Here is a 57671-nt window from a genome sequence, read left to right as displayed (position 1 = left end):
ACGACCTGCTGGGCAGGCACAGCCTGAAGAGCGGCAGCGGCTCGGTCGAGTTCACCCGCGACGGAGCCCACTACACGCTGGGCTACGCCATCAAGTAGCGGCAGCCGCTCGGCGGAGGCCGCGCTCCACAGCGGCTTCCGCCGAGCCCTCGGCTACGAGCGTGAAACAGTCCTGACGTGCTGAAACATCGGTGGAACCACAACACCAACTACCATCGGTTGGTTCTCGAGTCCTTGCCATCGGGTGCGCGGACAGCGTTGGACGTGGGGACCGGAGATGGGCTGCTAGCGGGCGAATTGCGCGAGAAGGTGCCCGAAGTGGTCGCCATCGATTCGGATTCCGATGTCCTCGACAGGGCGCGCGCATCCGGTGCGGACGTCCGGTGGGTGCACGGCGATGTCATGACCCATTCGCTGGAGCTCGCGCACTACGACCTCGTTGCCGCGATCGCAACGGTGCACCACTTGCCCGAGCTGAGCGAAGCGCTCACCCGGTTCGCGGACCTGGCGAAGCCGGGTGGCGTCGTCGTGGTGATCGGATGCGCCCGGTCGTCGGGCATTGGCGACCACCTGATCGACGCAGTCGGCGTTCTGCAGCACCAGGTCCTGTCGCGAACGCGCGGGTTCTGGCAGCACACCGCTACTACCGTGACGCGATTTCCCCACACCTACGAACAGGTGCGCCACACCGCGGCGGATTCGCTACCCGGTGTGCGATGGAGGCGGCTTCCACTGTTCCGGTACGCGCTCACGTGGACGAAGTCAGGCTGAGCAGCACGTCACCCGGGTCGTGATTCCGGTCCTGTTTGGGTTTTGCGGGTGCTGTGGGCCCATATCCTGGGGCGGCACATTCCGCTGAACGGGGGAGCGCAGTTCGTTGGTCGAGACGGTTGGGGACAGGTCCGGGTACTTCGAGCGCACCGGGGAGGGCCGGTACAAGCCGACCGCTCACGTGGGTGGGGCTTGGCGGACCGATGAGCAGCACTTCAGCCCTCTCGGCGGCCTCATCGTGCACGCCATCGAGCAGGCCCGGGCGGCTGAGGGGCGTCCGGAGCTGCTGATGAGCCGGATCAGCTTCGACATCCTCGGCAAGATCGCGCTGGAGGAGTTCGACGTCCACGTCGAGACCGTCCGGCCGGGCAAGACCATCGAGCTCACCGAGGCCACCGTGGTCATCGGCGGGCGGGCCGTCGTGCGGGCCCGCGCCTGGCTGCTGGCGGCCGTGGACACCGACGTCGTCGCCGGGGGCGCGCCGGACGCGCTGACCCCGCCGGAGCAGTTGGAGCCGTGGGCGATGGGTTCGGTGTGGTCCGGCGGTTTCATCGAGTCGCTGCACACCCGCGTCGTCGGCCGCCCGCAGCCCGGGCGCACCACCGCGTGGGTGACCACCGGTCACGCCCTCGTCGAGGGCGAGGAGGTCAGCCCGCTCGCCTCGTTCGTCGCGCTGATCGACACCGCCAACGGCATCGCCGTGCGCCAGGAACCCACCAAGTGGATGTTCCCCAACGTCGACCTGACCATCCACCTCCACCGCCAGCCCGAGGGCGGCTGGACCGGTCTCGACACCCGGGTCACCTTCGGATCCAGCGGTCAGGGCCTGACCAGCACCGATCTGCACGACGTCCACGGCCCGGTGGGTCACGCGGAGCAGATCCTCACCGTGCGTCCCCTGACGACCTGAAGCGGCGCCCCGCGCTAGGGGTTGCTGCGGGGTGGGGCATGGGCCGCCGGTGCCGCGGCGGATCGGCCGTCTGGACGGCGGGATTCGACCGGAGCGTGGCTTTTGTGGTGAATTCCTGACAGAACGGCGAGTTCGCAGGTCTCTTCCGGGAGTATCCGCAGCTGCAGATGATCCTTTGCAGCGAGAGGTGTCCCGCATGAAGACCCGATTAGCCGGTGCGACCGCAGCCCTCGTGGCCGGTGCCGTCGCATCCTTCGTCGCGCCCGTGGCGGTCTCGTCCCCGGCCGCTCCCGCGCCGACCGCCGACGGCTGCTACTCCTGGAGCAAGACCCTGAGCGAGGGCGCCTCCGGTGACGACGTGCGCAACCTGCAGATCAGGGTGGCCGGTTACCCCGGCAGCGGCGGAAGCCTCGCCATCGACGGCGTTTTCGGTCCCGGCACCAAGGACGCCGTCGTCCGGTTCCAGCAGGCCTACGGCCTGCCCGCGGACGGCGTCGCCGGCGAGTCGACCTTCGCCAAGATCTACGAGCTGCAGGACGACGACTGCTCGCCGGTCAACTTCGACTACTCCGAGCTCAACACCTGCAACTCCGACTGGTCCGGCGGCAAGCTCTCGGCCGACGAGGCCAAGGCCAACGCGTTGGTGACCATGTGGAAGCTGCAGGCCATGCGGCACGCGATGGGCGACGCGGCGATCCAGGTGAACGGCGGCTTCCGCAGCGTTTCCTGCAACGACTCCGTCGGCGGCGCCCCGAACAGCCGCCACCTCTACGGCGACGCCGCCGACCTCGGCGCCGGATCGCAGGGCTTCTGCGCGTTGGCGCTGCAGGCCCGCGACCACGGCTTCGGGGAGATCCTCGGACCGGGCTACCCCGGCCACGACGACCACGTGCACGTCGCCGGTGGAGCCGACACCTGGTCGGCGCCGGACTGCGGTCTCTGACAAGCGCTTTCGCGCTGCGGGCACCCGGGTTCGCCGGGTGCCCGCGCTGCATCGGTAGGCGAACGACAGGTGTTCGCGCGATGACGGAGAGGTGTTGCGCGGGTGCGGCGGGCATGACGTGTGACGCGACTATCCGCTGTCACCGCTAACAACTCCGCGCCACGTCCGACATACTGGTTGAAGCTTCCGCGGTGTCGTTGGGAGCGTTCCGCGGGAAGCCGGCCACCCGGACAGGTGCGCAACGCCGCTCCCGCCGTCATCACGAACTGCCGACCGCGGTTCGCCGCGCCCGGAAGCGGCGGACCGGTGCACGACCCTGCCTTCCCCAGACCTCCGCTCCTCGTCGTGCGCCGCTGGCGTGGGGAGCGAGAAGCGGGCCGCACCCGCTCCACTGCGCGGCCCGCCCTGACCGGGCGCGGACCGAACCCCCAGTCGGACCCCCGGTCAGCGGAAACGAGGCGGGACCCTGTTCCCCCGGGGTCCCGGCTCGTGAATCCCCCAGTGGGGATTGAGCGGGCCGGACGGAGTGATCCCCCCAACCTCCGATCCGGCCCGTTCACCTTCTGCGCCGACATGCGCGGCGGTTTCCCGGAAAGGGTGGATTCGCCGCTCAGGCAGGGGGTTCGATGCCTCGGATGTAGCCCTTGCCCGTGCACTGGGGGCAGGTGCGCCACTCGGCCATGGTCATGCCGGTCTGCATCTCCTCGGTCGCCTGGATCATGTACAGGCGCGGATCGCTGATCTTCTTGAGGCCGCCGCAGGTGAAGCACAGGGCGTTGGGCCCGTTGGCCTCGATACCGGCGTCGTCGCCACCCTCGTCCGACATGGGGTTGATCCTCACACGGGCGGCCCGCCGCCCCGCTGTCGGCCCGGGGTTTCCCGGCAGTAGGGGCAGCGCCCCAAGGCCATCACCGTGGACACCTCGCCGGTGTCGAGCGCGAGGAATCGCCGGGCCACCTTGATGTTGCCCGTGCCGCTGCACCCTCGGCATTCCGAGTCCTCTTCCTCGGACATCCGCGCTCACCTCCGTCGCTCCGACGCTACCGCCGGGCGGTCCACTCCGTCGATTTCGTCAACCTGCGGTTGACGAACGACGAATGTCAACCTATGGTTGACACATGACGGACAAGAAGCAGATCCCGGGAACCATCCGGCTGGACGACCTCATCGAGGGGATCAAGAAGGCCAACGACGACGCTCTCTCCCAGCTGGAAGGGGCGGTGATCGTCGCGGACCACCTCGGCGAGCTCGCCGACCACCTCATCGGCCACTTCGTCGACCAGGCCCGCCGATCCGGGGCGTCCTGGACCGACATCGGGCACAGCATGGGAGTGTCGAAGCAGGCCGCGCAGAAGCGCTTCGTGGCCAAGGGCTCTGACGATCCCGGCCTCGATTCCGGCGCCGGTTTCAGCAAGTTCACCCCACGCGCGCGCAACGTCGTCGTGCTCTCGCAGGAAGCCGCCCACAAGGCCCGCAACGACGAGATCCGGGTGGAGCACCTGGTCCTCGGCCTGCTCGGCGAGCCGGAAGCCGTGGCCGCCAAGGTGATCCAGTCCCAGGGCGCCGACCTCGACGCGGTCCGCGAGGCCGCCGCGGCCGCGCTTCCCGACGGCGTCGAGACCACGCCCGCGCTGATCCCCTTCGACGCCTCCGCCAAGAAGGTCCTGGAGCTGACCCTCCGCGAAGCCCTCCGGCTCGGCCACAACTACATCGGCACCGAGCACATCCTGCTCGCGCTGCTGGAGCACGAGGACGGCGACGGCATCCTCTCCGGCTTCGGCGTCGACAAGCGGACGTCGGAAACCCGGATCACCGCCGCCATCGAGGAGATCGTGCGCCAGCAGTCCTGAAGCTGGGCCGTTCGGCCGCTTGTTCTCCTCCGCCGGCCGGGTGAGGCTACGCGGTGGAGGGGCGATGTGGGTTTTGCGCGTGATCGGCACCCTGGTGTCGGCAGGTCTGCTGGTCGTCGCGGGACTGGCGCTGCAGCCGACCGAGACCGTGTCGTTGCCGATCATCGACCCGGTGCCGCAACCCGCACCTGAACCGCCGCCTCCACCGCCACCGCCGCCCGGACCTCCGGTGCTCGCGGTCAAGATCGACAACGCCCCGCAGGCGCGCCCGCACACCGGGACCGGTGCCGCCGACGTGATCTACGTCGAACCGGTCGAGGCCGGGATCAGCCGCTTGATCGGCATCTTCGCCTCGCGCACGCCGCCCGTGGTCGGTCCGGTGCGCAGCGCCCGGCAGACCGATCTGCGCCTGCTTCCCCAGTTCGGCCGACCCACGCTCGCCTTCTCCGGCGCCGCGCCGGAACTGCTGCCCGAGATCGGGCGTTCCTCGGTCAACAACGCCTCGCAGCAGACGATTCCCGGTGCGTTCTACCGGGGTTCGGGCGTGGCTCCGCACAACCTGTTCGCCCGGACCGACCGGCTGCCGCCCGGTGCCGGGTGGTCACCTGCCTCGCCGCTGGTGTTCGGGCCAGCTCCGACGGCCGGCGGGGTGCCCACCGGGCACGAGGAGATCGCCTACCGCTTCGCGCGCGTCGGGTTCGACTGGGACGGCGGGCGCTGGCTGGTGTCGATGGACGGGCGGCCCTACGTCACCACCGACAGCGGCCGCGGTGCCGCGAGCACCGTTGTGCTGCAAGAGGTCCCGGTGTTCAGCTCGCCGTTCCAGGACGTGTCGGGCAACGTCTCGCCGTTCGCCGAGACCGTTGGCGGCGGGCGAGCCGTGGTGCTGCGCGACGGGCTGAAGTTCAACGCGCACTGGAACCGACCGGCGCCGGAAGCGGGCACGTCGTTCACCACCGAGGCGGGCGAGCCGATGCGGTTCGCGCCCGGCCAGGTGTGGGTCGTGCTCGTGCCGAAGGCTCCGTGAGCGCGCGACGAACGCCACATCGCCCGCCCCTGTCGGTGTCAGTCGCTACTCTCGGATTACATGAGCGATCGCCGTTTGCTGCTGGTTCACGCCCATCCCGATGACGAGGCCACCGGGACCGGCGCCACCATGGCCCGCTACAGCGCCGAAGGCGCCACCGTCAGCCTCGTGACCTGCACCAGCGGAGAACTGGGTGAGGTCATCGACGACGACCTCGCGCACCTGCGCGACAACCCCCAGGCGCTCGGGGAGTACCGGCGCGGCGAGATCGAGCGCGCCCTGGTCGAGCTCGGCGACATCCGCCAGCACTGGTTGGGCGGACCCGGCCGCTTCCACGACAGCGGCATGGCCGGGGAGGAGTCCAACAACGCCGCGGGTGCTTTCGCCACCGCCGACCCGGCGGAGGTGACCCGCGCGATGGTCGCGGTCCTGCGCGCCGAGCGCCCGCAGGTGGCCGTCACCTACGACCAGAACGGCGGCTACGGCCACCCCGACCACATCGCCGCGCACAAGGCGCTCATGGGCGCCCTCGGCCCCGCCGCCGACCCGGACTACGAACCGGACCTCGGCGAGGCGTGGGACGTTCCCAAGGTGTACTGGACGGCGATGCCGCGCTCGCTGCTCAAGCGCGCCGTCGAGGAGGGCCTGCTGTCCGAGGACGCGGTCGCCGCCTTCGAGCCGAGCACCGTCCCCGACGAAGACCTGACCACGCAGATCGACGGTCGCGAGTTCCACGCCAACAAGCTCGCGGCCCTGCGCACCTACCGCAGCCAGGTCAACATCGACGACGACGGCTTCTTCGCGAAGATGGTCAACGACCCCGAATTCGGACGCGAGCACTACCTCCTGGTCCGAGGTGAGCGGGGACCGGGCGAAGGTCCCTTCGACTGGGAGACCGATCTGTTCTCCGGCCTCGACTAGGAATTGTTTTGCTTGGCGGTGTGGGTAGCAGAACCTGAGCGGCTTCTTGGTCTCCGTGCGCCGCTCCTGATGCATGCCAACGGCGTCACGGCGCACCGCCACGAAACCGCTCAGGACCTGCGGCGGTGCCGGCTGAGTCCCACACCTGGAACAGCGGCTCCGCCGCATTCTTGAGCAGGGACTAACCGGCGGCGAGTCGGGATCGGTCGGCTGGGGCTGGGGGCCGTGGCCACGGGCCGAGGTCGGGCAGGTCGCCGGTGGGCAGTCGCTGGGCGGGCCGCCCGGCCAGCCACGCGGCCAAATCCTGCGCCCTGCCGGTGATCTCGGTGTCGGCCACCGCGCTGATCTCACCGGCGGCGGACCAGCGGCGCGGGCCGTCGGTCTGCCGCAGCGCGACACCCTCCGGCAGGCGGGGCAGCAGGAATTCGATGGTGTGGTGGCAGAACTCCTCGGTCCACTCCTGCGGTCCCACGCCCAGGTCCAGGTCCACCAGGTGGATCCACACCTCGCGCCAGCGCATCAGCACGATCTCGGACAGCTCGCCGTTGCGGAAGCGCACCGGGCGCTCCCAGTCGGCGGGGGAGGCGTGCGACCACACGGCTTCCAGCACGCCGATGTGGCGGTTCAGGCCGTCGTGGTGGGAGAAGGCGTTCCCGCCCGACAGCCCTTCGATGATGGCGTCGCGCTCGGCCTGCCCGCCTTCGTAGGCGTCGACGAGTTCGCCGTTCAGCGCCAGCGAGCAGACCCGCGCGAAGGCCCGGGCGTTGTCGGTCAGATGTGCCAGCACGTGCCCGCGGGACCAACCCGGCAGGAGTGAGGGGGCGGCCACCTGCTCATCGGTGAGCATGGCGGTGAGGCCGAGCAGCCGCCGGTGGCCCTCTGCAACAGCTTTCAACGGAGGCATCACGCGGCGTGATCCTAGGGGCGGATCGGGGATTTGAAACCACCTCGGCTCGATCGGTACCCGAAAGAGGCTACTGGGACGGTTATCAAACCGTGTTGTCGCGAAACAGGATTCGTGCGTTCTGCGGTGTCGAAGATCGTCTTCTCCATTGTTTGATCTGCGAAAGATCAAGCAACTGAGAAGAGGAGGGTGCGCGTGGCGAAGCGACGCGTGCGATTACGCAGAGCGCTGGCCGTCGCGGCGAGTGCGCTGGTCACGGGGACCGCCGTGGTCGCGGGCACGTCGGTGGCGCAGGCGTCACCGGTGTCCTGGGGGCCGTGCGATCGGGCCGCGCTCGAAGAAGTTCCGATCACCGAACGGCATCTGTTCAGCTGTGCGAAGTACCCGGTCCCGGTCGATCACGCCGATCCCAGCGGGGGAACCGTCGACATCGCGATGATGCGCCGGGCCGCGACCGAGCAAACCGGACGAATCGGCTCGTTGTTCCTCAACCCCGGTGGCCCCGGCGGTGCCGGGTTCGACATGCCGGTCGGCGCCGTGGACCGCTTCGACCCGGCCGTGCTGAAGCGCTTCGACATCATCGGGTTCGACTCGCGCGGCATCGACCGCAGCACCAGGATGCGCTGCTTCAGCAACGCCGAGCAGGCGGAGGAGGTGCTGGGCCGCATGTCGTCGGTGCCGGTCACCGGCGAGCAGATCAGCAGCACCATGGACGCCTACGGCGATTACGGCGACGCCTGCGCGAAGAACGCGGGCGAGCTGCAGCGGCACATGAGCACCGCCGACGTCGCTCGAGACCTGGACCTGATGCGCGCCGGAGTCGGCGACGAGCAGCTCAACTTCGTCGGCTTCTCCTACGGAACGCTGCTCGGCGCGACCTACGTCGCCACGTTCCCGGAGCGCAGCCGCGCGATCGTGCTCGACGGCAACGTCGATCCGGCGCTGCGCACCGCTGACGGCGTGCAGTACGACCGGGAGCGGGCGGGCGGTTTCGAGCTCGCGCTGGACGGTTTCCTCCAGCGCTGCGCCGCCGAGGCGAGCAAGTGCGCGTTCGGCGAAGGCGACGTGCGGGCGAAGTTCGACGAGATCCGCGAGGTCCTGCGGCGGGGTCCGATCACCATGCCCGACGGCTCGAAGATCACCCTGGACCAGTTCACCGACGGCGTCAGCAGCGCGCTGTACGACCCGGAGCAGTTCCGGCAGCTGGCCAGCGATCTGCAGGCCCTGCACCTGCAGCTGCATCCCAAGGCCGGGCTGATCCCCGACCTGCTGCGGGTGCTGCACCTGCCCTCCGGCAAGCACCGCTTCGACGGCGGCGACGCCGAGGGGTCGTACGTCGACGACTCGTACTTCGCGGTCAACTGCACCGACAAGCCGATCCCGAAGGCGCCGGAGCGGGTTCCGACCATCGCCGCGCAGTGGGAGGCCGAGTCGCCGACCTTCGGCCGCACCCAGGCGTTCAGCGATCTCGCCGGCTGCTCGCAGTGGCCGCCGACCAGCCCCGACGTGCACCGCGATCCGTGGGAGAACCGGGCGGCCAACCCGGTGCTGCTGTTCGGCAACTTCTACGACCCGGCGACGCGGTACGAGTTCTCCCGTCGGATGGAGAAGGAATTGGGCAACGCGCGATTGGTCAGCGTCGACGCCTTCGGGCACTGCATCCTCGGCGACAGCTCCTGCGCCGACAGCCGCGCCGCCGACTACCTGATCAACCTGCGCGTCCCGCAGCCGGGCGAGCTCTGCCAACCGGACGAGCAGCCGTTCTGACCTCCGGGCGTGGCAGGAACCAGACGAGGCCGTCGCTCCGAGGAGAAGGAGCGACGGCCTCGCATTGGTAGGGGTCGATGCGCCGGTCGCCTCTCGGCGATAGGCGCGACGCGGCTCCAGCCGGACGGTATTCCGCGAAGGCGGTTGATGAGGCCCGGGGACACGGAACGCATCGACCAACGGGTTCAACGGGCCGGGTCGCGGTGTTGTTCCGGACTCCGGCGGTGACCCCGCTCTCATCGCTCCGGCGCATTCGACTTTGCGGGATGCCGAAAAGCGCGTTTGGTGAAATGGAAATAGAAGTTCCTCCGCGCCCCGAGCTTTTACGATTCCGATCTTTTCGGTAAGGTCATTCTCGGTTGAAGGGGAGTAGTCCGCGAATTCGCGGTCGACATGATGGTGCGCCGTTATCGCACCCGGTCGCGAGCCTTGCGTTCGAGGTGGGCGAGACCTTCGGAATTGCTGGAAGGTGTGTCCCACCATGCTCGGAAGTGTTGCCTTGAGCTCGGCTGCCATTTTCGTGGCAGAACTCGGTGACAAGTCGCAATTGATGGCGATGACGTTCGCCACCCGATATCGGTGGTGGCAGGTGCTGCTCGGCATCACCGTCGCCACCACTGCCGTGCACGCCATTTCGGTGGCGCTCGGATTCGGTCTCGGCGAACTGCTGCCGACCGAGTGGATCGCGCTGATCGCCGGTATCGCCTTCCTGTTCTTCGCGGCCTGGACGCTGCGCGGCGACCACCTCACCGAGGACGACGAGCGCAAGGCCAACCGACGGTTCGGCTCCGCGGTGATGGTCGTGACGCTGGCGTTCTTCCTCGCCGAGCTCGGCGACAAGACGATGCTCGCGACCGTGACCCTCGCCACCCACCACGACTGGCTCGGCACCTGGATCGGCTCGACGATCGGGATGGTGCTGGCCGACGCGCTGGCGATCGGCGTCGGGCTGCTGCTCGGACGCCACCTGCCGGAGAAGGCCGTCCGCTACGGCGCCACCGCTCTGTTCGTCCTCTTCGGGGGCTGGCTGATCATCGACTCGCTCATCGAGCTGAACGGGTGATCGGCGATACGCCGGGCAACCCGTGACTCCGCGCTGCGGTGTTCGTTAGCGGGGTGAGCACGGCGAGAGGACCCGCGATGACCTGGATGATCTACGGCGCGAACGGCTTCACCGGACGACTGGTGGCCGATCTGGCGGTCGAGCGCGGCGAACGCCCGGTGGTCGCCGGCCGCGACCCGGGCAAGGTGGCCGCCTTCGCCGCCCCGCGCGGACTGGAATCGCGGATCTTCGACCTCTCCGAACCGGCGCGGGTCGCAGAGATGCTGCACGACATCGACGTCGTCGCGCACTGCGCCGGGCCGTTCTCGGCGACCTCGGCGCCGATGGTCGAGGCGTGCCTGCGGTCGGGCACCCACTACCTGGACATCACCGGGGAGATCGACGTCTTCGAGTCGATCTTCGCCCGCGATGCCGAGGCCCGCGACGCCGGTGTGGTGCTGCTGCCCGGTGCCGGGTTCGACGTGGTGCCCACCGACTGCCTCGCCGCCATGGTCTCCGCCGAGCTCCCCGGCGCCACCAGCCTCGACCTGGCCTTCCAGGCGGGCGGGCGGATCAGCCCCGGCACGCTCAAGAGCGCCCTGGAAGGCGCCGCGCTCGGCGGACGCGCCCGCGTCGGCGGAGAGCTGCGCACCGTTCCGCTGGCGTGGCGGCGTCGCGAGGTGGCGTTCCCGTCCGGACCGCGCCAGGTGACCTCGCTGCCCTGGGGAGACGTGGCGACCGCCTACCGCAGCACCGGCATCGGCACGATCACGACGTTCACGCGGCTGCCGATCCCCGACCTCGGCGAGGGGCTCGGGAAGGTCAGCCAGTCGGTGCTGGGATCGTCTCCGGTCCAGCGGGTCGGCAAGGCGGCGATCGGTGCTTTCGTCAAGGGGCCGGGGAAGGGGACCCGCTCGCACAGCTGGGTCGAGGTCTACGCCGAAGCCACCGACGACGCCGGGCGCTCGGTGTCGGCCGCCCTGATCGGGCCGGACACCTACGACATGACCGCCGACTCGGTGCTCCGCGCGATCAACGCCCTCGCGGCCGACTCCCCGGCCCCGGGAGCGCACACCCCTTCGACCGCCTTCGGCCGGGACTTCATCCGCCGACTGCACGGGGTCAAGATCATCGAACCCGCCTGAGGCGCAACTCGCTCAGTGCGAGAGCGGCCGGAGCATGCCGGGGTGGGGTTCCTCGTTGTGCAGGAACTCCAGGTAGGGGCCTTCGCCGGTGGGCGGGCGCAAGGACGCGAACTCGCCGTGCTCGGCGATGATGTCGTAGTCGAGCTGCTCGGCCCACGCCCTGGCCTGCTCGCGGGGGTCGGTGGTCTCCACGACCACCGCGGCCAGCGGGCCGGTGAAGGCGTAGGCCTTGCGCGGTTCCAGGACGCACAGCTCGTTGCCCTCGACGTCGGCCATCACCACCCACGGGACCTCGGTGCTCTGCCCGATGTCGGCGAACCGCGCGCCGTGGTTGAACAGGCGTTCCACGAGGTGGGTCTGGTCACCGTGCGACTCGCTGCGCAGGTCCAGGTGCACGTCGTTCTGCCTGCTCTTGGGCTCGGACGCGGGCACGAACCGCAGCGGAACGCCGGGTCCGTCGGGCCGCACCTCCGTCTCGCCCACCATGGTCCAGCCGAGCACCTCGGCCCACCAGCGCGCCAGCCACTCCGGCTCCTGCGCGGCGAACTCCACCACCAACGGCATACCGGGAAACTACCCGAAACGGACGTCGAAGCCGCGTCGGAAAACGGTTGGCACCTGAGCGGTGGATCGTCGAGGCTGGACGCATGGAGATCAGGGAGGCCGCAGCGGCTGATTGGGATGCGATCTGGCCGTTCATGCGGAGGATCGTGGTTGCGGGGGAGACGTTCTCGTGGGAGCGGGACCTCGATGAGAAGCGAGCCCGGGAGCGGTGGTTCCCGGCCCCGCCGTGGCGAACCGTCGTGGCCGTCGAGGACGGCAGGGTGCTGGGAACGGCGATCTCCGGTCCGAACCGGGAGGGGCCGGGCGCGCACGTGGCGACCGCGAGCTTCATGGTCGACCCGGACACCGGCGGACGCGGTGTCGGCCGCGCCCTGGGGCGTCACGTCCTGGGGCGGGCTGAGGCGGACGGGTTCCGGGCGATGCAGTTCAACGCCGTCGTCGAGACCAACACCCGCGCCGTCGAGCTGTGGAAGTCCCTCGGCATGGAGATCGCCACGACCCTCCCCGAGGCCTTCCACCACCCGACCCGCGGCTACGTCGGCCTCCACGTCATGTACCGGCGCTTCTGACACCGGGAAGCCCGTCGGCTCGGGCGTGTCTGCGCAGGTCAGGGTGGTGGCGTTCGAATTTCGCGCGAAATTCGAGTCCGAACTTCGGCGTTCGAATTTCGCGCGAAATTCGAATCGGCCGGGTCAGAGGCCGTTGCGGAGGTCGGTGAGCAGGGGTTGGAGGGTCTGCTCCTCCTCGATGGCTCTGGACGTGGTGGACATGAGGTCGGCGAGCTGCGGGTCCCACGGGGTGGGGACCGGGCTGCCGATGAGGTTCGGGAGGTCCGTGCGGTCCTGGGCCGCTCGGTCGAGGGCCGCGCGGTAGTCGTCGCCGGACATGCGCCACGGGGTGGCGCCGTGGCGTTGGGCCGTGAGGGCGGCGGCGATGCCCGGCCAGTCGAAGTCGGCGTGCACGTGCAGGACGGCGCCGTCGCCGGACAACCGGTCGAGCAGTTCGCGGGCCGTCGTCGAGGGCAGGCCCGACAGGCAGATCACCGGGTGGCGCAGGCTCTCCCGGACGGCCGCCTCCAGGACGCGGGGGTGCTCGCAGACCGCGATCGCCGTGCCGTCCGCGACCAGCCGAGCTGGGGCGACGTCCAGGTCCAGGTGCGTCAGGTGCGCCGGCAGTCCGAGTTCGGTGCGGGTGCGGACGCCCGCCGACCAGGCGTCGTCGCCGGAGACCGGCAGCGCCCAGGTCAGGACCGTGGACGACACGGCGTCGGGAGCGACGCCGCAGCGTTCCCAGAGGGCCCTGCGGTCGCGTTCGTTGCCGGGAGGCTCGATGCCCTGGGCCAGCGCGGCGGCCTTGAGCACGACCCTGCTCAGCGCGGTCCCGTCGTCCAGCGAGTGCGGGAAGCCGGTCCGCCCCGCCAGCGCCGCCCGCGAGGTCCAGGAGCGCGGCGGTTCGGTCAGCGACATCGCCGTCAGCACTCGGGCGGCGGCGTGCGTGATGCCGGTCAGCTCGGATTCGGCGATCCGCCCGTACTGCCGCATCCACCGCAACCACGGCACCGCCCAGGACGCGCCCGCGAGCCCGTGCTCGTCGAGCACCGGCAGCAGCTCGTCGGCCGTCTCCGGCGCGGGCTCGGCCACCGCGACCGAACCGTGCAACGCCTCGATCACCTGGGAAAGACCGACGCCGAACCGGTTCCGCAGCGATTCGTCCAGTTTGGACACGCTGATCCGGGTGCCCTCGCCCCACATCGGGCGCCCGTAGAGCTCACCGACCGCCGCGCGGGTGGCGTCGTCGGGCAGCTCCAGCCGGAACGTCGGCTTCGACCCCGACATCGCCTCCCGCGCAGCCGCCCACAGGCCCTGCAACTCCGCGACGTCGAGCGCGTCCCGGACCTCGTCCATGCCGGCCACGGCGAAACCTCCGATCGAAATCCCGGTCAGGCGTTCGGACGCTGCAGGTCCGTGCCCGTCCAGGTGGTGTGCGTGGTCGCGATGCCGTGACCGCTGCGCGGGCGCAGCACGTCGTAGATGTGCATCTTCGGGATCTTCGGCGACACGCCCCAGCCGCTGGGCCAGGTGATCAGCCAGTCCATGTCCAGATCCACCAGCAGGCCCAGCATCCGCGCGATCGTCGGGTCGTCGAGCCGCTCGAACGCCTCGTCCAGCAGCACCAGGCGCAGCGGACCGCGCCCGTCCGAGGCCACGCTGACCGCGTCGTAGAACGCCGCCGCGGCCGCGAACAGCGTCACGTACGAGATCAGCCGCGTCTCGCCGGAGGACAGCTGCCGCAGGCGGCGGACGCGGGGCTTGCTGTCCGGTCCCGTGTCGCGCACCCGCACCGTGAAGGCGAACCATGACCGGTAGTCCAGCGCCCGCGACAGGATCTCCGCGTAGCCGCCGGAGGCGCTGTCGCGCTCCGACTCGATGAGATCGGTGAACACCCGCCGCAGCAACGCGTCCTGGTCATCGCTGCGGTTCGCGAACGGCGTGCGCACCAGGTCGATGGCCTGCTTGATGTCGTCGCCCAGAGCCGCCGACGGCTGCCAGTCCAGCTGGACGTGCACGCCCTGGCTGGAGCGGGCACCGTCGAGGACCTCGTTCATGCGGTTGCACAGGTCCTCGGCGATGGTCATCTGCCCGCGCAGCCGCTCCGCCAGGTCCCGGATCAGGTAGTCCGCGAAGATCGACTGGTAGCGCTCGTTGAGGTAACCGCGCTGCTCGCCGAGCCGCTCGGAAACCCGGCGCGCGGCCTCGGCGACCGGTTGCGGGCCCTCCTCGCCGGTGACGGTGACGGTGAGCAGGCCGTGCTGGTCGGAGGCGGTGATGTCGTAGTTGCCGCTGAGCGAGTGCTGCAGGGTCTGCAACCGGTTGAGCACCGTCGATTCCGTCGAGCCCTTGCGGTCGGAACCGGCCAGCAGCTCCGCGGCCTCCTCCAGCTCGCCGGGCACCTCCTCGGCGACGTCGGCCGCCGTCCACAGACCTGGGATGCCCAGCGCCTGGCGGAAAGCGGTGGTCGCCGACTCGGCGTCCTGCTCGCGTCCGGCCAGCTGCGCTTGCTTGTTCTCCATCTGCGTTTCCAGCCGGGCCGCGGCCTCGCGCAGGGTGCTGATCCGCTCGCGCTCCTGCGGCAGCCTCTCCCGCAGCTCGGCCCGCTCGCGCTCGAAACCGCTGACCTTGTCGGCGACTTCCTGCGCCGCACCGCCGACCGCCGAGGTCAGCTCGGTGAGACCGCCCGCCTGCTCGGCGTATTCGGCGCACCGGCGCTCGGCCTGCGACTCTGCCTCCATCCGGTCGGCCACGGCGACGTCGTGGTGCAGCGAGATCTCGCGCAGGTCGGCCAGCGTCGGCAGGCAGCGCGACTCGATGGCCTCGCGCAGCGCGTCGATGCCCGAACGCGCCTCCACGGCCGCCCGGTGCGCCGCGTCGAGCGCCTGCGTCTCGGCGGGCAGCCCGGCCTCACCGGCCGAGCGGACCAGCTCGGACTGCGAGGCCTGCCAGCGCTGCTCGACCTCCAGGTGCTGCTCGCGCAGCTGCACGACCTGGCGTTCGGCGTCCTCCGCGGTCTCGATCGCGGTGGTCAGCTTCGCCTGCGCGGTCAGCAGCTCGCCGTCGTCCGGGAACACCTCCAAGTGCTGCTCCAACGCGGCGGCGTGCTCACCGGTTTCGCGCTGGCGCCGCTCGGCCTCGCCGATCGCCTCGCGCAACCGGGCGAGCTCGTCCTCCAGCTCGGCGATCCGGCGGGACCGGGCGTCCTCCCGCGCACCGGCACCGACGTACTCGGCGGCGTCCTTGCGCCACGTCCCGCTCAGGACACCGGCCTTCCACGAACCGTCGGTGGACACCGACAGTCCCGTTCCACTACCGGTCGACACCGTCGCCAGCAGCCCGGCGACCCGCTCGCGGGGCACCGGCGAATCCGCCACGGCGGCGGGGGAGAGCAGCGCCGCGAGCGTGCCCCCGGTCGTCGGATCGACCGGAGCCGCCGGGGCCGCCAGCAGGTCGGCCAGACCGGGCACCTGACCGTCGGCGGTGACCCAGGCGTTGAGCAGCCCGCTGGACTGCAACGCCGCCTCCAGGCCCGCGCGGTCGGCGTCGCTGAGCGACGGGGCGAAGTCGACCAGCTCGTAGAACGCCCGGCCCTGCGACGGATCGCGCTCGGCCTCGGCCCAGGCGGGCAGGTCCGGGCGGCGCTCGTGGCCGGCGCGCAGCTCGGCGAGTTCGCCCTCGCGCATCCGGTTCTCGGCGCGCAGCTCGGTGATCTCCTGCTCCACCGCCGACACCGCGCGCCGCGCCTCGTGCAGTTGGGGACGCGCCCACTGCCGGGCCTGCTCGCGGGCCTTGCGGCTGGCGGCCCGGTCGTTGATCAGGTCCTCGACGTTCGGCGGTTCCGGCGCCGGCTCCTCGGACGCGGCGGGCCACTCGGTGGCCCACTTGCGGGCCAGCTCCACCCACACCGCGGCGGCGTCGGCGAGCTCCTGCTGCGCCTGGTTGCGGCGGCCGGCGGCCTCGGTCGAGGTCAGCTGCGACTGCCGGGCGTTGCGCTGGAGCTCGGCCACCTGCGCCTGCTCGGCGTCGAGCTCGCGGGCCTGCTGGTGCAGCGCGAGCGTCAGCGCGGCGCGTTCCCGGGCCTCGGTGGCGGCCTGCGCAGAACTTCCCACCACGGCGCGGAACTGGGCCGCCAGCGCGTCGGCGTCCAGCTGCGGCGGCTGGTAGCGGTCCACATCGGTCGGTTCGGCGTCCGGCTCCGGTGAGGTGCGCACCGAATCGGTCTCGGAGACCAGCTCGGCGGCCGGAACCGGTGGTGGCTGCGGCACGCCCGCACCGCCCAGTCCCGCGGTGCCAAGCTGCTGCCCGGCGCGGGTTGCGGCCTGCCCGGCGGCCTCGGCGTCACCCGCGAGCCTGCGCAGCACGCCCAGGACCGACTCCGCCGACCGCGTCTCCTGCGCCCGGTGCCGGGTCGCCGTGTCGAGCGCGGAAACCGCTGCGGCGCGCGAGCTCTCGACGAGCTTCTCGCGGTCGCGCAGGTTCTGCAGCTCCGAGTAGGCCGGGTGGGAGCGCAGCGCGTCGATGCTCGACTCCAGCTCGCTCTCGCGCTGCTCCAGCTCGGCGATGGTGCGCTGCGCGGTCTCCCGGTCCTCGCGCTTGCCGGTGAACTGCTTGTCCAGGCTCGCGAGCTCCTTGCGCAGCGACGCCAGCTTCTGCTGTGCGGTGCGCATGGCCTCCGCGCGGTCGCGCAGCGCGCCGAACGCGTAACCGGAGTAGGTCGACAGGAACGCCGTCAGCGCTTTGTCCGCGCCGGTGAGCCGGACGATGTTCTCCCGGATCGACTCCAGGTCGTCGAACGAGGTCGCCAGCCGCTCGATCAGACCCGCGTCCAGCGGCGGCAGCGCGTCGGACAGGATCTGCTCCAGCTGCCCTTCCAGCACCTTCAGGCCCACGTCGGGGTTGCGCAGCGTGCGCTGCAGGTGCAGCAGGTCGCCGTACCGGGCGGCCGGAACGCCGTAGACCGTGGCCGCGACCTTCGCGCGGAACGACTGGTCGTCGAGCACGCAGTCCGCGCCCAGCAGCTCCCGCAGCTGGGCGGCGCCCAGCGGAACCCGGTCCGCACCCACCAGGTGCAGGGTGATGCCGACCCGGCGGCTGGTGATGAACCGCCACGAGTCGCTGATCGACTGCGAGGTCTTCGACGCCTTCACGCCGAGCCCGCAGGTGAGGAATTCCTCTCCGCCCTCGGGGGTTTCGCGGCGCAGCTCGATCCAGGCGTAGCCGATGCGGTTGGGTCCGCCCGGGTACTCGTCGAGCATCAGCCGCCGGATGCTGACCGTGTCGAACCCCTTGGAACCCAGCTGCCGCAGGTCGCCGTCCAAGCACAGCGGCAGCAGCAGCTCCAGGGTCCGGGACTTGCCGGAACCGTTGGTGCCCTGGAAGATCGCGCGCCCGCCGTCGAGGTCGAACGTCGTCTCGGCGTACTGCCAGATGTTGACGATCCCGCCGCGGTGCAGTCGCCACCGGTGGGCGGTCTCCGCAACGGCCGCTTCGGTGTTGTGTGCGCTCAACGGGCCGCCTCTTCCATCTCGTCGAACAATGACCAGCCCGGTGCTTCGGGCGCGGGTGGTTCGGATTCGCGTTGCTGCTGGGCTTCCCGCCTTTGCTGGGCCGCCGTCGCGTCCGGCTGCGGGAGCCAGCGGTGTGCCGCGGGGCTGAGCAGCCACGATCCCTCGGACTCGCGCAGCAGGCCGAGCCTGCCCAGCAGGTCGATGACCGCGCGCACCAGGTCCTGGTGGTCCTCGGTGGCCGCCCGCGACCACGCCGACGGGTACGCCTCGACCAGGTCCTGGCAGACGTCGGCGAAGTCCTGCCAGCTCACCGGATGCCTGCCCGCCGAGTCCGGCTCGCCCCGGTCCAGCAGCTCCGGCAGGGCCAGCAGCGCGATGCGCGCCACCGTGCCGGGGCCGGGGAAGGCGAGGTCGGTGAGGTAGTCCTCCGGATCGCACACCACGACGCCCTCGGCGCGGGCCTCACCGACCAGGCCGAAGAACCGCTCCAGCAAGCGGGATTCGTTGATGACGTGCTCGCGCAGCCAGGTCGCCTGATCCGGCGGCAGGTCCGCGTAGAGCACCACCGGGTCCTCGATCAGCTTGCGCCGCACCGCGTGCTCGGTCCGGCGCGGGCCCGCGGCCGAGGCCAGCTCCACCAGCTGCTGCGGGTCGCTCGCCTCCGCCAGCGGCCCGGCGACCAGCTGGCCGAGCATGTCGGTGTCGATGGTGATCAGCGCCTCGGCGGTGGACTCGGCGGTCACCGAACCCTCGGTCTCGGTGATCACGCCCAGCGCGACCAGGTGCCGCAGCGCAGCGGTCAGCGCGCGCCGGTCGGCCGGGTCGTCGGCGATCTCGATGCCGACCTCGGACGCCGCCGCGCGCACGTCGCTGACCAGCCGCGACAGCAGCACCTGGCGGCCGATGCCGGTCAGCGCGGCCAGGGTGAGCGCGAAGTAGGCGTAACCGCGCGGGCTCAACGACTCCACGCCGCGCCCGGCGTCCTCGCCCGGACCCGACTTGTACAACCGCGCGAATCGGCGCTCCACCACCAGCCGGTAGCCCAGCAGTCCGGAGAAGACGTCCTGCAGCGCGGTCCGCTGGCGGTAGATCATCGGCAGCAGGTCGCCGTCCGGGCCGTCGGCCCGCAGCAGCGGCCTGCGCAGCAGAACTCGGGCGCAGCGCACCACGTTCGCCGCGTCGATGTCGGGGAGCTCTTCGAACGTCGAGATCATCGGGCGGCTCCTCGGGCAGGTGCCTCGGGATCGGGCAGTCCGCCGTCGCCGGCCAGCTCCAGGACCGTGTCGCGCAGCGTCAACTCGCCTGCGGCGCTGCTGATCCGGGTGTCCTGACCGGGTTCGGGGCGGATGGTCACGCGCAGCCGGTGCACCGGGTCCAGCGCCGTGCCCTTGTCGTCGGAGCCGTCGCGCTGCGCCATCGCCAGCGTCAGCAGCTCGCACAGCACGCCCAGCGCGTCCGGCGACAGCGTCCGCTCGCCGACGTCGGCACCCGCCTCGGCGAGCTCGGCCACCGCCGCGCTGCGCCGCTGATCGGCCTGGCGGGCCTGCTGCAGCAGCGTTTCCTCGGTCATCGGGTCGTCGAGCACCCGCGAGGTGCGGCCGCGCGCCCCGCGGTCGCCGCGGCTGCGGACGCTGACCGTCACGTCCTGCACCGGGCCGTCGCGCCACGGAACCTTGTCGTTGTCGGAGTCGTAGTCCGGGGCGGGCTGCAGGTGCCGCGCGGAGTGCAGGCCGAAGGCCGCCGCGTAGAGCCGGTGCGAGGTGCTCTCGTCGGCGCGGTCGAACCACTTGGCCAGCTTCAGCAGCTCCCCGCGCCTGCCGGGAACCAGGCCGCCGCCGGAGGTGGCGCGCTTGACGCTGGCCAGCAGCGAACCGATGGCGCGCGCGGTCGCCTCGCGCAGCGCGGCGACCTGGCTGGGGCGGCCGGGGGCGTCGACGAACCAGTCCGTCAGCTCCTGCCAGTCGGCCGGGGTGCGCCCGCGCGCCCGCTCGACGTCGGTGCCCAGCTGGTCGGCCGGGCCGAGCAGCCGCAGCAGCTCGCCGCGCACGCCGGTGAGCCCGGCCAGCGAACCGGCGATGGTCTCGGTGTGCCGCAGCACGTCCTCCACGACCATCTGGATGTACTCGACCAGCAGGTTCCGGAAACCGGAGATCTCGTCGGGCGCCAGCTGGTGGCGGGTGACGACCTGGCCGAGGTAGGCGTAGAAGTCGCGGACCGTGGCGGCGAGCTCGGCGTGCTGCAGGAACACCGTGGTGACCTGCTCCGCCAGCCGCTCGCGGGCCTGCCGCGCGGGTTTGGTGCTCGGGTCGTGGCGCTCGGCGGCCAGCGCCTCCGATAGGGCCTTGCCGATGCCGGCCAGACCCCGGTCGATCGCGGGCAGCAGCTCGCGGGAGACCTCGCGGGCGCCTTCGGGCACCCGCAGCAGCGCGTCGACGTCCCGCTGGACGCGGACGGCGAGCTTGCTGACCTGGTACCGGACGCTGCCGTGCTGGAACTCGGCGATGCTGGAGGCGATCGTCTCCCGGCGGCCGACGACCAGGTTGCCCCACTTGACGAGCTGCTTGAGCCGGTCGATCACGGTGTCCACATCGGACTCCCCGGCGGCCACCCGGCCCTCGCGCTCGGCCGCGGCCAGCGCGGCGGCGACCTCACCGGCCGACAGGTCCGCCAGCAGCGTCGAGGTGAACAGCCGCATGATCGCCAGGTAGGTGCGGTGCTCCGGGGCCTGCAGGTAGACGAACAGCTGCAGGCGCTGGGCGTCGTCCAGCGGCGTCTCGGCAGCAGGTGGCGGCACGTCGGTCGCGTTTCCCGCGACACCGGCGCGCAGCACATCGGCTTCGTGATCAGGGGCCGTCACGGTCCGCCACGATATCCCGTCGCCCGGACACAGCCGGTCACCTGGGATGCCGTGATCGGTCACAGCCGCTCGCGGGGTAGCGTGCGGTGCTGCTTTTCGAGGTGGTCGAGATTCTTTCCTTCGGGTGCTGGAGGTGCCGGTGAGCGCGGGACGAGCGGTCGGGCTGCTGCTCGGCGTGGCGGCGGACGCGGCGTTGGGCGACCCCCGGCGCGGACATCCGGTCGCGCTGTTCGGACGCGCGGCGCAGGCCGCGGAGAAGGTTTTCTACCAGGACCGCCGCTCCGCGGGAATCGTCTACACCGGTGCGCTGGTCGGCGGCACCGCCGTGCTCGGAGCGCTGGTGCAGCGCGCCGCCCGCCGCAGCCCCGTGCTGGAGGCCGCCGCGACCGGGGTGGTCACCTGGGCCGTGCTGGGCGGCACGTCGCTGGCCGACGAGGGGACCGCCATGGCGCGGCTGCTCGACGCCGGTGAGATCGACGCCGCGCGCGACCGGCTCGGCAACCTCTGCGGGCGCGACGCCGCCGTCCTCGACGGGCAGGGCCTGGCCCGCGCCACCGTCGAGTCCATCGCCGAGAACACCTCGGACGCCGTCGTGGCCCCGCTGGTCTGGGGAGCCGTCGCCGGGATTCCGGGGCTGATGGCCTACCGCGCGGCCAACACGCTCGACGCGATGGTCGGGCACCGATCGCCCCGCTACCGCGAGTTCGGGTGGGCGTCGGCTCGGCTGGACGACCTGCTGAACCTGCTGCCGTCGCGCTTCGCCGCCGCGCTCACCGCGGTGTGCGCACCCGTCGTCGGCGGGTCCGGTGGCGGTGCCTGGCGCACCTGGCGGCGCGACGCGGCGGCCCACCCGAGCCCGAACGCGGGGCAGATCGAAGCGGCCTTCGCCGGTGCCCTGGAGATCCGCCTCGGCGGGCGCACCATCTACGGCTACGTCACCGAGCAGCGCCCGATCATGGGCGAGGGCCGCACGGCCGACGCCGGGGACGTGACGCGCAGCGTCGAGCTCTCCCGCCTGATCGGCACGGTCACCGGAGCGGTCGCGGCCACCGTCGCAGTCCTCCGCCGCGACCGCTGACCCAACGCCTCCGGGCGGGTGGCGTCCAGGGCGGTGGCAGCGATCAGTCGGTGGGCTTGTCGAGGGATTCGGCCTCGCGGCGCTCCTCCTCGGCGATGGCCTCGGCCACCGAGAGCTTGCGACGGCGCTTCCGGGTCGAGGTGTGCGATCCCGCGTAGCGCGGCCCGCCGTCGCGGGAGCGCGCGGGCGAACCGGACTCGGAATCGTCTCCGGCGGCTTCCTCGTCGGCGTCGCGGCGCCATGCCGGGGCCGCCTCGGGCCGGAGCTCGGTGTAGATGAGGTAGCCGATGGCGATGATCGCCATGATGCCGAAGGCGATCCACTGCAGGGCGTAGGAGAAGTACGGGCCCGACTCCAGCCGGGGCAGCGGCAGCGCGCCGAGCACGCCCGGCTGGCCCTCGGCGAGCGCGACGTAGCCCGGGCGCAGCGGGACGCCGGTGCCCTCGGAGACCGTCCCGGCGTTGACCGCGTAGGCCCAGCGGTGGCCGTCGTGGTCGAACAGCGGACGCTGCTTGCTGTCGGTCTCGTCGCCCCGGATCCGCGCCGTGATCGTCACCGGACCCGAGGGAGCGGCGGCGTAGTCGGGCGCCCGGGTGCCGTTGACCGGGCGCACGAAGCCCCGATCGACCAGCACCGTCGTCCCGTCGTCCAGCCGGAACGGCGTGAGCACCTCGAACGCGGGCTCGCCGAGCACCGTGCGCTGCCAGGCCAGCGTCTCGGCCGAGTGCAGGTACTGGCCGGTCAGCAGCACCTGCGACCACTCGGTGGTGACGTCGGGCGCGCGACCTGCGGGCAGCACCTCGTTCAGCGGCTTCGGCGAGGCGTGGAAGGACTCCGCGATGGCCTTGTTGCGGATCTCGGTTTCCTCGCTGCGCCCGAACTGCCACGGCGCGAGCGTCGTGAAGCACAACGCGGCGAACACCACCACCAGCGCGATCGCACCCAGCCACCCGGGCCGCAGCAAGAACTTGAGACGCACACCCACACGGTAGGCGGCCCTGCCAGGGGAGAGTCTGAGACCCCGTCTCAGTGTGACCGCGACGCCAGCGCCCGCCGGGCGGACCGGGCGGCCTGACCGCCGTAGCCCGAGCCGAAGAGCACCGCGTGGACCAGCAGCGGGAACAGCTGGTGCAGCGCGATCCGGTCGCGCCACCCGTCCGCCAGCGGACTGACCTCCTCGTAGGCGGCGACGATGCGCTCCAGGTGCGGGCACCCGAACAGGTGCAGCATCGCCAGGTCCGTCTCGCGGTGACCGCCGTGCGCCGCGGGATCGATCAGCCAGGCCCGCTCCGAGCCCCAGTGCACGTTCCCGCTCCACAGGTCCCCGTGCAGCCGCGACGGCGGCTCGGCCGGACCGGCGAGCTCGGCCATGTCCTCGCAGACCTGGTCCAGCACCGTCGCCGACTCCGAGTCCAGCGCCCCCTCGTCGACCGCGCGGCGGACGTAGGGCTGGACGCGGTGCCGCGCGTAGAACGTCGGCCAGTCGTCCTCGGGCTCGTTGCGCATCGGTGCCAGCCCGATCCAGGCGTCGGCCGGGCCACCGGGTGGCGGGCTCCCGAACGCCGGAGCCCCGGAGGCGTGCAAGCGGGCCAGGCCGCGCCCCAGCTCCTCGGCCGCCCGCGCCGTCGGCGACGAGGCGGGGACGTGCTCGGTGACCAGGCAGTTCGCGCCGTCGCCGAAGACCTCGGGCACGGCGACGGCACCGGGCTCGGCGAGCCACCGCAGCGAGGCCGCCTCCGCTTCGGCCGCGCCGGGCATCGACGGCGAGGCGGACTTGGCGAACACCTCGGTGCCGTCGTCGAGGCGCACCGCGAACGCCGCCGCGGTGTCCCCGCCCGACAGCCGCCGGGTCTCGGCGACGCCGCGCCCGGTGATCCGGGAGACCTCGTCGGCGATCACAGCCGCTCCCGCACCCACGCCATCAATCCCGGCATCGCCGCCTCCACCATCGCCAGCACGTCGTCGAACCCGTTCGGGCCGCCGTAGTAAGGATCGGGCACCTCGGTCCCGTCCGCGTCCGGGTCGAAGGAGCGCAGCAGCCGCACCCGGTCCGGATCACCGGCCAGCCTGCGCACCGCGCGCAGGTGCCCCTCGTCCATCGCCACCAGCAGGTCGGCGCCCAGGTGCCGCTCGTCGATCTGCGCGGCGACGTGATCAGTGGGGTAGTCGTGGGCCGCCAGCACCTTCTCGGTGCGCGGATCGGCGGGCTCGCCGACGTGCCACGGACCGGTGCCCGCGCTGGAGACCTCGACCCGCGAGTCCAGCCCGGCCCGGCGCAGTTCCTCGGCGAAGATCAGCCCCGCCATCGGCGACCGGCAGATGTTGCCCGTACAGATAAAAGACACATGCACGCCCCGAGGGTACGGATGCCCCTTTGTCTGGACTCGCCTTGCGTGGCGGCGCGGGTGGCGGAAACCCCGAATGGGAAAGCACAGCGGTTCTCCGGGTCCGGGCGCCACTCCTGATGTCTTCCGCTTACCCCAGCGTGGACATCGGCGTCGCGGCGTCCTCCCCAGAGAACCGCTGAGAACCCGCGGCGGTGCCAGTTGCGAGAGCGGTCTTCACGTCTCGCGGCTACGCCGCTTGCACGCAGTTCGAGGCAGCCTCTGAAGCGTTCCGACGTGGACGTTTAAACTTCCCCCGATGAGCGGCGACGATCGAGAACTCCTGCGCCACCACGGCGATGTGGACGCGGCGCGCGGACTCGCCGACTTCGCCGTCAACGTGCGGCTGGATCGGCCACCGGAGTGGCTGCGCGCCCGCCTCGCCGAAGCCCTCGACGACCTCGGCTCCTACCCCACGGCGGCAGCTGACGAAGCCGCCCGCCGAGCCGTCGCCACCAGGCACGACCGGCACCCCGACGAGGTCGTGGTGCTGGCCGGAGCCGCCGAGGGGTTCGCGCTGCTGCCCGCGCTGCGCCCGAAGCTGGCCGCGCTGATCCACCCCTCCTTCACCGAACCCGAGCTGGCGCTGCGCAACGCCGGCGTCGAGGTCGAGCGGGTCGTCCTCGACCCCGCCGACGGCTACCGGCTGCACGCCGACCAGGTCCCCGACGAGGCGGACATGGTCGTGCTCGGCAACCCCACCAATCCGACCTCGGTGCTGCACCCGGCCGACGAGATCCGGAAACTGCTGCGGCCCGGCCGGATCGTGGTCGTCGACGAGGCGTTCATCGACACCGTGCCCGGCGAACGCGAATCCCTCGCGCACCTCTCCGAACCGGGACTGCTGGTGCTGCGCAGCCTCACCAAGATGTGGGGTCTGCCCGGCCTGCGCGCCGGTTACGCGCTCGGCGCCCCGGAACTGCTCGCCGAGCTCGGCCGGAACCGTCCGCACTGGCCGGTCAACTCGCTCGTGCTGACCGCGGTGCGCGCCTGCTGCGAACCGCACGCGATCGACGAATCGCAGCGCGCGGCCGCCGAGTTCACCGAGCACCGGGCCGGGCTGCTCGCCGAGCTCGCCGACCTGCCCGGCGTCGACGTGGTGCGCACGGCCGAGGCGCCGTTCCTGCTGCTGCGGGTTCCGGACGGGCAGGAGGTGCGGGAAGCGCTGCGGGACCGCGGTGTCGCGGTGCGCCGGGGAGACACCTTCCCCGGCCTCGACACCGATCACCTCCGGGTCGCGGTGCGCGCGCCGGAGCAGAACTCGTTGTTGGTCAAGGCTTTTCGAGATGTTGTGGAACGTGGGTGAAACGGTGCGTATTCGGGACGTGATCGGCGCGCTGGAGAAGGCGTACCCCACCGGGCTGGCCGAGGACTGGGACGCCGTCGGCCTGGTCTGCGGGGACCCCGACTCGGTGGTGCAGCGCGTTCTGTTCTGCGTCGACCCGATCGAGGCCACGGTCGACGAGGCCATCGACTTCGGCGCGCAGCTGCTGATCTCGCACCACCCGCTGCTGCTGCGCGGCGTGCACGGCGTCCCGGCCGACGACCACAAGGGACGCGTGGTGCACCGGCTGATCCGCTCCGGCATCGGTCTCTACTGCGCCCACACCAACGCCGACAAGGCCAACCCCGGCGTGTCCGACGCGCTGGCCGGCGCGCTCGGCCTGACCGCGACGCGCCCGCTGGCGCCCACCGCGCCCGGCGCCGACACCGGCCTGGGCCGCATCGGCGAGCTCGCCCGGCCCGAACCGTTCCGCACCTTCGTCCGCCGCGTCGCCGACGGCCTGCCCACCACCGCGTGGGGCGTCCGCGGAGCCGGTGACCCGGACCGCGAGATCCGCCGCGTCGCCGTCTGCGGCGGAGCCGGCGACTCGTTCCTGACCACCGCCGCCGAAGCCGGGGTCGACGCCTACGTCACCGCAGACCTGCGCCACCACCCCGCGGGCGAGCACCTCGCCCAGGCCGACGTGCCCGGCACCTCGGTGCCGGCCCTGGTCGACGTGGCGCACTGGGCCAGCGAATGGCCCTGGTGCCAGCAGGCCGCGGACCTCGTGTCCGCCGCGCTGCCGGATACAGTCGAAGTCCTCGTATCCACCCGACGCACCGACCCGTGGACCGTGCACGCCGGTGCGACACCAGACCCAGGGAGGGCGCTCGCGTGAAAGCCGACCCCGCCGTACAACGACGGCTGCTCGATCTCGCGGAAGCCGACGCGGAGATCAACCGCGTCGCGCACCGCAGGCGCACGTTGCCGGAACTCGAGCAGATCGGTGCCGCCGAGCGGGAGGTCCAGACCAAGCGCGACGAGCTCGTGGTCGCCCAGACCGCGTTCAACGACCTCGACCGCGAGGTCAAGCGGCTGGAGACCGAGGTCGACAACGTCCGCAAGCGCGAGGCCCGCGACCGCGACCTGATGGCCGCGGGCGGACCCGCCAAGCAGCAGGAGGAGCTGGAGCACGAGCTGCAGACCCTCGCCCGCAGGCAGGCCGTGCTCGAGGACGAGCAACTGGAGGTCATGGAGCAGCGCGAAGCGCTGGAGACCAACGTGACCAAGTCCCGCGAGGCCGTCAGCGAAGCCGAGCAGCGGCTCGGCGACATCCAGTCCCGCCGCGACGAGGCGCTCAACGAGCTCGAGGTCGCCGAGACCCGCAGGCAGAACGAGCGCGACCTCATCACCAAGTCCCTGCCGGACGACCTCGTGGCCCTCTACGAGCGGGTCCGCGCCCAGCGCGGGATCGGCGTCGGACTGCTGCAGGGCGCTCGCTGCGGGGCCTGCCGCATCGAACTCGACCGGCACGCCCTCAACGAGGTCCGCGAAGCCGCCGCCGACGACGTGGTCCGCTGCGAGGAGTGCGGCGCGATCATGGTCCGGGAGAACAAGTGAGAGTCGTCGTCGAGGCCGACGGCGGATCGCGCGGCAACCCCGGCCCCGCCGGCTGCGGCGCGGTCGTGCTCGACGCCGACACCCGCGCAGTCCTCGCCGAACGCGCCATCGGACTCGGCGAGACCACCAACAACGTCGCCGAGTACCAGGGGCTGATCGCCGGCCTCCGCGCCGCCGGCGAGCTCGGTGCCGCGCAGGTGTCGGTCCGGATGGACTCCAAGCTGGTCATCGAGCAGATGGCCGGGCGCTGGAAGGTCAAGCACGCCAACCTCCAGCCGCTCCACGCCGTCGCGCGCGAGCTCGCCGCCGACTTCGAGCGGGTCGACTACGAGTGGATCCCGCGCGCCGAGAACTCCGCGGCCGACAAGCTCGCCAACGACGCGATGGACGGCATCACCGTCGAAACCGGGCAGGTCACCGAGACCGAGAGCGCCTCGGCGCGCACCCGCCCGTCCGGCTGGCAGAACCTGCAGGGCGCGCCCACCAAGATGCTGCTGCTGCGGCACGGCCAGACCGCCATGTCGGTCGACAAGCGCTACTCCGGTCGCGGCGACGTCGAGCTGACCGAGCTGGGGGAGCGGCAGGTGCGGGCCGCCGCCAAGCGCCTCGCCGCCATGGACGGCGTCGTCACCCCCGACGGCACCGCCCCCATCATCGCCTCACCGCTCACCCGGACCCGCCAGAGCGCGCAGGCGGTCGCCGACGCCACCGGCGGTGAGCTGGAGCTCCACGACGGCCTGATCGAGACCGACTTCGGCGAGTGGGAGGGCCTCACCTTCCTCGAAGCCGCCGACGCGTACCCCGACCTGCACCGGAAGTGGATCGGCGACCCCGCCGTCGTGCCGCCCGGAGGCGAGAGCCTCTCGGCCGTCCACCAGCGGGTCACCGCCGCCCGCGACGACCTCGTCGAGCGCTACGCCGGCCAGACGATCATCGTCGTCAGCCACGTCACCCCGATCAAGTCCCTGCTGCGCATGGGCCTGGACGTCGGACCCGAGGTCTTCTACCGCCTGCACCTGGACCTGGCGTCGCTGTCCATCGTGGAGTTCTACCCGGACGGCAACGCCTCGGTCCGGCTGGTCAACGACATCTCCCACTGGGCCTGAACCCCGGGCTGGCCGGAACGAGGAGCGGGCACGGCGGTAAAATCGACGGTGCGGAAGAGTCGGTCGGGTGACCGCGGCGGGTCACGACCCGTCGAGGAAAGTCCGGACTCCACAGAGCAGGGTGGTTGCCAACGGCAACCCGGGGAAACCCGCGGGACAGTGCCACAGAAAGCAGACCGCCCGGCGCTCGCGCCGGGTAAGGGTGAAACGGTGGTGTAAGAGACCACCAGCACCTCGGGTGACCGAGGTGGCTAGGTAAACCCCACCTGGAGCAAGGCCAAGATGGGCGTTCCGACGCCTGCGCGGACGTTCGAGGGTTGCTCGCCCGAGGTTCGCGGGTAGGCCGCACGAGCTCGTCGGCGACGGCGGGCCTAGATAGATGGTCACCGAACGGACGGTTGTGAAGCCGCCGGGAACAGAATCCGGCTTACAGGCCGGCTCTTCCGCATTTCTCAAGGTTTCTCCTCGCCGCTCGGGGTGCGTTCGGCTCGGGCGCGTTAGTCCCGGGGTGGCTTGGTCGTACTGATCAACTGCTCAGTGGTCTTCGTGCGTGGCGGTGCGGGTAGCGGAACCTCAGACGCCTTCTGGCTCCGGGATCCGAGACTCATGTATGCCAATACACAGCGCTTCGGCTGTCCTCCCCAGAAGACGTCTGAGAACCCGCGGCGGTGCCGGTTGCTTGCTCGGGGCACTGAGAAAGCACCTTCGGTACTTGCCTGACGGTGGTTGGTTCGCTTGGGGCAGCGCTTTTCGGGCTGAATGGCCTAGGTGTGAAAACCCATGCCCTGGGGGGGACTCTTCGTGTGGGTGCCGTTACCCTGATTCGTGCGCGTCAAGATCACCTCGTTCTTTCGAGTTCGGCGATCACGTCGAGTGATCCGGTCGGGTGCTTCCTGGCGCGATGTGCGGAAATCCACTGGACCACCGGAACGTTCACGGTGCGTTACGAAGGGGCTCGCAAGCGGGTGAACAGCCATGAGGATCAGGCTCGAAACCGGCCGAACGGGCGCCTATTCCGCTATGACCAGCCAGTGGTCGCTTGCTCGAATGGCCTATTCACCGCGTGATGTCCGTTTCGCCGTCGCGCTGTAACCCGCCACACCCGAGCTCGCAACCACTACTTCTGGTGACCATGTCATGTTCTACTCGTATCTGCGCGTTGCGGATCACCGCCACGCGTTGAGGTACCGGCCCGCAGACACTCCGCGTACTCAGGGGTAAAGAGATGACCGCCATGCCGCTGGAAACACTGGCGCACCTGGACGTACTCGCTCAGCAGACACAACTGGGCACCGACGGCATCCGCGGTTGGATCCTGAACAACGTGCTACCGCTGCTCCTGCTCACGGTGGCGATCCTGCTGCTGTGGCTCGGTGGCGGCAAGGGCGACAACGCCGGCGTGATGCGCCGCGTCGGTGGTGTGCTCGTCGCCCTGGCCATCGTCGGCATCGCGGTCACCAACGCGGGAATCGACATCGGCACCTTCATCGCACAGCTCTTCAGCACCAACGGGTGATGTCCAGTGCGGATACGCACCGATGACGAGGTTTACCGGGTAGACGCCGTCTGGCTCGGCCCGCCGAAGGCGACCTTCCCCTGGCGTGCGCGCTACGTGGCGTGGGGTGTCGGCACGGTGGTGTTCCTGCTGGTGCTGGCCATCGAACGCCGGATGAACATCGGCTTCGGATTCTTCTCCACGGCTTGGGCCCTGGTCATCACGGTGGCGTTGACCAGGCTCATCTGCGCCAAGATCGGGCACGAACGCCCGCTCGGCGCGGTGATGCAGATGTGGATGCGCGAGCTGACGGCACCCCGCGAGAAGTCGCAGTCCACCGGCGGGGCGGCGAGCGCTGCCCGGGTCCGGGTCCGGCGGCGTCGTCCCGTGCCCAAGAACAAGCGCTCCCGCCGCGGACAGCAGCGGCAGGGGCAGGCCCCGCGACAGTCGCAGGCCAGAAGGCAACAAGCCCGGCAGGCGCAGCCGCGCTCCACCCGGACCGGGCAGCAGGTCGGAAGCAGGCGCACGCGTAGCAAGGAGGTTCGCGGTGTTCGGTCGCCGTCGAGGCGGTGAGCAGCAGCCGCAGCAGGTACCCCGCGGCTCCAGCGGCAAGATCCGCGGTGCCAAGGGCAACGGCAAGCCGCGCAAGCGCGCACGAGGTCTGGGTGACGAGCAGTCCATCCCGACCTACACCCCGTCGATCGCCGCGCGCACCATCGACGGGCACCTGCTGCGAACGGGCCAGGACGTCTTCGCCTGGTACCGGCTCTCCCCGCAGCGCTGGTCCTTCCGCTCGGATTCGCAGCGCCAGGATCTCGTCGCGGCCATCGCGGGCCAGTACGCGGAACTGCAAGGGCGCTGGCTGCACCTGCGGGTGACCAACCGGCCGTACCCGATCCGGATGTGGGCCGAGGCGCACGTGCACAACGCGCGCAACCCCCTCCCCGACGCCGACGGCGCGCTGTCCTTCGACGACTACATGGTCGGCGAGCAGCAGCAGCTGATGGGCCGGTCCATGGCGGAGAAGGAGGTCTACCTGGGTGTCCAGGTGCAGACCCGCAACGTCGTGGACCGCGCGGTGGAACGCGCCGCCCCGCTGCTGCACAAGGTCTTCCCGGAAGCCGTCGACGCCGAGCTCGTCGCGCTCGACAGCGAGATCGAGCACCTGGACCAGGTGATCGGCTCCGCCGGGCTGGACGGCCGCCCGGTGACCGCCGAGGAGATCTCCTGGCTGATGCACCGGTCCTGCTCGCTGGGCCTGCCGGCCCCGCGCAACCTGCCCGCGGTGCCCGGAGCGCCGTGGGAACCCGAGGACCTCGCGTCGTTCACCGACGCCTCCGACATGCACCAGGACCCGTACTCGCCGACGGTGACCGTGCGCGGCCGGACCGGATCCAACGCCGGCGTCACCCGGCACGTCGCGGTGCTCACCGTCGGTCAGACGCACGGCCTGCAGATCCCGGAGATCGACGACCCGTGGATGCAGCACTCCGACCGGCTGCCCGCTCCGGTGGAGTGGTCGGCGCGGATCTACGTGCGGCGTCCCGAGGACGTCGGCGGCGAGCTCCAGCGGCAGATGAACAAGGTCCGCTCCCAGGTTCGGCACTACACCGAGGAGCACGGCCTGGAGCCGCCGACCTCGCTGGCCCGCCAGGCGGGCCGGGTGCTGGAGATCGACGACGAGATGACCTCCGGCTTCACCGCCCTGGCCACCCGGGTCAAGTCCTGGTGGCGGATGGCGGTGTCCGGTCCCACCGAGCGCGACGCGCTGCGGCTGGCCCAGCAGATCCTCGACCTGTACAAGCCGAAGGTCGCCATCGAGCACCCCGAGGCGCAGTACGCGATGGCGCGCGAGTTCATCCCGGGCGAGCCGCTGGCCAACACCGCCTACCTGCGGCGCGGTTCGGTGGTGTGGGCGGCTTCCGCGGTGCCGCAGGCCACGGCCGAGGTCGGTGACCGGCGCGGCATCCTGCTCGGCGAGACCTGCACCGCCACCCGGCGTCCCGTCGCCTGGGACCCGTGGATGGCGCAGGAGGTCCGCGACGCCTCCGGTCTGACGGCGATGGTCGCCGGGCTCGGTGGCGGCAAGTCCTTCCTCGGCGGCGGCATCGTCTACAAGACGCTGCGGGCCGGCGCGCACTGGACGCTGCTGGACCCGTCCGGGCCGCTCTCGGAGCTGTGCAACCTGCCGGAGCTCAAGCCCTACGCGCGCAACATCAACCTGCTCAACGCTCAACCCGGCATCCTCAACCCGTACCGGGTGGTCGCCGAACCGGAGTTGGAGCACTTCGTCGACGAGGAGGACCCGGAGCGCGGCTGGCGGCGCGAGCGCGCGCTGGCCGCCGCGACCCGGCGCCGCCTGGTGCTCGACGTGCTCACCGGCCTGCTTCCCTACGAGGTCGCGAAGCTGCCGCAGACCCGGATCGTGCTGCTGCGCGCGGTCCGCGCGGTCGGCGGACGGGTCGACGCGCACCCGGGCATGGTCTTCGAGGCGCTGCGCCGAGACGCCAGCGAGCACCACGAGCACGCGGTGGTCGTCGCCGACTTCCTCGACGAGATCCGGGAGCGGATGGCGCTGCTCATACCGGAGAACAACGCCGACCCGTACTCCGAGACCCGCGACGACCGGCTGACGGTGCTGACCATGGCCGGTCTGACGCTGCCCAAGGACGGCGTCGGCCGCGAGCACTGGACCGACGCCGAAGCCCTCGGCGTGGAGATGCTGAACCTGGCGGCCTGGCTGACCCAGCGGTCGATCTACGAGCGGCCCAAGGGCGAGCGCAAGGGCGTCTGGATCGACGAGGCGTTCTTCCTCTCCGAGGTGCCGACCGGTCGAGTCCTGATGAACCGCTTCGCGCGAGACTCGCGGAAGTGGAACGTGCGAGTGCTGCTGTCCAGCCAGATCCCGGCCGACTTCCTGCGCATCCAGGGCTTCGTGTCGCTGCTGGACTCGGTGTTCATCGGCCGGCTCGACGACGAGAGCGCCCAGGCCGACGCGCTGCGGCTGCTCAAGGTGCCGGTCGACGCCGGTTACGAGCAGGTCGTCTCGGCGCTGGGACGCCGTCCCGGCCCGGCGCGCAACGCCACCCAGCGGGACCGCGCGCCGCGCCAGTTCATCTTCGGCGACGGCGCGGGCGGCGTGGAGAAGATCCGCATCGACTTCTCCGGCCCGCACCTGGAGCACCTGCGCGACTCGCTGGACACCACACCGGCCTCCGAACCCGACGCCGAACCGCGGGCGCTGAGCCCGGCACCGGACGGCGATGGCGTGAACTCCGACTCCAGCACGTCCGCGCTGAACCCGGCGGAGGACGACTACGGGGACGATTTCGAATCGTTCGACGAGTTTGAACTCGAAAGCGTCGGCATCGGTTTCGATGACGGCACCGAGAGCTCGACCCGCCGGCCGGGCGAGCGGGGTGGGGACGACGCGAGGTGAGCGGCGCGGTCGTGAGCATCGTGGTGATCGCCGCTGCGCTCGCAGCGGTGGCCGCCGTGCTGGTGGTCAATCGTCGGACGCGTTCGGCGGAAGTGCTGACGCCCCGTCGCCGTAGGGCCTACCTGCTGATCGCGGGCCTGCTGGCGATCCAGTCGCTGATGGCGGTCCCGGCCTGGGGCCAGAGCCTGGACTGCAAGGAGGCTCCGAACCCGGAGCGCCCCGGCTCGGGCATGGTGGGCGCGCTGGACCCGGCGCCGATGGGCGCGGGCAACCCGGGCAGCGCCTACGACGAGGTCGGCTACGCCGGTCTGATCTGGCACACCTACGACCTCGGCTGCGGCCCCCAGGGCGTGACCAACCCGAACGCGCTGGTCGACACCTGGGTCGGCAACGAGCTGTTCAACCTCGCCAAGAACCTGGTGGGCGCCACCAACGGACTGCACTACGCGCTGCTCAACGGCGACCTGATGGACCCGTTGGACGAGGTGATCGCCACCGGCACGGTCGCGCTCTACGACAGCGTGTTCGCGCCCTGGTTCGGCCTCGTCGCGCTGGTGCTGGCGGTCGTGCTGTTCCGCTACATCTGGCAGGGCGACCTCGCCAGCATCGGCAAGCGCGGCATGTGGGCGCTGGCGGGGTTGTGGTTCGCCTCGGCGACCTACCTGACGCCGCTGGTCTACACCCACGCGCTCGACGAGATCGTGATCACCGGGACCTCCGCGGTGCAGGCCGGTTTCCTGCACGAGGTCGGCGTGGACGAGGCCAACGCGCTGCCGACGCTGCTGCACGATCAGGTGATCTACCGCAACTGGCTGCGCGGCGAGTTCGGTTCGCCGGACTCCCCGCAGGCCCAGCAGCTGGGCCGGGAGCTGCTGCGCGCCCAGGCGTGGACCAAGCAGGAGGTCAACGCCGGGGCCGACGGCGGTTCGCCGGAGGGCAAGAAGCAGGCGTTCGAGGACGTCGCGGGCAAGATGGGCAGCGCCTACGGCTACTTCCAGGGCGTTGACGGCAGCCGCGTCGGCGCGGGCGTGCTGGGCAGCGTGCAGTCGCTGGCTTACGCCTCGTTCCAGCTGCTGGCCAAGGCCACCATCCTGCTGGCGCAGGTGCTGCTGCGGGTGCTGATCCTGGCCGGTCCGCTGATCGGCTTGATCGCGCTGGTCTACCACCAGATCCTGCGGATGATCGGCCGCGTCGCGGGTGCGGCGGTGCTCAACGTCGTGATGGTCTCGGCGCTGGCCGGTCTGCACACCCTGCTCCTGACCTGGATCTTCGACCCGACCCGCGGTTTCTCCGCGCTCACCCAGATCCTGCTGGCCGCGCTGATCACCATCGTGTTCCTGATGATCGCCAGGCCGATCCGGCGGATCGCGCAGATGGTCGAGCTGTCGGTGGGCACGGTCGGACGCGCGGCGCCGCGCGCGCAGGGCGGGATCTTCGCCCGCTTCGGCAGGCGGGGTGAGAACCCCTCCGGCGGGGAGTTCTGGGAGCAGGTCCGCGACAGCGATCCCGACGACGAGTACGGCGACCGGCCGCGCCGGAGGCGCCCGGAGGCGCTGCTGCCCGCCGTCGCCCAGCGGCTGGACCGCGACGACGACTCCGCGTCGCAGGGCTCCATCGGCTCGGGCGGTGCGGTCGCCGGAGCGCTGCCCGCCGGTGGCGGTTCCCCGCGCCGACCGGGCGGCATGCAGGGCGTCCCGGAGATGCGGGCAGCCAGTCGAGTGGTCGATACCAACCCGGTGGCGGATGCCAAGTGGGACGGGAACGACGAAGATCCGGTGTTGATCCCGTCGCGGGCGACGGTGGAGCGGGTGTCGGACCAACCGGCCGGCGCCGACTCGCCGCGCCTGGCCGACCGCGAGGTCGTGCAGGGACGTCCGGTGCACGTGATCTACCGGCCGTCCCGGGGACTGGAAGTGGCCGATGGCTGACCACACGAGGGGGAGCTGATGCCGATCCGGACGCACCGCGGGCGAGCCGCGGTGTACCGCAGGTTCTGGGGCTGGCCGCTGCGCTCGCCCAAGCACCTGGCGGCCGCCCTGGTCGTGGTGGGCGCGGTGGCCACCGTCGTCGGTCTGCTGCTGCCCGAACCACCGCCGAGCCGCAACGAGGCCGCCGGTGGGCGGACGACCGAGTACACGCTCCCGCCGCAGCGCTCCGCCGTGGTGCCCACGACCAAGCGACCGCCGACGATCTCCGTCCCGCAGGCCGGCCCGACTCCGACCGCGCCGGACCCGGCGGGCGTGGCGATCGTGGAGAAGTGGGGCGAGGCCTGGGTGAACCACCCGGTCGGCGCCGACCGCCAGCAGTGGCTGAACGGGCTGCGCCCGCTGACCACTGACGAGTTCCTCACCGAGCTGTCGACCGTCGATCCGGTGAACGCGGGCAACGTGATCACCGGGGCGCCGTCCGCGGTGAGCTCGACCGAGGGCTCGATGGTCGTCCGGCTGCCCAGCGACATCGGGGTGCTGAACGTGACCGTGAACAGGACCCCGGCCGGTTGGCGGGTGGCCCAGTACGACAAGGAAGGTTGACGCGCATGCGCAAGCTCGTGGTCGCTTTCATCGTGCTCGCGGGTTTCGCAGGAATGATCGGTCTCGGCGCGCTGACGATGCTGATCAGCAGCAGCGGCGGCAACCAGGGCTGGTCCAACTGCAGCGCCAACCTCGGGCCGTGGGGCAACGGCGCCGGGAGAGGTGAGCAGGACGCCGGTTCGCTCAAGCCGGAGTCCGTCGCGCTGGCCAAGCGCATCATCGAGGTCGGCAAGCAGCGCGGACTGCCGCCGCGCGCGTGGCAGATCGCCATCCAGGCGGGCAAGACCGAGTCGAACCTCGCCAACCTCACCCACGGCGACCGCGACTCGCTGGGCATCTTCCAGATGCGGCCCTCGATGGGCTGGGGATCGGTCGCGCAGGTCACCGACGTCGAGTACCAGATCAACAAGTTCTACGACGTGCTGCTGGCCGTTCCCGGCTGGGAGGAGCTGCGGCCCGGCACCGCGGCGCAGCGCGTCGAGCGCTCCGCGTTCCCGCTGCGCTACCACCGCTGGGAGCCGATGGCCGCGCACCTGGTCAGCGTCGAGGGCAACGTTCCCGGGATCTCCGGCTGCGAGGACCTGCCCGGGGCCAGCGTGCTGGCCGGCCAAGCCCTGTCGTACGCGAAGGCCCAGCTCGGCAAGCCCTACGTGTGGGGCGCGGCGGGTCCGGCGTCGTTCGACTGCTCGGGCCTGACGCAGCAGGCGTGGAAGGCTGCGGGTGTCGAGATCCCGAAGTACTCGCAGACCCAGTACTTCCAGGGCGGCGTCCACGTGCCGTTGGCACAGGCCCAACCGGGTGATCTCGTGTTCTGGGGGTACGGCCGCGATCCGAACGGAATTCACCACGTCGGGCTCTACTTGGGCGACGATCAGCTGCTGCACGCACCGCAACCGGGTGAATCAGTCGAGGTCACGAAGTTGTGGGACGGCGGGCAGCTGCTGCCGATGGTCGTCCGGCCCGCAGCGGACACGCCCGCGCCGCCCGGCGCGGTACCCGCCGCCGGAGGCGCCCGTTAGGTAAGAATGGCGTCGGCCTGCTGAAACTCCGGAAAGGGTTGCTCATGTTCACTCCGGACCCGATCCCGCGGCCGACCGGTCCGCCCGCGTCGAGCACGCCGCTCGGTGACTACCTGAACCAGACTCCGCCCGGAAGTTCGTCGGGTTACGCGGTGTTACCGCGTTCGCTCGCCGAGGCGATGCCGCTGCCGTGGCAGCACCAGATGCGCAACCTGCTCGCGGAGTTCTACCAGGCGTTCGGGCACGTGCGGTGGCCCGTCTACCGGGTGGTGCCGTCCCGCTACGAGCGGCTGGCCAACCTCGACGACGACCAGCTGGCCGAGGTCGGCTGCACCGTCGAGGTCGGCGACGACGGCGAGCTGGAGTACCGGATGCGCGACGGCCGCCGGATCGAGGACCCGGAGAACCACCAGGTGCTGGTGTCCTGCCTGGACCCGATCCCGCCGCGCGGCGTCCAGCCCCCGGCGACCCCACCGCCACCGCCGGCCTGGTGACGACTCGTGACGGCCGTTCGGACATCCCGGTCGATCCGGCGCGCGAAGCGTGACAGGCGGGCGATGTCGTGCGAGGCTCGGGGCATGGCCCGCGGAGGTTGGTACTTCTGTTTGAAGCATCGGCAGGTCGAGCCCAAATCGGGCTGCCGTGCCGCCGACCGCTTGGGCCCGTACCCGGACCAGCAGACCGCTGCTCGCGCGCTCGAGATAGCCGAGGAACGCACCGAGGCGGCCGATGAGGCCGACCGCCGCTGGAAAGAAGAGGACTGAGTTCTCGTGGCGGCGGCGGAGAGGTCCCCGGACGGCGTCCACGCTGTTCCTCCCGTTGCCGCGCACCCGTTGGGGCTGGACTTCGCCGCCGTCCGGCGTGAGCTGAACCTGCCCCGCGACTACCCGACGAGCGCGCTCGCCGAGGTCGAGCAGACCGTCGCCCAGCCGCTGCCGACCGGATTCCGCCACGACGCCACCGACCTGCCGCTGGTGACGGTGGACCCGCCGGGCGCCAAGGACCTCGATCAAGCGGTGCTGCTGCGACGACGCGGCAGCGGGTACCGGGTCCACTACGCCATCGCCGACGTCGCCGCGTTCATCCCGCCCGGCGGTGCCCTCGACCTGGAGGCGCGACGCCGGGGTCAGACGCTCTACCTGCCGGACGGCAACATCCCGCTGCACCCGACCCGGCTGTGCGAGGACGCCGCGAGCCTGCTGCCCGACCAGGTGCGCGTGGCGGTGCTGTGGACCATCGACCTCGATCCTGACGGTTCCCCGGAGCGGGTGGACGTGCGACGCGCGCTGGTGCGCTCGGTCGCCCGCCTGGACTACGACGGCGTGCAGCGCTCGCTGGCGCACGGCTGCGCGCACCCGTCGATCGAGCTGCTGCCGGAGATCGGCAGGTTGCGCCGCGAGCAGGCGTTGCGGCGCGGTGCGATCGAGCTGGGACTGCCCGAGCAGCAGGTGGAGTCCGACGGCGAGGGCGGCTGGCGGCTGGCGCTGCGGCCGAGGCTGGTCGTGGAGGAGTGGAACGCCGAGATCTCGCTGCTCACCGGCATGTGCGCAGCGGAGATCATGCTGGAGGCCGGTGTCGGTGTGCTGCGCACCGTGCCCGAACCCGATTCCGCCACTGTCGACGTTCTGCGGCGCTCGGCCAACCAGCTCGGGGTGCACTGGCCGGTCGGCCTGTCGGCGGCCGAAGCGCTCGCCGAGCTCGACCCGGCACGCCCGGAAGCGCTGGCGGTGCACGTGGCGGCCACCCGGCTGCTGCGCGGCGCCGGCTACACGGCGTTCGACTCCGGCGCGCCCGCCAAGTCCGGGCACGCGGGCATCGGCGCCTCGTACGCGCACGTGACCGCACCGATCCGGCGCCTGGTGGACCGGTACTGCGCCGAGATCTGCCTGGCGGTGACGGCCGGGCGCGAGATCCCGGGTTGGGTCACCGAGGCGCTCGGCGAACTCCCGTCGGCGATGGGCGGCTCGGACCGGGTCGCAGCGCAGGTCGAGCGGGCCTGCATCGCCCAGACCCAGGCGTGGTCGCTGGTCTCGCGCGTCGGTGAGGAGTTCCCGGCGACGGTGCTGCGGGTGCCCAACGGTGTCGCGGGTGAGGTCTTCGTCGCCGATCCACCGATCATCGCCCGCTGCACCGGCAGCGGCCTGGGCGAGGGCCAGCAGGTCCGCGTGCGGTTGGTGACCGCCGATTCGGAGCGTCGCGACGTCGAGTTCGAAGTGGCCTGACGCACACCTCGTGGCATTCTCGTGGCCAGTGGGTCGATTGTGGATCGTGAAGGTCGATGGCGACGAGAGGGGCCGTGAGGGTGACTGGCGTGCGGGAGATGACCGTCGGAGTGTTGGGCGGTACCGGAGCTCAGGGCCGGGGGCTGGCGATCCGCTGGGCCAAGGCCGGGCTGAAGGTCGTGATCGGGTCCCGCAACGCGGAGCGCGCTCAGCAGGCCGCCGATGAGATCAAGGAGATCGCGGGCGGCGACGTCACCGGCGCCGACAACGCGGGCTGCGCGGCGGCCTCGGACCTGGTGCTGGCGGCACTGCCGTGGGAGGGCCACGCCGACACGCTGAAGGCCCTGCAGACCGAGCTGGCGGGCAAGATCGTCATCGACTGCGTGAACCCGCTCGGCTTCGACAAGAAGGGCCCCTACGCGCTGCCGGTCGAGGAGGGCAGCGCCGCCCAGCAGGCGGAGCAGATCCTGCCCGACTCCCGCGTCACCGCGGCGTTCCACCACGTCTCCGCGGTCACCCTCGCCGACCTCGCCGTGGACCACGTCGACCTCGACGTCCTGGTCCTGGGCGACGACCGCGAGGCCACGGACACCGTCCGCGAACTGGCCGACGTCATCCCCGGCGTCCGGGGCATCTACGGGGGCCGCCTCCGCAACGCCCACCAGGTCGAGGCCTTCACGGCCAACCTCATCGCCATCAACCGCCGCTACAAAGCCCACGCAGGCCTCCGAATCACCGACGTCTGACCTGCACAGGCTCACGCCACTCGCCGGAATGGGTGGCGTGAGCCTCTGGAGGTTGGCCTGGAACAGGGATGGCTCAAGGTGCGGAGCTAGCCCTCCAGCCGATCGCCAGCCGCACCGCGTGGTAGTCACTGCTTCCGGATTCGTGCAGCTCGCGGCTCGCGTGCCGTTCAGCGGTTTCCCGATCGGTGTATACGGCGATGCCCGTCGGATCGCTGTTGCTGGAATCGATGTCACCGAGCAGGACGACGTACACGGTCTCACCGTCCACCAATGGCGACGTGCGGTCGGCTGTTCCCCGCAGGCGGTGCTCCTCCCAGCGCGCATGACGCCCGCGGACGGCACTTGCCTTTTCGAGGGCTTTGGCCTCTTCCTCGGTGGCGCACACCGCGATCAGCGGCTCGACACCTCCATCGACGCCCACGGGTGCAGTGCGCTCGTATACCAGCAGCACGATCGGTTCACGCACCGCATTCCTTGACCACAGGCGTCGGATAAACCCGCGCATAGAACGTTTCACCACCGTAGACGATTGTGCCGACAGTAGTACCGGCCCACGAGCCGTATCGAAGGAACTAGTGGGACCCAACCGGTTCTCAGCTCGACGCGGTGCGTGGGCTGACGCGCAGAAGGCCATCGCTGTTGGGGTTTGGCAGTCTGGGGGCGGAGGTGGTTCGGGTGCTGCCGGAGGAAGCGAGCAGTTGGAGCGATGACGAGCGCGAGCGGGCGGATGCCCTGCTCGACGGGCACGCGGTGGTGATCAACGTCCGCAAGGACGGACCGCACAAGCACCTGGTCCCGTGGCTCGTCGAGCAGGACCTGGTGACCTACGTGGGACATTCCGGACCGAGGCACTCGTGGCCGCAGTCGGACTTCGCCAGCCCGTTCGTCTCCGAGGCCAAGACCGACCGCGAAGCCATGGTCCGGCACTACGAGCAATGGCTCGACGGCCGCCCGGACCTCCTCGAACGCCTCCGCGAGGGCGAGCTCGCAGGCAGGGCGCTGGGCTGCTGGTGCGCCCCCAAACCCTGCCACGCGGACGTCCTCGCCCACCGCGCGCGCTGACGACCGAAAGCCGGGGCGTGCGAGCGCACACCCCGGCTTCGCCGCCTCAGTGGAAGGAGTGCTCTGGGCCGGGGAAGGTGCGGCCCTTGACCTCGTCGGCGAACTGCTCGGCTGCGCCGGAGAGGATGCCGCCGAGGTCGGCGTACTTCTTGACGAACTTGGCCGTGCGGCCGGTGTTCATGCCCGCCATGTCGGTCCAGACCAGGACCTGGGCGTCGCAGTCCGGGCCGGCGCCGATGCCCACGGTGGGGATGCGCAGCTCGTTGGTGACGCGCTTGGCGGCTTCGGCGGTGACCATCTCCAGCACCACCGAGAACGCGCCCGCCTCCTGCACGGCCCGGGCGTCGTCGAGCAGCTGTTCGGCCTGGTCACCGCGGGCCTGCACGCGGTAGCCGCCGAGGCCGTGCTCGTGCTGCGGGGTGAAGCCGATGTGGGCCATCACGGGGATGCCCGACGAGGTCAGCGCCTCGATCTGCGGGGCGAAGCGGCGACCGCCCTCCAGCTTCACCGCGTGCGCGCGGCCTTCCTTCATGAACCGGGTCGCGGTCTCCAGCGCCTGCTGGGGAGAGGCCTGGTAGGAGCCGAACGGCAGGTCGGCGACGACCAGCGCGTGCTCGGCGGAGCCGGTGACGGCGCGGGTGAGGGGCAGCAGTTCGTCGACGGTCACCGGAAGCGAGGTCTCGTAGCCGTAGACGTTGTTGGCCGCCGAGTCACCGACCAGCAGGACGGGGATGCCCGCCTGGTCGAAGATGCGGGCGCTGTACATGTCGTAGGAGGTGAGCATGGGCCACGGCTCGCCGCGCTCCTTGAGCTGCTGGAGGTGGTGGATGCGCACCTTGCGCCGGGTCGGTCCCGATCCGTACGGGGCCGCGGTTTCGCCCTGGTTGTGGGCAGCAGTCATCGTTGACCGTCCTTTTCCCTCGAGGCCCGAAACGGGTCCCCGGGTCGTTGCGGATGGTTGTACTCGCCAGCGTCGCACGCGGACCCCGGCGAGGCGATGACTGCTGCCTCACATCACAGCCGGTCAGCCGATCCAGGGGGCGGCGAAGCGCTGGTAGGTGCCGTCGTTGCGGGCGATGTCGAGGTAGTGGTCGACCCACTGCTGGAAGGCCACGTCGCCCTGCGGCAGCAGGTAGGCCTTCTCGGCGAAGGTGAACGGCTGATCCGGGTGCACCGGGCACAGCTCCGGGTGCTGCCGGGCCTGCCAGCGGGTCTCCGAGGAGTCGGTCATCATCAGGTCCGCGTGGCCGTCGATGATCTGCTGGAAGATCGTGTTGTTGTCCGGGTGGTCGACGATGGTGGCCCGCTTGAGGTTCTGCTTGGCGAACTTCTCGTTCGTGCCACCCGGGTTGACCACCGCGCGCACGCCGGGCTGGTCGATCTGCTCCAGCGTCTGGAAGCGGGAGACGTTCTCGCAGCGCGTGATCGGCGTCTTGCCGTCCACCCCGAACGACGTGCTGAAGAACGCCCGCTGCGCCCGCTCCAACGTCACCGACACACCGCCGACGGCGATGTCGCAACGCTGGGCGAAGTCGTCCAGCAGCGTCTTCCACGTGGTGGGCACGATGGTGGCGCGCACGCCGAGCTTCGCCGCCATGTCGCGGGCGACGTCGATGTCGATACCGCTCCACTCCCCGGCGGCGTCGCGGTAGGTGAACGGCCGGTAGTCGCCGGTGCTGCACACCCGCAGCTCACCGCGCTTCTCCACGTCCTGCAGGCGGTTCGGCGCCGCTTGCGGCGCAGGCGGCGGTGCGGAGCACCCCACCGTCACCGCCGTGGCCATGACCAACCCGATCCCGAACTTCACCCAGCGCATGCGGCCTCCCGATCTTCGTGCAGGACAAAGGCATAACCCGCCGACGCCGGGAAAGCCAGACCCGAGGTCCGGTAATAACGGGGAATCCCGGCAGGCAACCTCGTGCGGTGGGAGGCGTCTCATGGTTGGAGCGCGTGGGAGTCGTGCCGAGTCGGGGAGGGGAGCCACCTGGGGGTACTCCCCTCCCCGCATCGCTCATCTGGTGAACGCCCGGTACGCCGGCCGCAGCAGGTCGGTGACCGCGGTGCCGTTCACCTTCAGCGGCAGCGGCTCCAACTCGTCGAGCGCGGGAGTCCCGCTCGTGGCGGACTCGGGGGTTCCGGCGGGGGAGGGGCTGGTCCAGAAGTCGTGGAGGTGGTCCGACAACGGCGCCTCCTCCGAGGTCTCCTCGGGCGTGACCTGCTGGGTTCCGCGCAAGGCGCGCAGCCGGTCGAGCAGTTCCTCCCGGCGGCGGCCGCGCCACGCCAGGATCTGGAACGGGTCCTCGTCGAAGGACTCCGCGAGCAGGTAGCAGGTCGCGGCCAGGTGCTTGCACGGAATCTCCCAGTCCGGGCACGTGCAATCCATGGTCAGCTCGCGCATCGTCGACGGGAACAGCTCCAGCCCCAGCTCGGCGAACACCTCCTCCAGGTCGGTCGGCATCTCGCCGGCCAGCAGCTTCGCGGCGTACAGCGCCTGGCCCGCCAGCTCCCGCTCGATGTGCGCCCACTGCTGCGAGGAGAACGCCTTGATGCCGATCCGCGCCCGGTACGGCTCCTGCCGAGAGCCCTGCACCAGGCCGACGACGACGCTGGTCGACAGGGTCATGTTCAGCACCTGGCCGGAGCGCGCGTAGTTCTTGCCGCGCTGCAGCCGGCCGCCCATGCCGAAGGACTCCAGCACCTCGATGAACCGCTGCGACCACCAGGTCTGCGCGATCGTGCCGCGCTTGCTGCGCGCCTTGATGCCGCCGGTGACCCGGATCGGTCCGCGCGCCTCGAACTTCCACTGCTCAGGCACCGGTCGCCTCCGCGTCCAGCGTGACCAGCTCGCGCAGCTGCTGGGTGGACAGCTCGGTCAGCCAGTTCTCGCCGCTGCCCACCACCAGCTGCGCCAGCGCCTTCTTGTCCTCGATCATCTTGTCGATCTTCTCCTCCAGGGTCCCGATGCAGGTCAGCTTGCGCACCTGCACGTCCTGGCGCTGGCCGATGCGGAACGCCCGGTCGGTGGCCTGGTCCTCGACGGCCGGATTCCACCAGCGGTCGAGGTGGATGACGTGGTTGGCGGCGGTCAGCGTCAGCCCGGTGCCGCCCGCCTTCAGCGACAGCAGGAAGATCTTCGGGCCCTCGGGGTCCTGGAACCGCTCGACCATGGCGTCGCGGGCCTTCTTCGGCGTCCCGCCGTGCAGGAACGGCACCTCGGTGTCGAAGCGCGCCGACAGGTGCGGCACGAGATGCCCGCCGAACTCCGCGAACTGGGTGAACACCAGGGCCTTGTCACCTTCGGCGAGCACGGATTCGAGCAGTTCCTCCAGCCGGGCCAGCTTGCCGGAGCGGCCGGACAGCGCCGAGCCGTCGCCGAGCAGCTGGGCGGGGTGGTTGCAGACCTGCTTGAGCTTGGACATGGTCGCCAGCACCAGCCCCCGGCGCTCCATGCCCTCGCTCTCGGCGATGCGGGCGAGCATGTCGTCCACCACCGCCTGGTAGAGCGTGGCCTGCTCGGAGGTGAGGTTGCACAGCTGCTTCATCTGGATCTTGTCCGGCAGGTCGCTGATGACCGCGGGATCGGTCTTGACCCGCCGCAGCACGAACGGGCCGGTGACCCTGCGCAGCCTGGCCGCCGCGTCGGTGTCGCCGTCGCGCTCGACCGGAACGGCGTAGCGGGCGCGGAAGGTGCTCAGCGAACCGAGGATCCCCGGGTTCGCGAAGTCCATGATGGACCAGAGCTCGGCCAGCCGGTTCTCCACCGGCGTGCCGGTCAGCGCGAGCCGCTGCCGGGCCGAGAGGCCGCGAACCGCCTTGGCCTGGCGGGAATTGCTGTTCTTGATGTTCTGCGCCTCGTCCAGGACCACCCGCTCCCAGCGGATCTCGCGCAGACCCTCGGAGTCCCGCGCGGCCAGCGGGTAGGTGGTGATCACCAGGTCGTAGCGCTCCACCTCCTCGCGCAGGTCATCGCCGCTGAGCCTGCGGCCGCCGTGGTGGACGTGCACCCGCAGTCCGGGCGCGAAGCGCTCCGCCTCGCGCTGCCAGTTCCCGACCACCGACATCGGGCACACCAGCAGCGTCGGAGGGCGGGACTCCTCCTGGCGGGTGAGGGCTTCCAGCGCGAGCAGCTGCACGGTCTTGCCCAGACCCATGTCGTCGGCCAGGCACCCGCCGAGGCCGAGCCGGTTCAGGAACACCAGCCACGCCAGCCCGCGCCGCTGGTACGGGCGCAGCGTCGCGCCGAAACCGGCGGGCGGGTCGACGGGTTCGAGGTGCTGGTCGGCCTGGCCGGACATCAGCTCGCCGAGCCACCCGGTGGCGTTGACCTCCACGACCGGCAGCGGCCGCTGCTCCTCGCCCTCGCCACCGGCCTGCTTGAGCAGGTCGAGCGCGGTCATCTGGCCGGTCGCGTCCTGCTCCAGCATCGCCAGCCCAGCGGCGAGCCGCTTGCGGTCGACCTGCACCCAGCGGCCGCGCATCCGCACCAGCGGGACCTTGGCGGCGGCGAGTTCGGCGAGCTCGTCCTTGGTCAGGGTCTCGTTGCCCAGCGCCAGTTCCCAGCGGTAGTCGATCAGGGCGTTCTTGTCGATGCCGGATTCCTTGGTGACCGCGCCCGCGGTCCCGGAACTGGTGGCGTTGAGCTTCAGCCCGAGCTGCCGTTGACCGCGCCCCCACCAGGACGGCAGCAGGACGGCGAATCCGGCCTGGTCGAGCTGGGCGGCGCGGCTGAGGAACTCGTAGGCGCCCTCGGTGTCGAGCACCAGCTCGGTCGGGTGCGAGGAGCGCAGCGCGGTGTCGAGCTCGGGGCAGATCCGGCTGGCCCGGCCGAGTTCGGCGAGCAGCAGTTCCTGCGGCTGATCGACCCAGCGCCGCAGCACCTGGGTGTTGTCGGCCCACACGTCCTGGGCGGAGATGAGCACGCCCGGGTCGTCGACGGCCTGCAGCATGAACTCCACGATCCAGTCGGGATCGTCGTCGTCCGGTGCGTGCAGCCGGAAGCAGGTGCGCAGCGGGCTCTGCCCGGCGAGGCCGCTGCGCCAGGACTCCAGCTGGTGGGCGAGCTTCCGCAGCTGGGCGCGGTCGCCGTCGAAGTGCGCTTCACCGGACAGCGCGTTCAGCCAGGACGCCGTGACACCTCTGCCCTCGGTCATCTCACCGGGGAGCTTGCTGCGGGCGATGCCGTCGACCAGCGCGTTGAGCGCCGCGTGCAGGACCTTCTCCGGGGCGTCGCCGCCGGCGGCGCGCAGGGCGTGCGGCATGGACTCGCGCAGCGCGACGAACCGCGCCGAGTCGGAACCCGACAGCGCCGGGGCCCAGCGCGCGGCGGGCCGCTCGTCCTCGAAGACCAGCGAGGGCAGCACCCGACCACCGGCGACGAGGGCTTCGGCGAAGTCGGCGAGCTCGCGCAGGAACCGCGCGTCCGACCCGATCCGGCACCCGGGCAGTTCGGCGGCGAGCAGTTCGGGCAGGTCGGAGGGCCGGATCGCCACGGCGGGCACCTGCCAGTACCGCAACCGCAACTTCCCGCGCGGTGCGGCGCCGGCGGTCAGCGGGTCCCGGACCAGCTCGGGAGACGCCACCGGCGCGGCGGCGAACGACGGGAGCGCCAGCTCAACGCCGTCGACGGCCACGCCCTCGACCGCGAGCGCCTCGAGCAGCTCGTCCGCGGGGACCCCGAACGGATGCGCCAGGACCCCGGCGGGAGCCCGGCCGGGCAACCGAGCGGGCAGCTCCGAGTCCTCCGCCCACACCAGCAACCGGTCCGCGGAGTCGCACAGCGCGTGCACAACCCACACAACCGGCCCCCAATGCCTCGGACGAACCCAGCGACGTCCCGGAACGAAGTTCCCGCGAGTCTAGGGTCCGCGCTTTCCCTCACGTTCGGGTGGCGGGGGCGGGAGCAGGGCGGTTCCGGTCCGAACCGCCACCACCCGAGGTGGGACGCCTACGGCGCGATCTCGCGCCAGCGGTTGGTGATGGGCAGCCGGCGGTCGCGGCCGAACGCCTTGAACGTGATCTTGGTGCCCGGCGGGTACTGCCGGCGCTTGAACTCAGCCCGGTCGACCATCCGCAGCACCCGCTCGACCAGCTCCGCGTCGAAACCGTCCGACACCAGGTCCTGGTAGCCCTTGTCGCCCTCCACGTAGCCGTCCAGGACCACGTCCAGCACGTCGTACTCGGGCAGCGAGTCCTGGTCGGTCTGATCCGGGCGCAGCTCGGCCGACGGGACCTTGCTGATCGAGTTCTCCGGGATCGGCGGCACCTCGCCGCGCTTCTCGGCGGCGTCGTTGCGCCACCGGGCGAGCTTCCACACCAACGTCTTCGGCACGTCCTTGATCGGCGCGAACGCGCCCACGGCGTCGCCGTAGATCGTCGAGTAGCCCACCGCCAGCTCGGTCTTGTTGCCGGTGGCCAGCACCAGGTGGCCGTGCTGGTTCGACAGCGCCATCAGCAGCACGCCGCGGACTCGGGCCTGCACGTTCTCCTCGGCCAGCCCGGTCAGCTCCAGCTGCCGCACGTAGATGTCGACCATGTCGGCGACCGCGTGGGTCTCGAAGTGGCAGCCGAGCCGTTGAGCCAGGTCGGCGGCGTCCGAGCGCGAGTGCTCCGAGGAGTACACCGACGGCATCGACACGCCGTGGACCGCATCGGGGCCCAGCGCGTCGACGGCCAGAGCCGCGCACACCGCCGAGTCGATGCCGCCCGAGAACCCGAACGTCACCGACCGCGCGCCGTTCTTGTGCACGTAGTCGCGCAGTCCGGTCACCAGCGCGCCCCACACCTCGGCCTCGTCGGACAGCGGTTCGGCGGGCACCGGAAGCGGACGCGGCTCGAAGCTCGGCACCGGCGCGGGCTGCAGGACGGTCCGCTTCACGTCGAAAGCGGGCATCCGGATCGGACCCGGCTCGGCCGGAACCGTCGTCGAGGTGTGCCCGCCCGAGGTCAGCTCCAGATCGGCGACCAGCAGGTGCTCGGCGAACTGCGGCGCCCGCGCGATGATCCGCCCCTCCGCGTCGGCGATCAGCGAATCGCCGTCGAAGACCAGCTCGTCCTGCGCGCCCACCAGGTTCACGTAGGCCAGCGGAGCGCCCGCCTCGACCGCGCGGGCCGACACCAGCGGAACCCGCTGGTCGTCCTTGGAACGCTCGTACGGCGAGGCGTTGATGCACACGACCATGTCCACGCCGACCTTGCCCAGAGCCGCCACCGGCCCGCCGTTCTGCCAGATGTCCTCGCAGATCACGACACCGACGTCGACGCCGTGCAGCTTGACGATCGGCAGCTCGAAGCCGGGCGCGAAGTTGCGCGCCTCGTCGAAGACGCCGTAGTTCGGCAGGTGGTGCTTGTTGTAGGTGGCCACGACCTCGCCGCTGTAGAGCAGCGACGCGGAGTTGCGCGGCCCCTCGTCGTCCCGGCCGAGGTGGCCGACGACGACCAGCGCGTCACCGCATCCGTCGGCCTGGAGATCGCGCGCCAGCTGCTCGAGCGCGTCGCGGTTCGCGGCGGCGAACGACTTGCGCAGCGTCAGGTCCTCGATCGGATAACCGGACAGCGTCATCTCCGGGAACGCCACCACGTGGGCGCCGTCCTGCACAGCCCGTCGGGTCCAGTCCCGGACCATCGAGCTGTTGCCGGCGACGTCGCCGACACACGTGTTGACCTGTGCGAGTGCGATCCGCAACTGGGGCATGCGCCCATCTTCGCGCACCCACCCAGGTGGTGTGCCCCTGCCCGACATGAATCACACGGGCATGTTCATGTCACGATCTCGGAATGGCCCGACCACACCGAGTGCTCACCGCGATGACCCTGCTCGTGCTGGTCGCCGGAGGGTGCGTCCAAGGCGATCAGGCCCTGGAGCCGCACAACGAGCGCAAGGGGCCGGTCGGCCCGATCCCCACCGGACTCGACCGGTACTACGGCCAGGAGCTCGCGTGGGGCCCGTGCTCGGACTACGCCACCACCTCCGCAGACCGGACCGCGTTCCAGGACCCGGCTCTGGAGTGCGCGCGGCTGGAAGTACCGATGGACTACGCGCATCCGGAAGGCAAGACGATCCGGATCGGCGTCCTGCGCAAACCGGCCACCGACCAGCAGTCGCGCATCGGATCCCTGATGGTCAACCCGGGCGGCCCCGGCGCGTCGGGGATGAGCGCGGCGGCGAGCCTGACCACGAGCGTCAGCGACAACGAGCTGGGGGAGCGCTTCGACCTGGTCGGCTTCGACCCGCGCGGCATCGGCGCCTCCGAACCCGCGGTGCGCTGCCTGAACGACTCCGAGCGCGACACCGAACGCCTCGACTCCGACGCGGACACCTCCCCGGCAGGCGTCGCCCAGTCCGAGCGGGAGGAGCGCGAGTACGCGGGCAAGTGCGCCGCGCGCACCGGCGTGGACATGCTCGCCAACGTCGGAACCCGCGACGTGGTGCGAGACCTCGACGTGCTGCGTTCCGCGCTGGGCGAACCGAAGCTGAACTACCTCGGCTACTCCTACGGGACCCGGATCGGCTCGGAGTACGCCGAGAGCTTCCCCGGCAACGTCCGCGCGATGGTCCTCGACGGCGCGATCGATCCCGGGCAGACCACGGTGGACGCGCTGGTCGCGCAGGGCGCCGGCTTCCAGCGCGCCTTCGACGACTTCGCCGCCTGGTGCGCGGCCCGCTCGCGGTGCACGCTCGGCCACGATCCGGAGCAAGCTGTCCAGCAGTTCCAGCGGCTGACCCGCCCGCTGGTCGACAACCCGGTGCAGGCGGGCTACGGCCGCGAACTGTCCTACCCGGACGCCACCATGGCGGCGATCCAAGCGCTCTACGCGCCGACGCTGTGGGAGAGCCTCGACACCGGGCTCGCCGAACTCGAGCAGGGCCGCGGCCAGACGTTGCTGAGCCTGGCCGACAGCTACTTCGGCCGGGACGCCAGCGGCCGCTACAGCAACACCACCGACGCCTTCGACGCGATCCACTGCGTCGACGACAAGCGGGTCACCGATCCCGAGGAGGTCCGCAAGGCCGACCGCCGCTACCGGGAGGCCGCGCCGTTCCTCGACGACGGCAACCAGCCGAGCTCGGCCCGCGACATGTGCGCGTTCTGGCCGGTCCCGGTGACCGGCGAGCCCACCCAGCCCCAGGTCGGCGAGCTGCCGCCGGTGCTGGTCATCTCCACCACCGCCGACCCGGCAACGCCGTACCAGGCGGGCGTGCAGCTCGCGCAGGCGCTGCACGGCAGGCTGCTGACCTACGAGGGCACCCAGCACACCGTGTACCTGCAGGGAGTGAGCTGCGTGGACGACGCCGGAACCAACTACCTGGTCGACCTCCAGGTCCCGCCGGAGGGAACCCGCTGCACGGGTTGATCGATCCGCTCGGAGCCAGTGGTGGTGAACCAGGTCACATGGCGCCTATCGTCGGCACATGGATCATGCGGACAAACCGGGCGGGAAGCCCGCTGAGCAGAGCGTGACTTCGGTGCTGCTCTCCGGCAGCACGTACAAGAGCCTCGGTGAGCAGGTGCTCTCCCCGGCGGAGGAGCGGTTCGAACGCGCCCGCCGCACCACCGGCCTGTTCCTCGCCCCGGCGTTGACCATCCTGTTCCTGCTCCTGCCGACCCAGCTCGAACCCGCCCAGCACAAGCTCGCCGCGGTGCTGCTCGGGGTGATCGTGCTGTGGGTGTGCGAACCGGTGCCGATCCCGGTGGGCGGACTGATCGGCGTCGCGGCGGTCGTGGTCCTCGGCGTCATGCCGCCCGACGACGTGCTCGAACCGTTCGGCTCCTCAACGGTGTTCACCTTCATCGGGGCGTTCATCCTCGCCCAGGCGATGCTGCGGCACGGCGTGGCCAGGCGCTTCGCCTTCACCATCCTGTCGCTGCCCGGCGTCGGCAAGAGCGCCTGGCGGGTCATCACCGCGTTCGGCGTGATCACCTGCCTGCTCTCGGCCGTGGTGTCCAACACCGCCACGGTCGCGATGCTGCTGCCCACCGCCGTCGGCATCCTCGCCGTCATGGCCGAACTCGTCCGCAAGCAGCTGCCCGAAGGCGAACCCTTCGACCCGCTGCGACTGCGCGTCGGCGTCGCCCTGATGCTCATGCTCGCCTACGGCGCGAGCGTCGGCGGACTGCTCACCCCGATCGGCTCGCCGCCGAACCTCATCGGCCGCGGCCTGATCGAGGAGGTCACCGGTCAGCGCATCTCCTTCCTGCAGTGGATGGCCATGGCGGCACCCGTGTGCCTGGTGATGTTCGCGGTGCTGGCCGTGGCGCTCCTGCTGCTCAACCGCCCGGAGATCAAGAAGCTGACCGGTGTCGAGGAGTACGTCGCCGACGAGCGCGCCAAGCTCGGTTCGCTGTCGCGCGCGGAGAAGAACACCCTGATCGCCTTCGCGATCACCGTCGTGCTGTGGGTGACACCGGGGTTCGTGGCGCTGATCGCGGGCAACGACTCGGCCGCCTACGACGCCGTCAGCGACCGCCTCGACGAGGGCATCGTCGCCGTCCTCGGCGCCTCCCTGCTGTTCCTGCTGCCCACCGACTGGTCCCAGCGCCGCTTCACGCTCACCTGGACCGAAGCCTCCCGCATCGACTGGGGAACGGTGGTGCTGTTCGGCACCGGCATCATCTTCGGCTCGCTGCTCGCCGACACCGAGCTCGCCAAGACCATCGGCGAGGGAACGGCCGGGTCGCTCGGCCTGAGCAGCGGCATCGCGATCACCGTCTTCGCGATCGTGCTGGCGGTGATGGTCTCCGAGACGACCTCCAACACCGCCGCCGCCTCGGTGGTGGTGCCGATCGTCATCCCGGTGGCCCTGGCGGCCGGAACCAATCCGTTCGTGCCGGCCCTGGCCGCCACCTTCGCGGCGTCCTTCGGGTTCATGCTGCCGGTCTCCACGCCCCAGAACGCCGTGGTCTACGGCTCGGGCGCGGTCCCGATCACCAAGATGATCCGCTCCGGCGCGGTGTTCGACGTGGCCGGCGCGCTCGTCATCGGACTCGTGCTGCCGTTGATGGTCGCCGCTATCGGGTTCGGGTGAGCACCTCGGCACCGGCCACGCCGATCAAGACGATCGCGAGGCCAGGAAGTTAGAGTGCGGCTATGAACCGCCAGCAGGAGTTTGTGCTCCGCACCCTGGAGGAACGTGACATCCGCTTCGTGCGGCTGTGGTTCACCGACGTCCTCGGCATGCTCAAGTCAGTGGCGATCTCGCCCGCGGAACTGGAGGGCGCCTTCGCCGAGGGCATCGGGTTCGACGGCTCGGCGATCGAGGGCTTCGCCCGCGTCTACGAGTCCGACATGGTCGCCAAGCCCGATCCGAGCACGTTCCAAGTGCTGCCGTGGGAAACCGCCGACGGCGAGCACTACTCGGCCCGGATGTTCTGCGACATCCAGATGCCCGACGGATCGCCCTGCTGGTCGGATCCGCGACACGTCCTGCGCCGGACCCTGTCGCGCGCCACCGAATCCGGATTCACCTGCTACGTGCACCCCGAGATCGAGTTCTTCCTGCTCAAGGGGCTTCCCGGCGACGGCAGCGAGCCCGAGCCGGCCGACTCCGGCGGCTACTTCGACCAGTCCAGCCACGACGCCGCCCCGCACTTCCGCCGCAACGCCATCGAAACCCTCGAAGCGATGGGCATCTCCGTGGAGTTCAGCCACCACGAGGGCGCGCCCGGCCAGCAGGAGATCGACCTGCGCTACGCCGACGCGCTCACGATGGCCGACAACGTGATGACCTTCCGCTACGTGGTCAAGGAAGTCGCGATCACCCAGGGCGTGCGCGCCTCGTTCATGCCCAAGCCCTTCAGCAACCAGCCGGGCTCGGGCATGCACACCCACTTCAGCCTCTTCGAAGGCGACCAGAACGCCTTCTACCACCCCGAGGACCCGTACGAGCTGTCCGAGACCGGACGGGCGTTCCTCGCGGGCATCCTGCACCACGCGCGCGAGATCAGCGCCGTGACCAACCAATGGGTGAACTCCTACAAGCGGCTCGTCATCGGCGGCGAAGCTCCGACCGCGGTCTGCTGGGGTCACGCGAACCGGTCCGCGCTGGTCAGGGTGCCGATGTACTCGCCGGGCAAGTCCTCGTCCCGTCGCGTCGAGGTCCGCAACCCCGACTCGGCCTGCAACCCGTACCTGGCCTACGCGGTGATCCTCGCCGCCGGTCTCCGCGGGGTGGAGAAGGGCTACGAGCTGCCGCCGGCCACCGAGGACGACGTCTGGAGCCTCACCGAGTACGAGCGCAAGGCCGCCGGCTACGCCAACCTGCCGCAGAACCTCACCGAAGCGCTCGGCGAGATGGAGAACTCCGAGCTCGTCGCCGAAACCCTCGGCGAGGAGGTGTTCAACTTCTTCCTCCGCAACAAGCGCGAGGAGTGGAACAACTACAGGAGCCGCGTCACCCCGTACGAGCTCTCGTCGATGCTCCCGGTCTTGTAGCGGAACTCGTGCTTGCTCGGCGGTGCGGGTGGGACCTGATCGGCGCTGTGGACTCCGCGCGCCTCGACTGATGCATGTCCGTCGAGGCGCGCTCGCCACAGCACCGCTGGAGAACCCCGGCGGTGCGAGGTGCTCAGGCGGGGCCCGGCTTCGCCGCTCGCCTGACGGGACCACGGAGTTCTTCTGGGGAGCGTGGGGCGATAGGTTGCGGGCGTGACTGATTCGCAGCCGCACCCCGAGCACGACGAAACGCGCTCCGGCGAGTCCGCCGTCGAGCTCCAGTCGGGCGTTCTGGAGCAGTCGTCGGAGTCCGTCGAACCCGAGTGGCCCGCCGAGCAGCCGGCCGCGGGCCGGTCCTCCTCGATCACCCTCATCGGCTGCACCCTGGCCTGTCGCGACCAGCTCCCCGCGGCGCGCGTGCTGCGCAAGAGCTTCCGCGAGCACCACCCCGGGTCCCGGTTCGTCCTGCTGATCGTCGACGAGCCCGGCGCCGTCCGCGAGGAACCCGACGCGCTGTCGATCACCGACATCGGCGTCGACCCGCAGGAATTCGCCAGGCTGGCCATCGGCTGCACCGCCGAGCAGCTCCGCGGCGTGCTGCGTCCGCGACTGCTCAAGCACCTGCTCCGGTCGGGCTCGACCGTGCTGCACTTCGAACCCTGGGTGCAGGTCTTCGGCCCGTTCACCGAACTCCTCACCGGGCTGACCGCTGAACGCCCGGTCGCCCTGGTCCCCCGCGTGCTGCACCCGCTGGCCGCCGACGGGCTGCGCCCCAGCCCGGCCGATCTCGCCGACTCCGGCACCTTCGACTCCAGCGCCTTCGCGGTCCGCCCCGGCGCCGAGGACCTGCTGACCACCTGGATCGAGCAGCTGCGCCACGACCCGACGATGACCGCGCCCGTCCTCGACGGCGCTCCCGCGCTCGTCGACCACAAGGTGATCCGCGATCCGGGCGTCGGCCTGTCGGTGTTCAACGCCGCGCAGCGCGAACTGGACGTCGCCGACGGCGAGCACGTCGTGGACGGATCGGTGCTGCGCAGCGTGCACTTCGACGGCTTCCAGCCGCAGCGGCCGTGGCTGCTGTCGGCCGATTACGCCGACAACCCGCGGCTGCTGCTGTCGGAGAACCCGGTGCTGGCCGGGCTGTGCGCGAGCTACCGCAACGCCCTGGTCGACGCCGGCTACAGCCGCGAACAACCGCACCCCTTCGACGCCCTTGCCGACGGCGTCCTGCTGCCAGACAGCCTCCGCAGCCAGTACCTCGACGTCTGGCTCCGCGGCGGCGACGCACCGCCGAGCCCGTTCGAACCCGACGGTGCCGCGGCGTTCAAGGAGTGGGCCTGCGCCCCGGCCGACGACCGGCAGCGCACCTCGGGCGGATCCCGCTGGACGGCGTCGGTCTGGGCCGACGACGAGCTCCTCCGCCGCGACTATCCCGATCCGTTCGGCGCCGACGCCGAGGCGTTCCACGAGTGGTGCGCGGGCGTCGGAGTGGCCAGCGGCCGGGTGCCCGCCGAGGCCGTGCACCGCCGCACCGGCGGCGACCTGGCGCTCGTGGACCAGCTCGGGGTCGCCGTCCTCGGCAGCGGGCCGCTCGCCGACCTGATGCGCACCGCCGTCGGAGCCTCCGGCCTGCCCTCCGCCGACACCGCCTACTACCCGGTGGTGCTGCGCTGCGCGCCCGGCCTGTCCGTGCCGGCAGGCCGCTACGTCATCGACGTGCACACCGGCAGCGGCGGCCTCGACTCGGACGCGGCCGAGACCTGGGTCCTGTCGGAGAGCAGCCGCGCCGCGGTCCGCCGGAACGGGGTCAAGACGCGCGTGGTCACGCTGCCCGCACCGGAGCGCGAGCGCATCGACTTGCCGACCCGCAAGGGAGCTCGCGCGCGGTTCGAGCTCTCCGAAGAGTTCGTCATCGCCGCCCACGTCGACCACGCCGCCGAGCGCGCGGACAACGCGCTCGGCCTCGTCTCGGCGTTCCTCACCGCCTTCGCAGAGCGCGACGACGTGCGCCTGCTGATGGCGGTGAACGGCGCTTCCCACCACCCGGAGGCCGCCGAACGGCTCCGCTTGGCCACCGCTGCGGATCCCCGCGTCAGGCTCGTCGAAACCGACGTCGACCTGCACGCGCTGGTCGCGGCCGCGGACTGCTTCGTCTCGCTGCACCGGGGCGACGCGGGTGACGAGCACGCCTTGCGGCTGCTGGAGGTCGCCGCGCACGGCGTGCCGGTGATCGCCGGTGAGCACGGCGCTGTTGCCGAACTCCTCGGCGCCGAGTGCGCGCGCCTCGTGCCTTGCCAGGGCGTCAGCGAACCGGACGTCGAGGCCGCCGCCGAGATCATGCGCGACGCCGCCGACGACCCCGAAGGCACCGCGGCGTTCGGCGTCGCGGCCAGGGAGACGTTGCTGGGCACGCACACCGTGGCCCGCGCGGGCGCCCGCCTGCGGGAACGCGTCGAGCACGCCTACCGCAACTGGCGCACCAAGTGGTCCGGCGACAAGCACGGCCAGTTCGACGACCCGCTGCGCCCGCTGCTGGTGGCGCGGCACGCTCTGCACCGCGCCCCGGACGTGGGGCAGAGCAGCAACGCGATCGCACCGACCCTGCGCAAGGCGGTGCTGCGCGCGCTGAGCCACTACGACGACCACATCCGCGACGTGCTCCGCTCGCTGGTCGACGGGGTCGAGCAGACCGCGGGCGAGCTGCTGCGCCGCCAGTACGAGTCGGACGGCGACGGTGACGTCGAAGGCATGCGCGCCGAGCTCGCGCAGCTGCTGCGCAGGCAGGACCAGTTCGGCGCGCAACTGGTCGGCACCGACGACGGCCTGGTCCGCGCCCGCGCGGACCTCGCCGATCAGCACCGCAGGCTCCGGCGCCTGGAGGAGTCCGGGGTCCCGGCGAGCACCGGTGGTTCGGACGAGCGGGTCGACGCGCTCGCCGAACGCATCGACGGCCTCACCGGCGCGCTGGAGAAGGTCCTCGACCGCATGGACGCGATGGAGGCGAGGCAACCTCGGCACGACCTCGAGTCCGGGGTCCGCAGCGCGGCGGGCGACGCGGCGAACGCGTTGCAGCGCACCGACGTGCTGCAACGGATCCTGCTGCGCGAGCACGAGCGCGCCACCGGGGGAGGGGACGGCACCACGACGCCGGTGCTCTGCGACGCAGGGCTGATGCGCCTGCCCGCGGACGACGCGCTGATGCTGCCGTGGTTGTCGTCGAACCCCTCCTGGGACGCCGACGCCTCAGCGCTCATCGATTCGCTGCTCGAACCGGACGGCGTGTTCCTCGATGTCGGCGCCTACGTCGGTTACCAGACCGTGCGGGTGCTGAGCAGGCTCGGGAACAGCGGTGCGGTCGTCGCGGTCGAACCCAGCCAGCAGGCTCGCGCGCTGCTCAAGCACAACGTCGAGATGAACGTGCCCTCGGCGTGGGCCAACCGGCTGCTGCTCATCGAGGGCGCGGCCTGGGACGGCCCGGGGGAGCTGGCGGAAGAGCCCGCACTCGCCGGCGGCGTGTCGGTCAGCCCGATCGCACCGGATGCCGGTCAGGAACAAGGCGACCGGGTGCCGGCGTTCCGGCTCGACAAGGAGCTGGAGAACCACGCCTCGCTGGAGAAGCTCAAGCTCTCCGTGGTGCACGTGGACGTGGGCGCCAGGGTCCACCGGGTCCTGGGAGGCCTGGTGCGGATGCTGCGCCGCGATCGTCCCTCGATCGTGTGCTCGTTCACACCGGACGCGATCAGCGGGCTCGGCGATGATCCGGCAGCTGCGCTCCGTGAGTTCGGAACGTGGGGTTACGAGCTCGTGCCGGTCGGCCGCGACCGTCCGGTCGAGGCCTCTGACCTGCTGGAAGCGATGAAGGCGGCCGGCGGAGGAAGCAGCGTGAAGCTCTGGCTGCGGCCGAAGCAGAAGTGACCCCGCGCTGGGCCGAACGGGTGGCGTCAAGGTCTGAGCAGGCGATTTGACATTGACGCAGAGTGTGCGTAACTTTCTCTTCGTCGCACGGAAAGCCGAACGACGCGGAGTGTTCGCGGCGAACGGCACCGGGAGCGCCACGAGGTTCCGAACTCGGTTCGGGCTCACGTGACAGCGCAAACCGGTTCGGGGCGCGCGGTTTGACACCGCGAAGCGCACCGGGTAACGTAAGGCGGTCGCTGGGTAGAGGCGGAGCTCCGGTTCCGCGTCCGACCGGCAGTTGATAACTCGAATAGGGCTCGCGCTTCCGGCGAGAAAATAAGGGGGACCCCCCTGAAAACGCCGAAAAGAGAGCCTGCTAGAGTTACCAACACAAGAACGAGGAAATGACTCCCCGGAGTTCACGGCCCTGAGAATGGGTTGTGGCGATGGTGTGGGTGTGTTCTTTGAGAACTCAACAGTGGACTGTTTTGGTTAGTGTTCTTTTATGCCCCTGACCAGTTGTCTCTTCGGAGATGGTGGTTGGTGGTTTCTTTGAGTATCACGCTCCGACCTTTGGGTTGTTGAGTGTGTGCTGGGATTGTTTCAACAAGGCATTGT

General features: G+C 70.9%; 48 protein-coding genes and 1 other RNA gene (1 of these 49 running past the window's edge). 32 read left to right on the top strand and 17 right to left on the bottom strand.

Going from position 1 to position 57671, the window contains the following annotated elements:
• The 4 genes from E1181_RS20290 to E1181_RS20275 all read left to right on the top strand — a co-directional run.
• Positions 1-98 carry the end of a hypothetical protein gene (locus E1181_RS20290; protein WP_132677113.1) on the top strand. 208 nt of this gene lie to the left of the window's left edge, so the window shows 98 of its 306 coding nt (coding positions 209-306); its start codon lies beyond the left edge, outside the window; it ends in the stop codon at positions 96-98.
• A 78-nt stretch (positions 99-176) separates the two neighbouring features.
• On the top strand, positions 177-770 hold the full coding sequence (locus E1181_RS20285) for a class I SAM-dependent methyltransferase (protein WP_132677111.1): 594 nt from the start codon (positions 177-179) through the stop codon (positions 768-770).
• 106 nt (positions 771-876) lie between these two features.
• Entirely contained in the window at positions 877-1680 is an 804-nt protein-coding gene (locus tag E1181_RS20280; RefSeq protein ID WP_132677109.1) for a thioesterase family protein, read from the top strand.
• A 196-nt stretch (positions 1681-1876) separates the two neighbouring features.
• Entirely contained in the window at positions 1877-2623 is a 747-nt protein-coding gene (locus E1181_RS20275; RefSeq protein ID WP_132677107.1) for a D-Ala-D-Ala carboxypeptidase family metallohydrolase, read from the top strand.
• Positions 2624-3233: 610 nt separating this feature from the next.
• Here E1181_RS20275 and E1181_RS20270 read toward each other — a convergent pair.
• Positions 3234-3449, bottom strand: a complete 216-nt coding sequence (locus E1181_RS20270) for a hypothetical protein (protein WP_132626080.1) — start codon at positions 3447-3449, stop codon at positions 3234-3236.
• An 11-nt stretch (positions 3450-3460) separates the two neighbouring features.
• On the bottom strand, positions 3461-3637 hold the full coding sequence (locus E1181_RS31505) for a hypothetical protein (protein WP_165943724.1): 177 nt from the start codon (positions 3635-3637) through the stop codon (positions 3461-3463).
• A gap of 104 nt (positions 3638-3741) precedes the next feature.
• Between E1181_RS31505 and E1181_RS20265 the strand changes: the two genes are divergently transcribed.
• The 3 genes from E1181_RS20265 (at position 3742) to mshB (ending at position 6421) form a co-directional block, all read left to right on the top strand.
• Positions 3742-4473 (top strand): Clp protease N-terminal domain-containing protein, encoded by a 732-nt coding sequence (locus tag E1181_RS20265; protein WP_132677105.1) that lies wholly within the window; start codon positions 3742-3744, stop codon positions 4471-4473.
• A 64-nt stretch (positions 4474-4537) separates the two neighbouring features.
• The gene (locus E1181_RS20260; protein WP_132677103.1) at positions 4538-5500 is read left to right on the top strand and encodes a DUF3048 domain-containing protein; all 963 of its coding nucleotides are present in this window, start codon (positions 4538-4540) and stop codon (positions 5498-5500) included.
• Positions 5501-5578: 78 nt separating this feature from the next.
• Positions 5579-6421: an N-acetyl-1-D-myo-inositol-2-amino-2-deoxy-alpha-D-glucopyranoside deacetylase gene (gene mshB / locus E1181_RS20255; protein ID WP_132677131.1), complete on the top strand. Its 843-nt coding sequence runs from the start codon at positions 5579-5581 to the stop codon at positions 6419-6421.
• 181 nt (positions 6422-6602) lie between these two features.
• On the opposite strand, the gene E1181_RS20250 is transcribed toward mshB, so the two are convergent.
• The gene (locus tag E1181_RS20250; protein WP_132677101.1) at positions 6603-7325 is read right to left on the bottom strand and encodes a maleylpyruvate isomerase family mycothiol-dependent enzyme; all 723 of its coding nucleotides are present in this window, start codon (positions 7323-7325) and stop codon (positions 6603-6605) included.
• A gap of 195 nt (positions 7326-7520) precedes the next feature.
• Between E1181_RS20250 and E1181_RS20245 the strand changes: the two genes are divergently transcribed.
• The 3 genes from E1181_RS20245 to E1181_RS20235 all read left to right on the top strand — a co-directional run bounded on the left by E1181_RS20245 (position 7521) and on the right by E1181_RS20235 (position 11279).
• Positions 7521-9092 carry an alpha/beta hydrolase gene (locus E1181_RS20245; RefSeq protein WP_235876898.1) on the top strand — a complete coding sequence of 524 codons (1572 nt, stop codon included), beginning with the start codon at positions 7521-7523 and terminating at the stop codon, positions 9090-9092.
• A gap of 481 nt (positions 9093-9573) precedes the next feature.
• Entirely contained in the window at positions 9574-10155 is a 582-nt protein-coding gene (locus E1181_RS20240) for a TMEM165/GDT1 family protein (protein ID WP_132677099.1), read from the top strand.
• A 77-nt stretch (positions 10156-10232) separates the two neighbouring features.
• Positions 10233-11279, top strand: a complete 1047-nt coding sequence (locus E1181_RS20235; RefSeq protein WP_132677097.1) for a saccharopine dehydrogenase family protein — start codon at positions 10233-10235, stop codon at positions 11277-11279.
• 12 nt (positions 11280-11291) lie between these two features.
• On the opposite strand, the gene E1181_RS20230 is transcribed toward E1181_RS20235, so the two are convergent.
• Positions 11292-11843 carry a VOC family protein gene (locus tag E1181_RS20230; RefSeq protein WP_132677095.1) on the bottom strand — a complete coding sequence of 184 codons (552 nt, stop codon included), beginning with the start codon at positions 11841-11843 and terminating at the stop codon, positions 11292-11294.
• An 83-nt stretch (positions 11844-11926) separates the two neighbouring features.
• On the opposite strand from E1181_RS20230, the gene E1181_RS20225 reads away from it, so the two are divergent.
• On the top strand, positions 11927-12412 hold the full coding sequence (locus E1181_RS20225) for a GNAT family N-acetyltransferase (RefSeq protein ID WP_132677093.1): 486 nt from the start codon (positions 11927-11929) through the stop codon (positions 12410-12412).
• Positions 12413-12535: 123 nt separating this feature from the next.
• Here the strand turns inward: E1181_RS20225 and E1181_RS20220 are convergent, their stop codons facing one another.
• Genes E1181_RS20220 through E1181_RS20205 form a run of 4 tightly spaced genes read right to left on the bottom strand, consistent with a single transcriptional unit; the run spans position 12536 to position 20758 of the window.
• A complete protein-coding gene (locus tag E1181_RS20220; protein ID WP_132677127.1) occupies positions 12536-13747 on the bottom strand; it encodes a DUF2399 domain-containing protein in 1212 nt (403 codons plus the stop codon).
• 35 nt (positions 13748-13782) lie between these two features.
• Complete coding sequence (locus E1181_RS20215) at positions 13783-17901, bottom strand: TIGR02680 family protein (RefSeq protein ID WP_132677091.1); 4119 nt, start codon at positions 17899-17901, stop codon at positions 13783-13785.
• Positions 17898-19115 carry a TIGR02678 family protein gene (locus E1181_RS20210; RefSeq protein ID WP_132677089.1) on the bottom strand — a complete coding sequence of 406 codons (1218 nt, stop codon included), beginning with the start codon at positions 19113-19115 and terminating at the stop codon, positions 17898-17900. Before E1181_RS20210 ends, E1181_RS20215 begins: the two co-directional genes overlap by 4 nt.
• Entirely contained in the window at positions 19112-20758 is a 1647-nt protein-coding gene (locus tag E1181_RS20205; protein ID WP_132677087.1) for a TIGR02677 family protein, read from the bottom strand. Before E1181_RS20205 ends, E1181_RS20210 begins: the two co-directional genes overlap by 4 nt.
• Before the next feature lie 139 nt (positions 20759-20897).
• Here E1181_RS20205 and E1181_RS20200 point away from each other — a divergent pair, with 139 nt between their 5' ends.
• Positions 20898-21836, top strand: coding sequence for a cobalamin biosynthesis protein (locus E1181_RS20200; protein WP_132677085.1), 939 nt, complete (start codon positions 20898-20900; stop codon positions 21834-21836).
• A gap of 43 nt (positions 21837-21879) precedes the next feature.
• Here the strand turns inward: E1181_RS20200 and E1181_RS20195 are convergent, their stop codons facing one another.
• From E1181_RS20195 to E1181_RS20185, 3 genes are read right to left on the bottom strand one after another with little or no spacing between them, the layout of a single operon-like run.
• Positions 21880-22815 (bottom strand): SURF1 family cytochrome oxidase biogenesis protein, encoded by a 936-nt coding sequence (locus E1181_RS20195; protein WP_132677083.1) that lies wholly within the window; start codon positions 22813-22815, stop codon positions 21880-21882.
• Between the two features lie 47 nt (positions 22816-22862).
• A complete protein-coding gene (locus E1181_RS20190) occupies positions 22863-23732 on the bottom strand; it encodes a fructosamine kinase family protein (protein ID WP_207922231.1) in 870 nt (289 codons plus the stop codon).
• The gene (locus tag E1181_RS20185; protein ID WP_132677079.1) at positions 23732-24187 is read right to left on the bottom strand and encodes a low molecular weight protein-tyrosine-phosphatase; all 456 of its coding nucleotides are present in this window, start codon (positions 24185-24187) and stop codon (positions 23732-23734) included. Before E1181_RS20185 ends, E1181_RS20190 begins: the two co-directional genes overlap by 1 nt.
• A gap of 292 nt (positions 24188-24479) precedes the next feature.
• Between E1181_RS20185 and cobC the strand changes: the two genes are divergently transcribed.
• The 15 genes from cobC (at position 24480) to npdG (ending at position 39662) form a co-directional block, all read left to right on the top strand.
• Positions 24480-25526: an Rv2231c family pyridoxal phosphate-dependent protein CobC gene (gene cobC, locus E1181_RS20180; protein WP_132677077.1), complete on the top strand. Its 1047-nt coding sequence runs from the start codon at positions 24480-24482 to the stop codon at positions 25524-25526.
• Positions 25507-26382, top strand: coding sequence for a Nif3-like dinuclear metal center hexameric protein (locus E1181_RS20175; protein ID WP_132677075.1), 876 nt, complete (start codon positions 25507-25509; stop codon positions 26380-26382). The genes cobC and E1181_RS20175 overlap by 20 nt, the downstream gene beginning before the upstream one ends.
• Positions 26379-27104 (top strand): zinc ribbon domain-containing protein, encoded by a 726-nt coding sequence (locus tag E1181_RS20170; RefSeq protein ID WP_132677073.1) that lies wholly within the window; start codon positions 26379-26381, stop codon positions 27102-27104. The genes E1181_RS20175 and E1181_RS20170 overlap by 4 nt, the downstream gene beginning before the upstream one ends.
• Positions 27101-28210, top strand: coding sequence for a bifunctional RNase H/acid phosphatase (locus E1181_RS20165; protein WP_132677071.1), 1110 nt, complete (start codon positions 27101-27103; stop codon positions 28208-28210). The genes E1181_RS20170 and E1181_RS20165 overlap by 4 nt, the downstream gene beginning before the upstream one ends.
• Before the next feature lie 55 nt (positions 28211-28265).
• Positions 28266-28656: RNase P RNA component class A (gene rnpB / locus E1181_RS20160), an RNA gene on the top strand.
• 779 nt (positions 28657-29435) lie between these two features.
• The gene (locus E1181_RS20155) at positions 29436-29726 is read left to right on the top strand and encodes a hypothetical protein (RefSeq protein ID WP_132626116.1); all 291 of its coding nucleotides are present in this window, start codon (positions 29436-29438) and stop codon (positions 29724-29726) included.
• 6 nt (positions 29727-29732) lie between these two features.
• Positions 29733-30278, top strand: a complete 546-nt coding sequence (locus tag E1181_RS20150; protein WP_132677069.1) for a hypothetical protein — start codon at positions 29733-29735, stop codon at positions 30276-30278.
• Positions 30253-33144: an ATP-binding protein gene (locus E1181_RS20145; protein ID WP_408010256.1), complete on the top strand. Its 2892-nt coding sequence runs from the start codon at positions 30253-30255 to the stop codon at positions 33142-33144. The genes E1181_RS20150 and E1181_RS20145 overlap by 26 nt, the downstream gene beginning before the upstream one ends.
• Positions 33145-33155: 11 nt before the next feature.
• Positions 33156-35072 carry a hypothetical protein gene (locus E1181_RS20140; RefSeq protein ID WP_235876896.1) on the top strand — a complete coding sequence of 639 codons (1917 nt, stop codon included), beginning with the start codon at positions 33156-33158 and terminating at the stop codon, positions 35070-35072.
• An 18-nt stretch (positions 35073-35090) separates the two neighbouring features.
• Entirely contained in the window at positions 35091-35675 is a 585-nt protein-coding gene (locus E1181_RS20135) for a hypothetical protein (protein WP_132677067.1), read from the top strand.
• Between the two features lie 5 nt (positions 35676-35680).
• Positions 35681-36694, top strand: coding sequence for a C40 family peptidase (locus E1181_RS20130; RefSeq protein WP_132677065.1), 1014 nt, complete (start codon positions 35681-35683; stop codon positions 36692-36694).
• Between the two features lie 44 nt (positions 36695-36738).
• Positions 36739-37188, top strand: a complete 450-nt coding sequence (locus E1181_RS20125; protein ID WP_132677063.1) for a hypothetical protein — start codon at positions 36739-36741, stop codon at positions 37186-37188.
• Positions 37189-37299: 111 nt separating this feature from the next.
• The gene (locus E1181_RS20120; protein ID WP_372448861.1) at positions 37300-37458 is read left to right on the top strand and encodes a hypothetical protein; all 159 of its coding nucleotides are present in this window, start codon (positions 37300-37302) and stop codon (positions 37456-37458) included.
• Positions 37459-37464: 6 nt separating this feature from the next.
• Entirely contained in the window at positions 37465-38916 is a 1452-nt protein-coding gene (locus E1181_RS20115; protein WP_132677059.1) for an RNB domain-containing ribonuclease, read from the top strand.
• An 80-nt stretch (positions 38917-38996) separates the two neighbouring features.
• Positions 38997-39662, top strand: coding sequence for an NADPH-dependent F420 reductase (npdG, locus tag E1181_RS20110; protein WP_207922229.1), 666 nt, complete (start codon positions 38997-38999; stop codon positions 39660-39662).
• Positions 39663-39735: 73 nt separating this feature from the next.
• Here the strand turns inward: npdG and E1181_RS20105 are convergent, their stop codons facing one another.
• On the bottom strand, positions 39736-40128 hold the full coding sequence (locus tag E1181_RS20105; RefSeq protein ID WP_132677055.1) for a hypothetical protein: 393 nt from the start codon (positions 40126-40128) through the stop codon (positions 39736-39738).
• A gap of 209 nt (positions 40129-40337) precedes the next feature.
• Here E1181_RS20105 and E1181_RS20100 point away from each other — a divergent pair, with 209 nt between their 5' ends.
• Entirely contained in the window at positions 40338-40724 is a 387-nt protein-coding gene (locus tag E1181_RS20100; RefSeq protein WP_132677053.1) for a DUF4326 domain-containing protein, read from the top strand.
• 46 nt (positions 40725-40770) lie between these two features.
• Here E1181_RS20100 and panB read toward each other — a convergent pair whose 3' ends face one another.
• From panB to E1181_RS20075, 5 genes are all read right to left on the bottom strand, one after another.
• Positions 40771-41625 carry a 3-methyl-2-oxobutanoate hydroxymethyltransferase gene (gene panB / locus E1181_RS20095; RefSeq protein WP_132677051.1) on the bottom strand — a complete coding sequence of 285 codons (855 nt, stop codon included), beginning with the start codon at positions 41623-41625 and terminating at the stop codon, positions 40771-40773.
• A 123-nt stretch (positions 41626-41748) separates the two neighbouring features.
• Complete coding sequence (locus tag E1181_RS20090; RefSeq protein ID WP_132677049.1) at positions 41749-42540, bottom strand: transporter substrate-binding domain-containing protein; 792 nt, start codon at positions 42538-42540, stop codon at positions 41749-41751.
• Between the two features lie 195 nt (positions 42541-42735).
• On the bottom strand, positions 42736-43539 hold the full coding sequence (locus tag E1181_RS20085) for an SWIM zinc finger family protein (RefSeq protein WP_132677047.1): 804 nt from the start codon (positions 43537-43539) through the stop codon (positions 42736-42738).
• On the bottom strand, positions 43532-46519 hold the full coding sequence (locus E1181_RS20080) for a DEAD/DEAH box helicase (protein WP_132677045.1): 2988 nt from the start codon (positions 46517-46519) through the stop codon (positions 43532-43534). The genes E1181_RS20085 and E1181_RS20080 overlap by 8 nt, the downstream gene beginning before the upstream one ends.
• A 149-nt stretch (positions 46520-46668) precedes the next feature.
• On the bottom strand, positions 46669-48414 hold the full coding sequence (locus tag E1181_RS20075) for an NAD+ synthase (RefSeq protein WP_132677043.1): 1746 nt from the start codon (positions 48412-48414) through the stop codon (positions 46669-46671).
• An 83-nt stretch (positions 48415-48497) separates the two neighbouring features.
• Between E1181_RS20075 and E1181_RS20070 the strand changes: the two genes are divergently transcribed.
• From E1181_RS20070 to E1181_RS20055, 4 genes are all read left to right on the top strand, one after another.
• Positions 48498-50075 (top strand): alpha/beta hydrolase, encoded by a 1578-nt coding sequence (locus tag E1181_RS20070; RefSeq protein WP_132677041.1) that lies wholly within the window; start codon positions 48498-48500, stop codon positions 50073-50075.
• Between the two features lie 58 nt (positions 50076-50133).
• Positions 50134-51747 (top strand): SLC13 family permease, encoded by a 1614-nt coding sequence (locus tag E1181_RS20065; RefSeq protein WP_132677039.1) that lies wholly within the window; start codon positions 50134-50136, stop codon positions 51745-51747.
• A 62-nt stretch (positions 51748-51809) separates the two neighbouring features.
• Positions 51810-53153: a glutamine synthetase family protein gene (locus tag E1181_RS20060; protein ID WP_132677037.1), complete on the top strand. Its 1344-nt coding sequence runs from the start codon at positions 51810-51812 to the stop codon at positions 53151-53153.
• Between the two features lie 213 nt (positions 53154-53366).
• A complete protein-coding gene (locus E1181_RS20055) occupies positions 53367-57071 on the top strand; it encodes an FkbM family methyltransferase (protein WP_132677035.1) in 3705 nt (1234 codons plus the stop codon).
• Positions 57072-57671 lie beyond the last annotated feature (600 nt).

The organism is Saccharopolyspora terrae, from assembly GCF_004348435.1.
In the GTDB taxonomy this organism is placed as follows: domain Bacteria; phylum Actinomycetota; class Actinomycetes; order Mycobacteriales; family Pseudonocardiaceae; genus Saccharopolyspora; species Saccharopolyspora endophytica.
The sequence above is the reverse complement of the archived record's forward strand: the minus strand, read 5'-3'. Positions and strand labels throughout refer to the sequence as shown.

What these genes read in the sequence shown, in the direction of transcription:
- E1181_RS20275 (WP_132677107.1), top strand. Translation starts at nt 1,877, where the DNA reads ATGAAGACCCGATTAGCCGGTGCGACCGCAGCCCTCGTGGCCGGTGCC.
- E1181_RS20270 (WP_132626080.1), bottom strand. Translation starts at nt 3,449, where the DNA reads ATGTCGGACGAGGGTGGCGACGACGCCGGTATCGAGGCCAACGGGCCC.
- E1181_RS31505 (WP_165943724.1), bottom strand. Translation starts at nt 3,637, where the DNA reads ATGTCCGAGGAAGAGGACTCGGAATGCCGAGGGTGCAGCGGCACGGGC.
- E1181_RS20265 (WP_132677105.1), top strand. Translation starts at nt 3,742, where the DNA reads ATGACGGACAAGAAGCAGATCCCGGGAACCATCCGGCTGGACGACCTC.
- E1181_RS20260 (WP_132677103.1), top strand. Translation starts at nt 4,538, where the DNA reads ATGTGGGTTTTGCGCGTGATCGGCACCCTGGTGTCGGCAGGTCTGCTG.
- E1181_RS20250 (WP_132677101.1), bottom strand. Translation starts at nt 7,325, where the DNA reads ATGCCTCCGTTGAAAGCTGTTGCAGAGGGCCACCGGCGGCTGCTCGGC.
- E1181_RS20240 (WP_132677099.1), top strand. Translation starts at nt 9,574, where the DNA reads ATGCTCGGAAGTGTTGCCTTGAGCTCGGCTGCCATTTTCGTGGCAGAA.
- E1181_RS20235 (WP_132677097.1), top strand. Translation starts at nt 10,233, where the DNA reads ATGACCTGGATGATCTACGGCGCGAACGGCTTCACCGGACGACTGGTG.
- E1181_RS20230 (WP_132677095.1), bottom strand. Translation starts at nt 11,843, where the DNA reads ATGCCGTTGGTGGTGGAGTTCGCCGCGCAGGAGCCGGAGTGGCTGGCG.
- E1181_RS20225 (WP_132677093.1), top strand. Translation starts at nt 11,927, where the DNA reads ATGGAGATCAGGGAGGCCGCAGCGGCTGATTGGGATGCGATCTGGCCG.
- E1181_RS20220 (WP_132677127.1), bottom strand. Translation starts at nt 13,747, where the DNA reads ATGGACGAGGTCCGGGACGCGCTCGACGTCGCGGAGTTGCAGGGCCTG.
- E1181_RS20210 (WP_132677089.1), bottom strand. Translation starts at nt 19,115, where the DNA reads ATGATCTCGACGTTCGAAGAGCTCCCCGACATCGACGCGGCGAACGTG.
- cobC (WP_132677077.1), top strand. Translation starts at nt 24,480, where the DNA reads ATGAGCGGCGACGATCGAGAACTCCTGCGCCACCACGGCGATGTGGAC.
- E1181_RS20175 (WP_132677075.1), top strand. Translation starts at nt 25,507, where the DNA reads ATGTTGTGGAACGTGGGTGAAACGGTGCGTATTCGGGACGTGATCGGC.
- E1181_RS20155 (WP_132626116.1), top strand. Translation starts at nt 29,436, where the DNA reads ATGACCGCCATGCCGCTGGAAACACTGGCGCACCTGGACGTACTCGCT.
- E1181_RS20135 (WP_132677067.1), top strand. Translation starts at nt 35,091, where the DNA reads ATGCCGATCCGGACGCACCGCGGGCGAGCCGCGGTGTACCGCAGGTTC.
- E1181_RS20130 (WP_132677065.1), top strand. Translation starts at nt 35,681, where the DNA reads ATGCGCAAGCTCGTGGTCGCTTTCATCGTGCTCGCGGGTTTCGCAGGA.
- E1181_RS20125 (WP_132677063.1), top strand. Translation starts at nt 36,739, where the DNA reads ATGTTCACTCCGGACCCGATCCCGCGGCCGACCGGTCCGCCCGCGTCG.
- panB (WP_132677051.1), bottom strand. Translation starts at nt 41,625, where the DNA reads ATGACTGCTGCCCACAACCAGGGCGAAACCGCGGCCCCGTACGGATCG.
- E1181_RS20090 (WP_132677049.1), bottom strand. Translation starts at nt 42,540, where the DNA reads ATGCGCTGGGTGAAGTTCGGGATCGGGTTGGTCATGGCCACGGCGGTG.
- E1181_RS20075 (WP_132677043.1), bottom strand. Translation starts at nt 48,414, where the DNA reads ATGCCCCAGTTGCGGATCGCACTCGCACAGGTCAACACGTGTGTCGGC.
- E1181_RS20070 (WP_132677041.1), top strand. Translation starts at nt 48,498, where the DNA reads ATGGCCCGACCACACCGAGTGCTCACCGCGATGACCCTGCTCGTGCTG.
- E1181_RS20065 (WP_132677039.1), top strand. Translation starts at nt 50,134, where the DNA reads ATGGATCATGCGGACAAACCGGGCGGGAAGCCCGCTGAGCAGAGCGTG.
- E1181_RS20060 (WP_132677037.1), top strand. Translation starts at nt 51,810, where the DNA reads ATGAACCGCCAGCAGGAGTTTGTGCTCCGCACCCTGGAGGAACGTGAC.